Here is a 56,795-nt window from a genome sequence, read left to right on the forward strand (position 1 = left end):
GCGGGTGGCGCTGTTGAGCCTGGGCACCCGTCTGGGCGAAGCCTTGAAGGCGGCGGATCTGCTGGAGACGGCGGGGATCGCCGTGACGGTGGCGGATGCACGCTTCGCCAAGCCGCTCGACGAGGCCATGATCCTGGATCTGGCGGCGAGCCACGAGGTCCTGATCACCCTGGAAGAGGGCTCGGTCGGCGGTTTCGGGGCTATGGTGCTGCATCTCCTGTCGGAGAAGGGCGCGCTCGATGCGGGCCGGGTACGGGTACGGACGCTGACGCTGCCGGACACCTACCAGGACCACAACAGCCCCGACACCATGTATGCCGAAGCCGGCCTCGACGCCGACAGCATCGTCCGCACCGTTCAGGCTACCCTGCCCGAGCAGAAGGCCGGACGTCTGCGTCTCGCCTGACCTCCGGCCCCTGGCGTGTGGCCGCGCACGGAAGTCTCCGTGTGTGGCCGCGCTGCGCTTGTTCGCCTCGCCTATCGATGAGAAAAGACCGGGCATAATGCCGGTTCGTATCGGCGCGTCTTCCTGTGCAATCTCCTGACCCTACGAGAGAAATGACAGAGGCCACCTCCTCCGGCAGGTTCGACGAGAACCGTTACGAAGCCGGCCCGGTTCTCATCACCGGAGCGAGTGGGTTCCTCGGTGCCGCCCTCGTGGACGTGTTCCGCAAGGCCGGCTTCTCCGTGCGGATCATGGTGCGGGCCTCCTCCCCGCGCACCAACCTCGTCTGGAACGATGTCGAGATCGTCGAGGGCGACATGCGCGATCGCGCGTCGGTCGCCGCCGCTCTCGCCGGCCAGCGCTACCTCGTCCACGCCGCTGCCGATTACCGGCTCTGGGCGCCGGACCCTGAAGAGATCGTCCGCACCAATCGCGACGGCGCCATCATCCTCATGGAGGAGGCACTGAGGGCGGGGATCGAGCGGATCGTCTACACATCCAGCGTCGCCACCATCAAGCCGCATGACGACGGCACGCCCGCCGACGAAACGCGTCCTCTCACCCCCGGCACGGCCATCGGCGCCTACAAGCGCAGCAAGGTCGTCTCCGAGCGCGTGGTCGAGGAGATGGCGGCGCGTAACGGCCTGCCCGTGGTCATCGTCAACCCGTCGACGCCCATCGGCCCCCGCGACGTCAAGCCGACCCCCACCGGGCGGATCATCGTCGAGGCGGCCCTCGGGCGGATGCCCGCCTTCGTCGATACCGGCCTCAACCTTGCCCATGTGGACGACGTCGCCTACGGCCATCTCCTGGCCCTGCGCCATGGCCGCACCGGCGAGCGCTACATCCTGGGCGGCGAGAACGTGCTTCTGTCGCAGATGCTCGCCGACATCGCCGGCATGGTCGGCCGCAAGGCGCCGACCATCAACCTGCCGCGCGCCGTGGTCTATCCTATTGCGTTCATCTCCGAACAGATGGCCCGGATCACCGGCAAGACGCCCTTCGCGACCATCGACGGCATCAAGATGTCGCGCTACCGCATGTTCTTCACCGATGCCAAGGCACGGGCCGAACTCGGCTATTCCGCGCGGCCCTACCGCGAGGGGCTGTCGGACGCCCTCGGCTGGTTCCGCCAATCGGGGTATCTGAAGTGACCGCAACCCTCGACAGCGCGACGGAAGCGCGTTCGGGCAAGGGGCACAAGGACGAGAACTTTCCCGTCGCCTCCCACCTGATCCACCCGAAGAATCGCGGCGCGATCCTGGCTTTCTACGATTTCGTGCGTGCGGGCGACGACGTCGCCGACCACGCCGAGCTGTCGCCCGAGCGCAAGGTCGAGCTTCTCGACGAACTCGCCGACGCGCTGACCGGCAAGGGGCCCTCCGACCGTGAGGCTGAGCCGCTGAAGCGGGAACTCGCCGCGCGCGGCCTTCCGGCCACGCATGCCCTCGAACTCCTCGACGCCTTCCGCCTCGACGCGCGGAAGAACCGGTATGAGGATTGGGACGACCTCATCGCCTATTGCCGTCTCTCAGCCATGCCCGTGGGCCGCTTCGTCCTCGACATCCATGGCGAGGACCCGGCCGTGGTCTGGGGGCCGTCGGACGCGATCTGCGCCGCGCTCCAGATCATCAACCACCTGCAGGATTGCGCGAAGGATTATCGCCGCAACGATCGGGTTTACCTGCCGCGGGACGTGCTGGAGCGCCACGGCGTCTCCGTGGACGCGCTCGCCGCCGACGAGGCCTCCCCTGCCCTGCGCGCGGTCATCCGTGAACTCGCCGAGCGGACCATGCTCCTCCTCGACGAGGGCGCGGTGCTGCCCGACCTGATCGACGACCTGCGCCTGAGCCTCGAGATCGCGGCGATCCACCGCCTCGCCGTGGTGCTCACGAAGGGGCTGCTCACGCGCGACCCGCTCTCCGAGAAGGTCCATCACGGCAAGGCGGGCTTTGCCCTGACGGCTCTGGGCGGAATCGCCTCGACCCTGGCGCGTCGTCCGTTCCGCTCGCGCATCCTGCGCCGACAGTCCACGCGCGTCGCGAGCCAGGGAGCGCAGTCATGAGCGCCACCGCATCACCCGCCCAGGAACCCGCAATGGCGCAGGACGCCGCCCTGCCGGCCGCCGGGTCCTCGTTCTACACCGCCATGCGGCTGCTGCCGAAGGATCGCCGGGAGGCAATGTACGCGGTCTACGCATTCTGCCGTTCGGTGGACGACGTCGCCGACGATGGTGGTCCGGCGCCCGTCCGCGCGGCCGAACTCGACCGCTGGCGCGCCGAAATCGATGCTCTTTATGCCGGAAACCCGGCTCCGCGCGTGCGCGACCTCGTGGTACCCATCCGCCGCTACGGATTGCTGCGCGAGGATTTCCAGGCGGTCATCGACGGCATGGCGATGGATGCGTTCGAGGACATCGTCGCTCCCGATGAGGCCACCCTCGATCTCTATTGCGACCGGGTCGCCAGCGCGGTCGGGCGGCTGTCCGTGCGCATCTTCGGCCTGCCCGAGGCCGATGGCATCCGCCTCGCCCATCACGAGGGCCGCGCGCTGCAGCTCACCAACATCCTGCGCGACATCGACGAGGATGCGGAGCGCGGCCGTCTTTACCTGCCGCGCGAGAAGCTCGCCGCCATCGGCCTTACCGATCCGACTCCCCAGGCCGCCATCGCCCATCCCCGCATCGGCGAGGTCTGCATCGCCGTGGCGAGGGAGGCGGAAGCCCATTACCGCGACACCTGGACGATCATCGACCGCAATCCGCGCAAGGAGACGAAGGCCCCTCGCCTGATGGCGGCGGCCTACCGGCTCTATCTCGACGCGGTGCTGAAGCGCGGCTGGGCCATGCCCCGCGCGCGCGTGAAACCCTCGAAGCTCGCCCTGCTGGGCGTCGCGCTTCGTCACGGGATCCTGTGATGACGGGACAACAGACCGGAACGGTTCACGTCGTCGGCGCGGGGCTCGCGGGCCTTTCGGCCGCCGTGTCGCTCGCCGAGCAGGGGCGCCGCGTCATCGTGCACGAGGCCGCCAAGCAGGCGGGCGGGCGCTGCCGCTCCTACTATGATTCGACGCTGGGCCTGACCATCGACAACGGCAACCACCTGTTGCTGTCGGGCAACCGTTCGTCCCTCGACTTCTTGAAGCTGGTGGGCGCCCCCGCCGATGCCCTGACCGGGCCGGACGAGGCTGAATTCCCCTTCGCCGACCTGAAGACCGGTGAGCGCTGGACCCTTCGGCCGAATGCCGGGCGGGTGCCGTGGTGGGTGCTGCAGGCGTCGCGGCGGGTGCCGGGCAGCCGGGCGATGGATTATCTCGCGCCCCTGAGCATACTCCGGGCCGCCTCGGGCAAGGCCCCCGGCCGTGCGGGCACGATCGGTGAGCGCATGGAATGTTCCGGGCCGCTCTACGAGCGCCTCTGGCATCCGGTGCTGCTCGCCGCCCTGAACACCGATCCGCAGGAAAGCGATGTCGGCCTCGCCGCCACGATCCTTCGCGAAACCCTGGGCGCGGGCGGCGCCGCTTGTCGGCCCCTCATTGCCGTCGGCGGCCTTTCGGTCGCCTTCGTCGATCCCGCCTTGTCGTATCTGGCCAAGCACGGCGCCGAGATGCGCTTCGGCCGTCGCCTGCGCGGCCTCGGCGCCGATGCGGGTCGGGTCGATACCCTGTTGTTCAACGACGAATCGGTGACGCTCGGTCCCGATGATTCGGTGGTGCTGGCCCTGCCGCCGTGGGTCGCGACCGACCTGATCCCAGGACTTTCGGCTCCGCAATCCTACCGCTCCATCGTCAATGCTCATTTCGCGATCCTTCCTCCACAGGGCTTGCCGTTATTGCTCGGTGTGGTGAACGGTCTGACGGAATGGCTGTTCGCCTATCCGGATCGACTGTCGGTCACCATCAGCGGTGCCGATCGCCTGCTGGATATGCCGCGGGAAGACTTGGCGAAGCAGATCTGGGCTGAGATCTCGACTTTGACCGGACTTGCACCGGAACTGCCAAGCTGGCAGATCGTCAAGGAGAAACGGGCGACCTTCGCGGCGACGCCCGAAGAGGCCGCGCGGCGCGCGAGTGCCGTGACGGCCCACGACAATCTCGTCCTGGCGGGCGACTGGACCGCGACCGGCCTGCCATCGACGATAGAGGGAGCGATCCGTTCGGGAACGACGGCCGCGCAAGCGCTCCTTAAAGGCGCGCCTGCGCGCCGTGAAGCTGTGACGCGCGGCGCGGCGTGAGGAAGGGGCCGCGTCAGGCGGCACTGAGGCGAGGATGATGCGAGAGGCATTCAAGAAGGTCGAGACGCTCCAGCGTCCCAAGACCCAGGAGATTTCCCTGGACGACGTCGAGCATGGAGTCATGCGGGCGACGCAGGCCCTGACGAATCTCGTCCATGCGGACGGGCATCTCTGTTTCGAACTCGAAGCGGATGCGACGATCCCCTCCGAATACATCATGTTCCACCAGTTCCGGGCGACGACCATTCCGCCCGACCTGATGGCCAAGATCGGCAATTACCTGCGCCGGACGCAAGGAAAGCATGGCGGGTGGTCGCTGGTCCATGACGGGCCGTTCGACATGAGCGCCAGTGTGAAAGCCTATTACGCGCTGAAATTCGTCGGCGACTCGATCGAGGCGCCCCACATGCGTCGCGCCCGCGAGGCGATCCTCTCGCGTGGCGGTGCCGCAAATTCCAACGTGTTCACCCGGTTCCTGCTGGCTCTGTTCGGCGAGGTGCCCTGGCGCGCCGTGCCGGTGATGCCCGTCGAGATCATGCATCTGCCGAAGTGGTTTCCCTTCCACCTCGACAAGATCTCCTATTGGGCACGCTGCGTGATCGTGCCCCTGCTGGTGCTGCAGGCGAAGAAGCCCCTCGCCAAGAACCCGCTCGGTCTCGGCATTCCCGAATTGTTCGTGACGCCGCCGGAGCATGTGCGCTCCTGGCCGGGCAGCCCACATGCGACCTGGCCCTGGACGCCGATCTTCGGCGCCATCGACCGGCTGCTGCAGGTCACGCAGGATTACTTCCCGAAGAAGCGCCGTCAGCGCGGCATCGACAAGGCCGTTGCCTGGACGAGCGAGCGCCTCAACGGCGAGGACGGCCTCGGCGCCATCTTCCCGGCCATGGTCAACACTGTGCTCATGTACGAAGTGCTCGGCTATCCAGCCGATCACCCGCAGGTGCTGATCGCCTGCGAGGCGGTCGAGAAGCTAGTCGTGGTCAAGGAGCACGAGGCCTATGTCCAGCCCTGCCTCTCGCCGGTCTGGGATACGGCCCTGGCCGGTCACGCGCTGCTCGAGGCCGGCGGCCCCGATGCCGAGCACCAGGCCCGGCGCGGGCTCGATTGGCTGCGTCCGCTCCAGGTGCTCGACATCAAGGGTGACTGGGCGGCCGGCCGTCCCAATGTCCGCCCCGGCGGCTGGGCGTTCCAATACGCCAACCCGCATTTCCCCGATCTCGACGACACCGCCGTGGTGGTGATGGCGATGGACCGGGCGATGCGCCAGCACGGTCTCGTCGCCGACGTACCGGATTATGCCGTCTCCATCGCCCGCGCGCGGGAATGGGTCGAGGGCCTGCAATCGAGCGACGGCGGCTGGGCGGCGTTCGACGCCGACAACAACCATCATTACCTCAACAACATCCCGTTCTCGGATCACGGTGCCCTCCTCGACCCGCCGACCGCCGACGTCACGGCCCGCGTCGTCTCCATGCTGTCGCAGCTCGGCGAGACCCGGGAGACCTCGAAGGCCCTCGATCGCGGCGTGAAATACCTCCTCGACGATCAGGAGGAGGATGGCTCCTGGTACGGGCGCTGGGGGATGAACTTCATCTATGGCACCTGGTCGGTGCTCTGCGCGCTCAATGCCGCCGGCGTCGATTCGGCCTCGCCGGAGATCCGCAAGTCGGTGTCCTGGTTGATCCGCATCCAGAACCCCGATGGCGGCTGGGGCGAGGATGCCTCGTCGTACAAGATCGATCCGGCCTTCGAGCCCGGTTATTCCACCGCGTCCCAGACCGCCTGGGCCCTCCTCGCCCTGATGGCGGCGGGCGAGGCCGACGATCCGGCGGTGACGCGCGGCATCAACTACCTGACACGGACGCAGGGCGCGGACGGGTTCTGGTCGGAGGAGCGCTATACGGCGACCGGGTTCCCGCGGGTGTTCTACCTGCGCTACCATGGCTACCCGAAATTCTTCCCGCTCTGGGCCATGGCGCGCTACCGCAACCTCAAGCGTAGCAACACGCGGTCTGTCGCCTACGGGATGTAGGCTCTCTTCGACCCTCTCCCCTCTATGGGAGAGAGTGCCTGCGGAGCATGCGGGAGGGGGGCCTCTCCGGAAACGTCGCTCCCCTCTCCCGACCCTCGCTGACGCGAGGGCCACCCTCCCCCGCAGAGGGGGAGGGAGTGCTGGCTGGACATCCCATGCTCCCCATCCTCGTCGTCACCGGACTCTCCAAGGAGGCTCGGCTTGCCGCCGGCCCTGGAATCGAGGCCGTGGGAGCGGGTGGATCTCCGGAGCGCCTTCGTGCGCTGCTCGCCCTTCGCCGGGAGCCCGGATGTCGTGCCGTGATCAGCTTCGGCATCGCGGGAGGGCTCGATCCGTCGCTGGTCCCAGGCGACGTGGTGATCGCCACCGGCATTGCCGATGAAACGGGACGCCGCGAGACCGACGCCGCCCTGCGCGACGCGATTCACTCCGCCCTGTCGAGAGCCGATCTGACGACGCACTCGGCGGACCTCGCCGGGGTCGACGCAGCGGTCGTGAGCGTGGCCGCGAAGGCCGAACTGCATGCCCTTACCGGGGCGGCGGCGGTCGATATGGAATCCCATGTGGCGGCGGATTTCGCGGCTCGCCACGGCATTCCGTTCGCCGCAATCCGCGTGGTCTGTGACCCGGCCGAGCGCGCTCTGCCCGCCTTCGTCACGACGGCACTGAAGCCGAACGGCGACCCCGACATCATCGCCGTTCTGACCGCCCTCGGTCGGAACCCGACCCATCTGCCGGCTCTGATCCGTCTGGCCAGGGATTCTGGAAGAGCCTTCGCCGCTCTGGCTCGCTGCCGTCCTGGCCTCGTGCCGGACTTCGATGAGCCCGGCGCACGACGCTCTGCCGGTAATGCCGCGCGATAGCTGCCCGCCGTATTCAATCGATACGACTAACGAAAAGCCCCGCGATGCTGCTGCATCGCGGGGCTTTTTATTGACGCAGGAACGGCTTCCGCGTGGCGTCAGGCCGCCGTGCGGTTGCGGGCCTCACGCTTGGTGTCGACGCCCGAAGCTTTGATCTCGGACAGCTTCTGCGCCACGTTGCGCGAGAACACGAACTCGGCCGGGCGCTGGTTCTCGAGGCTGACCTCGGGAGCCATCTCGCCCTCGGTCTTGATCCCACGGATGGCGTGGATCAGTGGCTTCCAGGGCTTCTTCACGGAATCGACCACCGAGGAGGCCTCATATCCGGAATGGACCATGCAGTCGGCGCACTTCTCGTAATTGCCGGTGCCGTAGGAATCCCAGTCCGTCTCCTCCATCAGCTCCTTGAAGGTGGCGGCGTAGCCCTCGCCGAGCAGGTAGCAGGGCTTCTGCCAGCCGAACACGGTGCGGGTCGGGTTGCCCCACGGGGTGCAATGGTAGGTCTGGTTACCGGCCAGGAAGTCGAGGAACAGACCCGACTGCTGGAAGGTCCAGTTCTGGCGGCCCTTCTCCTTGCCGTGCCGGAACACGCCGCGGAACAGGTCCTTCGTGGCCTTGCGGTTCAGGAAGTGCTGCTGGTCGGGCGCGCGCTCGTAGGCATAGCCGGGCGAGACGGTGATGCCGTCGATGCCGAGCTTCGTCACGGTGTCGAAGAAGTCGGCGATCTTGTCGGCCGAGGAATTGTTGAAGAAGGTGCAGTTGATGGTGACGCGGAAGCCCATCTCCTTCGCCTTGGCGATGGCGGAGACAGCCTTGTCGTAAACGCCGCGCTGGCACACCGACTGGTCGTGCATCTCCTTGTCGCCATCGAGATGGATCGACCAGGTGAAGTACGGGCTGGGCTTGTAGTCCTTGATCTTCTTCTCGAGCAGAAGCGCGTTCGTGCAGACGATCGCGAATTTCTTCTGCGCGATGATGCCCTCGACGATCTGCGGCAGGTCCTTGTGGAGCAGCGGCTCGCCACCGGCGATCACGACCATGGGTGCGCCGCACTCGCGCACGGATTCCAGGGCGTCGGCCACGGGCAGGCGCTTGTTCAGGATCTCGTCCGGGTAATCGATTTTTCCACAGCCGGCGCAGGCGAGATTGCAGCGGAACAGCGGCTCCATCATCATCACGAGCGGGTAGCGCTTGCGACCGGTGAGGTGCTGCTTAAGAATGTAGCCGCCAATCTTCGCGACGTAACGGAGGGGAATACCCAAGACGCGGCTCCTTATTTTTGGCCCCGATATGATCGGGTGCATTACCGTGAAAAGCGGCGGAATTCCAGCGAACTAGGTTAGAACCACGGTCGATGGGGACGCCTTGGTGGGCGGACGGGACGTGTTTGAGCGATCCTGGGACAATCCAGCCACAGGTAGAGCGTGCCAGCCATAGGTAGAGCGTGGCACATTGGTCCAGGATGACGTCCGTCGCGCCATGATGACGGACCTTATCCCAAAGCACGGTGCTTTTTCCTAGTCGGTCAGGGTATGCCTGAACTGCGCCGGGCCGTGATCACGTCATCGGCATCACTCTGCCATGCGGCGCCCCGGGCATGTCCTAGCTAGGGTTTAGCCGTGCGCCGCAGCAAAGCTCATCCGCAGTGCGCGGACGCACCTCATCCCTTGAACCGGGCCCGATAACCCTGTCTCGTTGCATTTCTACCTGCGGATGACTACGGAAACGGTCGACCGCGAGGTGCTCCCACTGGTATGAGCGCGGTCGAGATTGGATATCTCGTCGGCACGACCCATCTGCGAGAAGCGGCGCGTCGCGGCGGTTCTCAAAGGAATTTCTGTCACGATCCTTGTCAGGAGCCTTTGGCAGGGACTCGTGGCCAGGGACTCGTGGATCGCGCCGACAGATGGTAACCGACATCCGGACCAAGACCGGTTCCACGTCGAACGTACCGGCCGTCCCACGCATCCGCGGGGACCGGCGGACTCATTCGGGCGACCGCGTCGCTAGGCAGGCAGGATACTTGTGATCGAACGTCTCGTCGCGTTTTCCGTCCACAGGCGCTGGCTCGTCATCACTCTCGTGGCGATTCTCACCATCGGAAGCGCAGCGCTCGGCGCGCATCTGTTCCGGATCAACACCGATGTCGAGCGTCTGATCGATAAGGACGTGCCCTGGCGGCAGGACGAGATCAATTACGAGAAGGCGTTCCCCCAACGGACCGGAACGCTCGTGGCGGTGATCGACGGCAAGACGCCCGAGGTCGCCGAGGAGGCGGCCGCCTCCCTCGCCAAGGCGCTGCTCGACCATCCCGAACAGATCGAGACGGTGTACCGCCCGGATGGCGGGCCCTTCTACGACAAGAACGGCTTCCTGCTGATGCCGCAGGAGGAGCTGACCAAGACCATGGAGCAGCTTGTCCAGCAGCAGGGGCTCCTCGGTCCGCTCGCGGCCGACCCGACCCTGCGCGGCGTCATGCGGGTGCTCGGCCTCGGGGCCAAGGGCATCAAGAGCGGCGATGCCAAGCTCGAAGACCTGGACGGTCCGATGACGCGGATCGACGAGGTGCTGCGTAAGGTGCTGGCCGGCGAGCCCGCACGTCTCTCCTGGCAATTGCTCCTCTCCGGCGGCAAGGCCCAGAGTACCGAGCTGCGCAAGTTCATCATGATCCAGCCGAAGCTGGATTATGCCGCGCTCCAGCCCGGCGCGGACGCGACGAAGCTCATCCGTGGCCTTGCCACCGACCTGAAGATCAACACCCTCGGCGGCCTCGATGCGGCCGACAATCCGCGCATGCGCCTCACCGGCCCGGTGGCCGTGGCGGATGACGAGTTCGCCACGCTCTCGGACGACGCGCTCCTCAATAACGGCGTCACCGTCGCGGCGATCGTGCTGTTCCTGTGGCTGGCCCTGCGCTCGCCGTCCCTGGTCACGGCGGTGATCATCACCACCTTCGCGGGTCTCATCGTCACCACCGCCCTCGGCCTCCTCATGGTGGGCGAGCTGAACCCGATCTCGGTGGCGTTCACGGCCCTGTTCGTGGGGTTGGGGATCGATTTCGGCATCCAGTTCGCCGTACGCTACAGGGCCGACCGGTTCGAGCAGCCCGATCTGTCGAGCGCGATCCGCGCCGCGGCGCGCGGGGTCGGCTGGTCTCTAAGCCTCGCTGCCATCTCGCTCCTGGCGGGCTTCTTCGCCTTCCTGCCAACCGCCTTCCGCGGCGTGTCCGAGCTCGGTCTCATCGCCGGCGTCGGCATGATCGTAGCGTATCTGTTCTCGCTGACCCTGCTCCCCGCCCTCATCGCCGTCTTCAAGCCCAAGGGTGAAGCGCGGGCGGTGGAGACGACCTGGCTGTCGGGCGTCGATCCCTGGATCATCCGGAACCGCAAGCTGGTGCTCATCATCGTCGGCGTGATCACGGTGGCGGGCATCCCGCTCCTGTTCAAGCTGCCGTTCGACTCGAACCCGATGCACCTGCGCAGCACCAAGGTCGAATCGATCTCGACCTATCTCGACCTGATCAAGGATCCCGAGACGAGCCCGAACCTCATCGACGTGATCGCGCCTTCGGTCGCGGCGGTGCCCGAACTCGCCGCCAAGCTGAAGGCCCTCCCCTCCGTCGCGAAGGTCATCGACATCGATACCTTCGTGCCGCCGGACCAGGACCAGAAGCTCGCGACCATCGCTGAGACGGCCGAGCTCCTCGGACCGATCCTCAATCCCATCCGCAAGCCGCCGCCGCCGACTGATGCGGATACGGTCAAGGCGTTGAAGGAGGCTGCCGCTGCCCTGAAGGGGATCGCGACGGGCAATGCCGGTGGCGCGAATGCCGCGGGCTCCCTGGCTGGTACTCTCGACGCACTCTCGACCGCGACCCCGCAGATCCGGGAGGCGGCGAACGTCGCCGTCACCACCGACCTGAAGACCCTGCTGGTCCGCCTTCGGAGCCTGCTGGCTCCGGAGAAGGTCACCCTCGACAACATCCCGCCGAAGCTGAAGGCCGAGTGGATCGCCTCGGACGGTCGGGCGCGGATCGAGGTGCATCCGAGCGGGGATGCCAACGACAACGTGGTTCTGCGCCGCTTCGCCAAGGAGGTGCAGTCGGTCGCACCCCACGCCACCGGTGCTCCCGTCGCCACGACCTCGTCGAGCTACACCATCCTCGGCGCCTTCGTTCAGGCGGCGCTGACGGCTCTGGTGGCCATCTTCATCATCCTGTCCGTGGCGCTGCGTAAGCCCTGGGACGTGGCGATGACGCTGGGTCCGCTGGTGCTGGCGACCTTGTGGACACTGATGGCGCTGCACGTGGTCGGCATGCCGCTGAACTTCGCCAACATCATCGCCCTGCCGCTGATGTTGGCGGTGGGTGTCGCCTTCCACATCTACTACGTCATCGCCTGGAGGGCGGGTGTCACCGACATGCTGGCCTCCAGCCTGACGCGTGCGATCTTCTTCTCGGCGCTCACCACCGGCACGGCCTTCGGTTCGCTCGTCCTGTCGAGCCATCCCGGCACGGCCAGCATGGGCAAGCTCCTGGCCCTGTCGCTGTTCTTCACCCTTGTCGCCGCCTTCTTCGTGGTTCCCGCCTTCCTCGGTCCCCCGCCGGAGCAGCCTGACCCGAACCGTCCTGAAGGCGACGAGGCCATGGCCGGCGTGAAAGCCCCGAGGCCGGAGCCGGTCTCGGCCAAATAAGCCGAGACTGCCGATCCTCGGATTTCTCGGGGTCACCAATGAGAAGGCCGCCGTCGCGTTAAGCGACGGCGGCCTTTTTCGTGTCCGTTCCTGCGATCGGACGGCTACAGGAAATCCGAGAAGCCGCCTCTGTCCGCGCCGACCTGCCTGATCGCGTCGATTGCCTCCGGCGAGATCAGGGCGTCACGCTCTGCCGAATAGGCGTAGCCCGGCGCCTCGCCGGGGAAGCCGCCGCGCGTGGCGGGATGGGTATAGAGCTCGGTCAACCCATCCGGCAGGTGCCGCAGGAGCCCCGCCACACGCTGCGGCGTCATCGCGCCGGACCATGCCAGGCCCAGAGTGCGGTCGGGGATCAGCAGGCCGGCCTGGCGGGCGCGAACCGCGAGGAGCCCGGCCCAGGGGGCGATATCGAGGGCGGGCTTCGGGGTCGCGCCGGGCTCTGCGGCGCGTAGCACGGCGCGGGGCTCGCGCGGCACCCGGATCGCCCGCATGCCGTATCCCCGGCCGATGGCCAGGACGCGCCCGGCGATGAGCGGATGCACATGGAAATGCTTGTGGGCGTTGACGTGGTCGAGGGGTAGGCCAGTGGTTCTGTAAGCTTCGAACTGCGCTGTGATTTCCGCTGAAAGCTGCCGCCGTGCCGAAGGTTTCACCGCGAGGTCGAGGCCGAGGCGACCCATGTCGCGTCGGATCAGCCCGTCCGCATCAACGAGGTCGGGCAGTTCGGCCGGGGGAAGCGTCGGCCAGGCCTCGACCATGACGAGGTGCAGTCCGACGCGGAGGGAGGGAAGGCGCCGAGCGCGGGCCACCGCGTCGGCCGCCGCCGGTGCCGAGACCATCAGGCTGGCAGCGGTGAGGATGCCCTCGCGATGGGCCTGCTCGACAGCCTCGTTCACTTCCCGGCTCAGGCCGAAATCGTCGGCGGTCACGATCAGGCGTTTCATGGCGGCCTTGGTCATGCTCGATGGTCCTCGTCGTTCGGGGGCTCGGGCGATGCGCCGGCGAAAGCATCGCGGCCGTGGTCCAGAGTCGCGCCGCCTTTCCCGCCCGAGAGGGCTTGAAGGAGGCGCAGGTTCACGAGCTCAGGGGTGCCCTTCGGCATCCGGTCGAACAACGTATCCCTCCCGCCGCCGGCCAGCCTCCGTCGCAGTGGGAACGGGCGAACGCCCGTGGCCTGCAGAGCCCGATTTAGACTGCCCGAAGGTCGGAACCGGAGAACGTTCGAGGCTGCCCAAACAGCAGAAAGGCGAACCCTTTCGTCGTTGACCGCGCCCGTACGAGCGCCGCGCCAAGGATCTAGAGCAGGCGGAGTGGGGTTGGAACCGGCTTTGCGAGCCCTGACCACCACCCGGCGGGCGCCTGAAACAAGAACGGCCGGGCGATGAGCCCGGCCGCTGGTAGTGACGTGCGATGAAGGTTGGGCGACCTGAGGATCAGGCGGCTTTTGACGTGCCGGTCTGACGCTCCTTGAGGAAGCGGTAGAATTCCACACCCTCGCGCAGGCGGCGCTTCATCATGTCGGGCGAGCGCACCATCTCGGAGACGATGGAGGCGATCTTCGGGGCGCGGAAGTAGAACTTCCGGTAGAATTCCTCGACCGCCGCGAAGATCTCGGAATGCGACAGGTGCGGGTAGTGTAGCGGGGCGATCTGTACGCCGTTCTCGTCGACGAGCTCGGCATTCTCCACGTCGAGCCAGCCGTTCTCCACGGCCTGCTTGTAGAGGAAGGTGCCCGGGTAAGGGGCGGCCAGCGAGGCCTGGATCGTGTGCGGGTTGATGCGCTTGGCGAAGGCGATCGTCTCCTGGATCGTCTCGCGGGTTTCGCCCGGCAGGCCGACGATGAAGGTGCCGTGGATGGCGATGCCGAGGTCGTGGCAATCCTTGGTGAACTTCTCGGCCACCTCGACGCGCATGCCCTTCTTAATGTTGTTCAAGATCTTCTGGTTGCCCGACTCGTAGCCGACGAGAAGCAGGCGAAGGCCGTTCTCCTTGAGCACCTTCAGGGTCTCGCGGGGCACGTTCGCCTTGGCATTGCACGACCAGGTCACGCCGAGCTTGCCGAGTTCGCGGGCGATCTCCTCGGCGCGCGGGAGATTGTCGGTGAAGGTGTCGTCGTCGAAGAAGAACTCCTTCGTCTGCGGGAACTCCTTCAGGCAGTACTTGATCTCTTCGATCACATGCGCGACCGAACGAGTGCGGTAGGTGTGGCCACCCACGGTCTGCGGCCAGAGGCAGAAGGTGCAGCGGCTCTTGCAGCCACGGCCTGAATAGAACGAGATGTAGGGGTGCTTGAGGTACCCGATGAAGTACTTCTCCATCTGGAGGTCGCGCTTGTAGACCGAGGTGACGAAGGGCAGCTGGTCCATGTCCGTCATGATTTCGCGGTCCTCGTTATGGACTACGACTCCATTGGCGTCCCGGTAGGACAGGCCCTTGATCTCGGACATCGGCGTGCCGTCGGCGACTTCCTTGACGGTGAAGTCGAACTCGTTGCGGGCACAGAAATCGATACACGGGGCCTGGGCCATGGCGCCGGCCGCGTCGACCGCGACCTTGGCGCCGATGAGCCCGGCGATGAGCTTGGGGTTGGCGGCCTTGAGAGCCTCGACGGTCTTCACGTCGGACTTGAAGGACGGCACCGAGGTATGCAGCACCACGAGGTCGAAATCGTTGGCCTGGGCCACGATCTCGGCGAGCTTGATGTTGTGCGGGGGGGCGTCGATCAGCTTCGAGTTCGGCACGAGGGCGGCCGGCTGGGCGAGCCAGGTCGGGTACCAGAACGACTTGATCTCGCGCTTGGCCTGGTAGCGAGAGCCCGCTCCGCCATCGAAACCATCGAAGGTGGGGGCCTGGAGGAAGAGCGTGCGCATGGGGTTCAAGGCCTCAGCGAGGGACGGGAATGGGGCGGGTTCAGAGCGAAGCGAGAGTCAGAGCGGGGATGCGCCGGCATCGTGGCCGAGGCTGCGCTCCGGGATCAGCGTACCGTCCGCAACCACCCGATAATCGTGACCTTTCCATGTCACCGCCCCCGACACGAAGCTCCAGGAGAAGTTCATGAAGGAGAGGATGTCGCGAATCGGCAACAGCCAGTAGGGGTGCGGAGCGAGACCGAAGGCGCGCTCCAGGCGGACGCAGAGGATGATGCGGCAGGCGAGCGCCAGGGCCGCCACCACGAGTCCGCTCGTGTCGGCTCCCGGAATCAGGGCGCCGATGAGCGCCAGCGGGAAGGCATGGGTGACGATGGAGCCGGCATACCCGGCCGGATCGACGTTGCGGATGGTCCGGTTCCAGCGCAACTCGTGCTTCCACAGGCCGGCGAGATCGGTGTCGACGCAGGTATGCCCGATCGTGAAGGTCGGGATCGCCACGAGACCGCCCTTTGCGCGCAGGGCTTCGCCCACCGCGTAATCGTCGGCGAGATCGTCGCGGAAGGCCTCGAAGCCCCCCATCTCGGCGAGCGCCTTGGTGGTGAAGGCGATGGTGGAGCCGAAGCAGGGCTTGGCCAGGCCGAGCGAGGTGCCCATCACGACATTGGGCAGGAACTGGACGTCGATGGCGAGCGCCGAGAGATGAGCCCAGACGCCGCGGTTCGCCGGTACGCCATGGTAGAGGCAGGTGACGCCGTTGACGCCGGGCTGAGCCAGCTCGGCAACGATCCGCTCCAGATAATCGGGCTTTGCCACCATGTCGCTGTCCGCCAGCACGATCACGTCGTGGGCGATCTGGGTCGACATGTTGATGAGGTTGGAGACCTTGCGGTTCGAGCCGTGCTGGCGCGCATCGATGACGAGGTCGAGCTTGAGGTCGGGATAGGTTTCGGCGAGGCGGCGCACCACGGCGATCGCCGGATCGGTGGCGTTCTGCACGCCGAAGACGACCTGCATCGGGCCGGCGTAGTCCTGGCGGCAGAAGGTCTCGAGGTTCTCGTAGAGATTGGGCTCCATGCCGCAGAGCGGCTTCAGGATGGTCACCGATGGGCGTGCGGCGTTCGCCGCCAGGACGGGAACGGGGCGGCGTGCGTAGCGGCTCGCCAGGAAGGCAGCCGTCAGCCCGTAGACACAGCCGGCCAGGGCCATGAACTGGAACAGGAGCGAGAGCCAGCTCAGGTTCGCCGAAGGCAGATCCGTCAAGGTGAGGTCCATGATGGGCGAAGCTCGGTCACGGTTTGGTTGGAAGGTGCCGCAAGGTCTGGAAGGCGACACGGGTGGGTTCGTCCGGCCAGGCCCGACGAGGGGCGTCTGGCCTGCGTCTAAGGCTTTGGTTTGGCGGCGAGCATCGCCGCGGTCCGATCACGAAGGAATTTCAGAAGGCTTTCCGCCCCGCCCGCCTTCAGCGGATCGGCGAAGCTGCCGCGCATGGCGGCGATCTCGCTGACATTGCCGTTGAGATACACGTCCTGGATGCGGTTGCTCGAACCCACGAGGTAGTCGACCTGCGAGGCGTCGCCCTCCGCATTGGCGACCTCGGTCTGGACCACGCGGTTCTGGCCGCGCGCTTCACTCTCGGGCTTGATGTCGAATTTGCCGCCGGCGGCCTGGGAGAGGCGGGTGGCATAGGTCACAGTGAAATACTGTTTGAAGGCTTCCGTCAGCGCGCCCTGCTGCTCGGGCGTGAAGCCTTTCCATTTCGCGCCCACGGCGACCCGCGCCATGGTGGCGAAATCCATGCTCTGGTCGAGCACCGGGCCGATGACCAGGGCCCTGCTCTTCACGTCGGCTTCGGGCGCCTTGAGGGCGCCCTCGAAGCTGGAATAGAGGCCGCGTACGGTCTGCACCGCCGCATCCTCCGCCGCACGGGCGGGCCCGACCGACAGGAGGGTCGCTGCGAGAAGGGTCGAGGCCACCAGCCCCGATGCGAATCTGCTCACGCGCATTTCCGCAGCGTCTCCATCTCGCTCTCCATCGAGCGCGACACGATGTGGTTTCCCGCGGAATTGGCGGGCACCCGCGACACGGGCATGGAATCCAGGCTTACCGCCCGGGCAATGTCGCCTCCGACTTTCGGCACGTTCTGCTCCACCGACCTCTGGTCCCGAAACGTCCGGTCTTCCACGTCCGGCGCGACCGTCTTGCCTTCCATGAAGTGCCACGCGACGAGACCGGGCACACCGACCATGAGATCGGCCAGACGCTTCACCAGGGAGAGCGCGAGGGCGGCCTCGGCGGGGATGTCGAAGATCGCGCAGAGGGCGATGAGGCCGCCTTCCTGGGCACCGAGCGCCCCCGGCACGGCGAAGGCGGCACCGCGAACCGCCTGGGCCAGGCTTTCGATGACGATGGCCTCGGCGACCGTCACCGGATAACCCATGAAATGCAGCGCCACATAAACTTCGGCGGCGCCGATGATCCAGCCGATCATGTGCACGCCCATGGCGCCCACGACCCGCTTGGGCGAGGAATAAAGTCGGCGCAGGCTGTCGAACAGAACATCGACCGCGCCGAGCGCGCGCCATTCACGAGCGGCGGCAAAACGGCTCAGCAGGGCCTGGATGATGCGGTGCCCGCTGCGGCGCTGGATCAGGAAGAAGGCGCCGAGAGCCGGGGCCGCGATGGCGAGACCGCCGGCGACGGTGCGCACCACGGGGCCATCGCCATGCAGCCAGGCGAGCAGGGCGACGCCGCCGACCGTGAAGAGGAACTGGGTGACCGCCTGGGTCATCAGGTCCACGAACATGCTGGCGCCGGCGAGCCCTCCGGAGAGGCCGCGCTGCGTCAACAGCCGCGCTCCGACGAAGTCGCCGCCGACGGTGGCCACGGGGAGGAGCGTGTTGATGCCCTCCCGCACGAAACGCAGCGAAATGCAGTTCCACAGGCTCGGACGGTCGTCCCGCGGGAAAACCGTGAACCAGCCGAGACCGGCCCAGCCGACGGCGACGGCACGGGCCAGCACGACGATGGCAGCGCCCCAACCGGCACTCACCACTGCCGCGGCGACGTCATCGAGACCCGATGACAAGAACAGTCCTGCAACTGTGCAGAGGCCGACGATGAGGGCCAATGTCGTCAGACGCTTCATGATCCCCCTTCGACCGTCGGCGCGGACGATTTTTTAGAGAATTTCACCGACGACCCGGACGAAAAGCCTTCCGGAAAACGTTGGCCTCATCGGAAGTTGCAGCTTTGGATTTCGTTGTCTATCACCCGATAGACACAGTGCGAGCCAAAGCGGCGCTGAGGCTTCTGCCTCGAAGAAACAGCCGCGCAAAGGCACGACCAAGGGACGAATGATGGACCGCGAAGCTTTCACCACGGCTCAGGATGCCGTGCTCGCCGACGCGCAGATCGATACCTACGACGCCAATTCGGCAGCCTATCGCGGGGCGCCAGCCCCGAAATCGCCGGTCATGGCATGGAACGAGTGGGACCCTCTGGAAGAGGTGATCGTCGGGAGCCTCGACGGTGCGACCATTCCGTCCCACCACCTCACGGTGATCTTCAACCTGCCGCGCGCAGCGCAGCCGTTCTACCGGTTCGCCGCGGGCTTCCGGTATCCGAAGTTCATGAAGAAGCTCGCCCAGGCCGAGCTCGATAACTTCATCTCGATCCTCGCCGGCGAGGGCGTGAAGGTGCGTCGGCCCGACACAGTGGATTTCTCGCGCAAGTACAACGCCCCGCGCTGGTCCTCCCGTGGCTTCTGCGTCGCCTGCCCGCGCGACCCCTACCTGGTCATCGGCGACGAGATCATCGAGAGCCCGATGTGCTGGCGGTCGCGCTATTTCGAGGGCGACGCTTACCGTTCGCTGTTCAAGGAATATTTTCGCAACGGTGCGCGCTGGACCTCGGCGCCTCGGCCGCAGCTGACGGACGAACTCTACAATTACGATTACCGCGTGCCGAACCTGAAGGCCGGCGAGCCGATGCAGTTCACCGTGAACGAGTTCGAGCCGGTCTTCGACGCAGCCGATTTCGTCCGCTGCGGCCGCGACCTCTTCGTCACCCGCTCCAACGTGACGAACCTGATGGGGATCGAGTGGCTGCGCCGCCACCTCGGCTCGGGCTTCCGCGTCCATGAGATCGAGAGCCGTTGCCCGCAGCCGATGCATATCGACTCGTCCTTCATGCCGCTGGCCCCGGGCAAGGTGCTGGTGAACCCGGACTATATCGACGTCGAGAAGCTGCCCGCCGTGCTCAAGAAGTGGGACGTGCTCATCGCGCCCCGCCCCGACCCGGTCGAGGGCTTCATGAGCAAGATTTCGATGTGCTCGCCCTGGACGTCGATCAATGTGCTGGCCATCGACGAAAAGAAGATCGTCGTCGATGCAAGCCAGCCGACCTTGATCAAGGCACTGAAGGATTGGGGCTTCGATCCAATCCCGGCGCCGTTCCTGTCCTATGGGCCCTTCGGTGGCTCGTTCCACTGCGCCACCCTCGACGTGCGTCGCCGCGGTGCGTTGAAGTCCTACTTCTAATCTGAGAATCGCTTCGGTGCGCTTGTCGCGCCGGAGCGATTTTTTGTCGGTGCCAACATAGGTCTATCGTCGCGTCGGCTTTGTCGTGATGCGTTAGGGAATTGTGTCTATGACCTCCGTCATGGACACGATGCTTCTCAACTCCTCCTCGCGCCCTGCCCAAAGGACGAGCCTTGCCGCCATGCCGGCGCTGGCCCTCGCGGGCTCGCTCATCGCGGCGAGCGGCGCCGGAGCCGCAGACCTCATGGAGTTGCAGAGGCCGCCGACGTTCCTCGCCTTGGACCAGAACCTCTGGGTCGTCACGGTGACGGCGACGGTGCAGGCGACGCCGAGTTTTCCGGGGTCGAACGAGTATACCGCCATCGGCTACCCATCGATCAGCATCGCCAAGGCCGGTACGCCACGCCGGTTCTCGTCGCCGGATGACGGGATCAGCTTCTCGCTCTACGATTCGCCGCTCTTCAACGCCGGGCTGACGGCGGAGTACGTGCCCGGCCGCTATTACGGCGACAACCGGCGTGACCTGTTCGGTCTCCGCGATGCCCAGTTCGCCATCGAGCCGGGTGTCTTCGTCGAGTATTACCCCACGCAATGGCTGCGCGCCCGGGCCGAACTGCGCCATGGAATCTTCGGGCATCACGGCTTCGTCGGCTCGCTCGGCGCCGACGTGATCCAGCCCTTCGACCGCTGGCAGGTCTCGGTGGGCCCGCGCTTCAACTTTGGCGATGCCAGCTTCGCCAGGCGCTATTTCGGCGTCAAACCGTTCGAGGCAGCGCTCAACGGGACGCTGACGCCGTTCCAGCCCGACAGCTACGTCACTGTCGGCGGATTGGGAGCTGTGACCTATACGTTCGACGAGCGATGGGCCGCCACGGGGTACGTTGGCTATAACCGGATCGTCGGCTCATCCGCCGAGAGCCCGTTGGTGCGCCGCCAGTTCGGATCGCAGAACCAATACACCTTTGGCATGAAGGTGAATTACAGTTTCACCACGCAGCCCTGGTTCTAGAGACCAAGGCCTGAGGTAGCGAGCGCCTGTCCGAGCCGCCGTTTCACCCGACGATATGGGCTTGGCCACCCCCGTCCGGGACGGCCTGCGCGACGAGCGCCCGCCGCCACGTGAATCCGGCGAGGGCGAGAGCGAGCCCGTATTGCAGCATTCCGTTCTCGGCGAGATCCGCCGGCGCGATCTGTGTCTGGATCGCCCAGCACGTCAGGGCATTGAGCAGGATCAGCCCCGCGCAGAAAACCGCGGCGGTGATCAAGGCGGCAACGAAATCGGGCATGGCGCGACCTCCGGAGAACCGGAGGCGAACTTTGCAAGGCGCGCGCCAGTCTCTGGGCTGAAGCGGTGCCGGTTCAGGCCGCCGGTGGTTTCGTCGCCACCATCGCGGGATGTTCGGCAAAGCCCGCGAACCATGCCGCCAGATCCCTATGGTCCCGCGTCCAGCCGAGTTCGGCAAAGCGCAGGTCGAGATATCCGAGGGCGCAGCCCAGGCTGATCGTTCCGATATCGACTCGGCCGACGAGGCGTTCCGCCCCTGCGTCGAGGGACGCGAGCGAGCTCCGGATCTTGGCCTCCTGACTGTCCATCCAGGTGCTGGAGCGTTCGGAGGCGTCGCGTGCCGTGAGTTCGTAGCGGATCAGCAGGGCCGCATCGAGAATGCCGTCGGCGATGGATTGGTCGTTGAGCGCCGTCCATCTCGCGGGACCGGCCGAGGGGAACAGCCCTCCCCCGGCTTGGGTGTCGAGATACTCGCAGATGACCCTGCTGTCGGCCAATGCGTGGCCCTCGTCGTCCAGCAGGGTCGGAACCTGTGCCAGCGGATGATGGGTCAGGATGGTGCCGTCGCGCTTCACCGGATGGGCCGCGCTCGGTAGCAGCTCGATACGGTCGACGATGCCCAGCACGTGGGCACAGGCCATGACCTTCCGCGCGAAGGGAGAGAAGTGCGAGTGGAACAGCTTCATCGTGACCTGTAGAGCTCGTTGCGCAAGCACAAGACCGTGCCGGTCTGCTGTTTGCGAAAAGCTACCGGGATGACAAGCCCCGGTGCCCCGCGCCTGAACCCTGACTCATCTCGGGCGTGATGGATCAGGGACGTCGCACCGGCTTGGGCTTGGGTTGCGTGGCCGCTGCAGGCGTCGGAGCCGGCGCATGCGCGGCCGCCGGAGCAGCACGGGGCGTCTCCACGACCAGACGCTTCACCGGCCAGCCGTCGCTCCAGCGTTCCATGTCGCTGAGCCGCGGATTGGCCTTAAGGGTGGTGGCGTCGCCGCCGAACGCCGCTGCGGCGGCCAGGTCGAACGTCTTCCAATAGGCAAGGTAATCGAGGCTATCTGCCCGGGAATTGTTCAGTTGCGCGAGCAGTGTCGTCTGTTCGCCGGTCAGCGACATGTCGGCCGACCATTTGAACGGTGTCGGCGGCTGCTTGGGATCCTTCGGCGGCTCCGGCGGAAGCTTGATGGCTCCCCCGTCATAGGCCGTGTCCACGGCACCCGGCGAGGTCAAGGTCGCCGTCAGCGAGGGAAAGCCGTGGTCGTCGGAGAGTGCGCGGATGAAGAGCTTGCGCTCGGGCGCGACACCGCTCGCCTCACGCAGGAGCCGCTTGGCGGCGAGATCCGCCGCGCGGGCATCGCGGTCGCCGATGACGGTGATGACGAGTGTCTCGGATGGGATCTTCGACAGGTCGCGCAGCACGACGCCCCTGGATTTGGCGTCGCTGGCGATTCCCCCCGGCATGATGGCGAAGACGAGGCGCGGCACGGGCAAGCCGGTGCTGTCGGCATCGGCGGCGAGGTTGGCGGCGATCGGAGCCCCCGCGAGGTGGCCGATCAGTGCAACCCGCTTCGGATCCGGTTTGGCGTCGGGATCGGATTCGAGTTCCGCGAGGGCGACCTTCACGAGTTTCTCGGCATTGCCCGTGGCGTCAGCCGGCCGCGTCCGGTTGACCTCCTGAAAGCGCGGAAACAGCACGAGATATCCGGCGCGGGCGAGGTGATCGATCCACGCCCCGTAGGGCTGTGGGTTCGGGGCCCCCCAGGCGTGGAGGAACACCACGACGGGCCGTCCCTCCGCAGGCGCGGCACCAGCTGAGTAGAAGACGAAGGTCGCGGCACTCGGCCGTCCCAGCGCCCGCTTCACGATCGAGAGGGAGCGGTTTCCCACACCGCCGGGGCCGTCGGCAGGCTGGTTGGGGGGCGTCGCGGCGAAGGCCGGTTCGCATAACGGCGCAGCGACCAGCAAAGCGCCGAGAACGAGGCAGGCTTTCAAACGCATGACGGGCTCGTCAGATCGATCCGGAAGGGTCCGTTCGACATATCAGGTTTTAGGACATCGATGGGGAGGCGATCCAAGTCTTGCGCCAAGTCTCAGCGGCCGTGCGTCATTCGGGCCGCACCGATCACGTCGTCCCGATCGCGGCAGGGGCGAACGATGCTAGCGCCCGGCCTCGGTTTCATTGCGCCTTTCATCGATCAGCGCCGCCAGACGAAGCAGTTCGTCGGGCGCGGAACGATCGATCATATCACCGTAAAGGGAGCGTAGATCCTCGCCGACTTTCTGCATCATCCGCGCCTCGGAGAAGACCGTATAGGAATGCCCGGGGCGGCTGATATTGGCCATGTTGGTATTGGCGGCGCTGGTCATTGGAAACCCATGGCCCGTCACTGATCGACGGGGGACTGAACCAACCAACGGTTGGAGCCCGTCAAGTTTCCCTATGATCTATGATATTTTTTGAGCGGCCCGGTGGCCCGTCAGGGAGCGGTGCCACCGATCACGTCTATGCCCGCGCCTTGCGCGGGAGCACGGCCCGCCGCTTCCTCGACCCAAGCGAGGATGTCGGATGCCCGCCACGGTTTCGGGATGAAAGTCGCGGAAATCCGCAGGTCACTGGGCTGGTCGCCCGCATCACCGGATGTGAGCAGCACGCGTACCCGCGGCCAGGTGACTCCGATGATCCGCGCGAGTTCGAAGCCGCCGATGGGGCCAGGGGTTCGCACATCGGAGAAGACGACGCTCACAGCGCCGTCCTTCTCGTTCAGGATGGCCAGGGCGCGTTCGGCCGTTTCCGCCTCGATGACGCTGAACCCGGTCTCTTCGAGGAGTGCGGCCGCGAGGTAGCGCTCATCCGGCTCGTCCTCGACGACGAGGATGATGGGTCTCTCGCCTGATGGATTCGCAGCACTCATGGGTCCGGAACGCTCTTCAGGCTTGACAGCCGCTCTAGCCGTTATCCCAGCAACGCTATGTAGTCCTACCCGTCAATGTGTCGAACCGGCGCTCGGATCGTAATTTCCGACATGCATCCATCCCTGAAATCATGATCAGAGCGGCGGTTTCTCCATTGTAACAGAGGGAACGCTCCTGTGGGAGGTGCCGGAACGCTCCGATTCGGTCGATCGTCGCGTTGGTCGATGAGGGTACGATTTAGCCGACCCCGTGGCTTTTGAGGAACGCCAGCGCGCGTGCCCAGCCCTGCTCCGCACTGTCCTTGCGGTAGCTCGGCCGGTAGTCGGCGTGGAAGCCGTGCGGTGCATCGGGGAAGACAACGAGCTCGACACTCCGCCCTGCAGCATTCGCCCGGTCGCGGGCCTCCTCGACGCTGGAGATGGGAATGCCGGTATCCGCGCCGCCATAGAGTGCCAGAAGCGGTGCGCGGATGTCCGCTGCGACGTCCCCTGCCGTTTTCGGCTGCAGGCTCGTACGGTCGCCGCCGAGTGGGCCATACCAGGCCACCGCGGCTTTCAGATCGCGCCGATGCGCCGCGTAGAGCCATGCCCCGCGACCTCCCCGGCACCATCCCATCGTGCCGATCCGCTCGGGATCGGCCTTCGAATCGGCAACGGCCCAGGACGCTGCCGCATCGAGATCCGCGATCCACTCGGTATCGGGCGTCTTCAGTATGACGTCGCGAACGATCGCCTTCACATCCGTCATAGTCGAGAGGTCGCCCTGCCTTGCGTAGAGCTCGGGCGCCACGGCGCAATAGCCGGCCTTGGCCAGACGGCGGCACACGTCCTTGATATATTCGTGAACCCCGAAAATCTCTTCGATGACGAGGACGAGGGGAAACGGGCCTGCTCCCTCGGGCATCGCCCGATAACCCGGCATCGGCCCGTCGGTTGCGGGGATTTTCACCTCGCCGGCGACGAGACCATTGGAATCGGTCGTAACGGCCTGAGCCTGCGCATTCGCCTCGGCCAGGGTGAACCCGGCGATCAGGCTCGTCATCACGAAGCCCCGGCGCGAGAGGGGGGGAACGACGAGCCCATCGAGGCCGCCCAGTCCCTTGCTCCGATCGTCCTTGTCCGTCACGCCCTCGTCCATGGAATGATCTCCTGCACGGCGCCCTTCGGCGCCCTCAAGAAATCTAGGGCGCCGCGGTGGGAGGTCATGTCAAGACAGGGCGGCGCGCGCCGTATCTGTCTCTTCCTTCCGCCCCGTAACGTTGCGGTGGGGAACGGGCCGGCCCTCGGATGCGGTGGGTCTCCGCCGAGCGATGGATTTCGGACGCACCAGTTCCGCCAGTTTCGTGAAGCCTTCGGTGCCGCCCTGTCCGCCCTGCCCCATCCTGAGGCCAAAACCGGTGACGAAGGATTGCGACAACGCCTCGTCGCGCTCGACGTTGAAGAGATCGGCAGCCGCCTGAAACGCGTCGCGGAACGGACGCAGCGAACACCAGCTCTTCTCCGCCAGATGCAGCGGCCATTCCCACAGGCCGGACTCGGAGCGCCGGCCCAAGCTCTCGCGGGCGATGAAATAACCGGTCCCGCGATGTTCGAGACCGTCCGCGATCACGCGCCAATCGGCATTCTCGAACAGGATCGTTTCATCGCCGGAAGCTTGAACGTCGAGCATCGCGTTCCCCTGTCATCGTCGAGGAACCCGATGTCTCAGGTTCGCTCGCGTTTGGAACAATATGGGAACATTGGTCAGAAACGAGGCGGCCGTCAAGATGCTCGTTCACGCTGTGTTCGCGGGGTGGTGCCGCGACGATCCCCGTTTCGCTATGGTCAGCGCGATGGGAACATCGTGTGGTCGACTTGGTCACCCGCCTTGATTCCGAGCTTAGCCGTGACACCGGCATTGAGTTCGAGAACGGCGACCACTGGCTCTCCCGACGGAATGACCTTGGTCGAAAGCGGCTCGGTATTGGTCGCGATCCGAGCAATGCTTCCATCCGGGCGGATGAAGAGCATGTCGAGGGGCAGGTAGGTGTTCTTCATCCACATCGCGACGCGCTCGACCTTCTGGAAGTCGAAGAGCATCCCGTGCTCAGGCGCCATCGCGCGGCGGAACATCAGGCCGCGCGAGCGCGATTCGTCGTCGCGCATCACCTCGACGGAGAAGCTGTGCCTGCCGCTCTTGCCCGTGATCGCAAGGGGCTCCTGCGGGGCCAGATCCTGAGCATTGGCGAGGCCGAGACCAGCGAGAATCGTGATCAGGATCAGGAGCGCGCGCAAGGGCGCGGACGAGCGAACGTCTTGGATTGGTGTCACGTGGTCATTCCGTCAATGGGAGGCGGGCAGCGCGCCGTCCAGAAGCCGGACCTCGGCTGCCATCTTGCCCTTCGAGCCGTCGCCGTAGCGCACGAGAACGGTTTCGCCGGGCTTCAGTTCGGCGATGCCGTAGCGACGCAACGTCTCCATATGGACGAAGATGTCGGGGGAGCCGTCCCCCCGGCTCAGGAAGCCGAAACCGCGCAACCGGTTGAACCACTTCACCACGGCCGTCTCGAGCCCGCTCGTCGCCGTGACGCTCACATGGGTGCGGGGCATCGGGAGTTCGGACGGGTGGATCGCCGTCGACTGATCCAGGGAAATCACCCGGAAGGCCTGCCATCCGCGCGGCCGCTCGGTGGCTTCCACCACGATGCGCGCGCCCTCGCTGGCGGCCGAGAATCCGTCGCGGCGCAGGCACGTGATGTGAACCAAGACGTCGGCCGAGCCGTCATCGGGAAGGATGAAGCCGAAGCCCTTCGACACATCGAACCATTTGATGCGCCCCGAAACCTCGATGAGGTCGAGGGGGCGCTGCACTTCTCCGTCGCCGAGGTCGGTGCCACGTCCACCGGTCGATTCACCCATCGCGCGCTGGCCGTGCGAGCCTGATTCGAAATCGTCGGACATGTAAGCAACCCACACCGAATCACGCGACGCGATCCGCACCATAGATTAACAAAGTCATGACTCGGCGGAAGCCCGTTTGGCGGACATCGACTGCGGCGATTGAGACATTCTTCATCATATTGGCATCGGAGCAACAAGGAGCCGGGCAACCGGCGGCGCGGCGCCTTCCTCGCCCGCAACGGTGACTCAGCGGCTTCCGCCGAAAAGTCCGGATACGGCCTATCCGCCCACAAGCTGCCGCTTCTCGTTCGGGAGTTGGACGGTTTTCGACACTACTCGCGGAGCGCCGGTCACACTGGGCGATGCTGGGCCCTTGCATCCGCCTCGCCACCGGCGATAGCCAACGCGCATGACTCAGATCGTATCGTCCGAGATCGGACGCTCGCCTCGCGCGGGCTCGTCGCGCCACTCCGAACGGTTCAAGCCGGCGAGGCCGTTCGCATGAGTGCCTCCACGGCGAGACCTGTCGCTGCGTCCTCCGCATCGCCGGCCTCCAAAGAACTCGGTGGAACGCCGCGGCGGTTCGATAGTCTCGATGTCGCGCGGGGCGGCGCCCTGCTGGCGATGGCCGCCTACCACACCACCTGGGACCTCGGGCACCTCGCGCTCACGCCCGAAAATTATGCTCTGGCCCCGTTGGGCAAGGTCGCGGCGCACCTCATCGCGGGTACGTTCCTCGTTCTCGTCGGGATCGGCCTCGTCCTGATGAACCGGGATGGCCTCCGGCCCCGCGCGTTCCTCCTGCGTCTCGCGCGGATCGGCATCGCCGCCCTCCTCATCACGGCCGCGACGGTCTACGCGTTTCCGGACAGCTTCATCTTCTTCGGCATCCTGCATTGCATCGCCGTGTCGAGCGTGCTCGCCGTGCCGTTCCTACGGGTGTCGCCGGCCGTCGCACTGGTGGTGGGGATCGTCGTTCTGGCGACGCCGGCCGTGATGGCGAACCCGGATTATCACCTCGCGGTCTTCGACGACCCGATCCTGAGTTTCCTCGGCCTCGGCATGGTTCCGCCGCGGACCAACGATTACGTGCCGCTGTTTCCCTGGTTCGGCCTGGTTCTCTTGGGGCTGGTAGCGGCGCGGCTCGGTCTGCCGGCTTTCCTGCGCACGAAATGGGCGACGTGGCGGCCGGGATCGCTCGCCTCGCACGGGCTGGCTTTGGCCGGGCGCCACAGCCTCGCCGTGTATCTCGTGCATCAGCCGGTGCTGCTCGCCCTGCTCACGGGCGTCGTGACGGTGACCGGCCCTCATCCGAAGGCAGGTCTCGCGGCGTTCCGTCAGGATTACCGGGTCCAGTGCGAGACGACCGGAGGTTCCGCGCAGACATGCCGGGTGGCGGCGCGCTGTGTCGCCGATGCCCTCCAGCGAGAGAATCTCTGGGCGATCACGGGGCGGGGATTCAGCGTCGAAGAGCGGGCGAAGGCCCAGGCTCTGTCTCAGTCCTGTTACGACGCCGCCGAAGGGCCGGCGCCGTCGCCCTGAGGCGGATCAGGCCGGCATCGGTCTCCCGTGGGAGATCGATGCCCGAGCCTCGAACTCCGAGCCTCGAACCGGCGGGTCTCAATCCTTGGCGCGTTCCACGTAGGAACCGTCTTCCGTCAGGATGACCACACGGGTGCCGACCGCCACATGCGGCGGGACGGCGGTGCGCACGCCGTTCGACAGGATCGCCGGCTTGTAGGAAGACGAGGCCGTCTGACCCTTCATCGCCGGCTCGGTCTCGGTGATCTCGAGGGTGACGCGCTGCGGCAGTTCGACCGTGAGCGGCACGTCGTTGTGCAGGGCCAGCATCACCTTCATGCCCTCCTGCAGGTAGGGCGCCGCGCTACCGATCACGTCCTTGGGAACCGCGACCTGATCGTAGTTCTCAGGGTTCATGAAGTGGTAGCCCTCGCCATCCTCGTACAGGAAGGTGTGCTCGCGATCCTCCACGAAGGCACGCTCCACCGACTCGGTGGTGCGGTAGCGCTCGGACACCTTCACCCCATCGGTGATGCGGCGCATGTCGAGCTGCGTGACGGGGGTGCCCTTGCCGGGATGGATGTTCTCCACCGTCAAGATGACGTAGAGCTTGCCGTCCTTGTCGACGACGTTGCCCTTGCGGAGCGTAGAGGCGATCACCTTCACGGGGTCAGATCCTGTTCGAGACAATATATGCGACGCCCCGGCGTGGATTCGGCCCACGGGAGCGACATCTGTGCCCCGCCACTATCCTATCCTGCGTCGCGTTGCCAGCAGCCCGGCGCCTGTGCCCGCAATTGGTGCGCCGGCTAGGGGGAGAACCGGCGTGAGCGGCTCACCGTCTCCATGGTGGGCGCCGCATCGGCATGCCGATCGCCGGCCGGCCCTGCTCGCGCGAAACCGTATCGTCGCGGCCCTGCGCGGGCATTTCGCGGCCCGCGACTTCGTCGAGGTCGAAGCCGCCGCCCTCCAGGTCTCGCCGGGCAACGAGGCGCATCTCTCGGCCTTCGCCACCTCCGCCATCGGCCATGACGGTGCCGCCTCCCCGCTCTATCTCCACACCTCGCCGGAATTCGCCTGCAAGAAGCTGTTGGCCGCGGGTGAGATACGGCTGTTCAGCGTGGCGCGGGTCTTCCGCAACCGTGAGCGCGGTCCCCTGCACCATCCGGAATTCACCATGCTGGAATGGTACCGGGCGGGGCAGGATTACGAGGTGCTGATGCGTGACTGCGCCGACATTCTGGCCTTGGCGGCCGACGAGGCTAAGACGCGCTCCCTCCGCTTTCGGGGAAGGGAATCCGATCCCTTCGCGGATTTCGAGCGTCTCACGCTCGCCGAGGCGTTCGAGCGCCATGCCGACATCGACCTCCTGGCGACGATCGAGCCTGGCGGGGGCACGGACAGGGACGGCCTCGCCGCCGGCGTGGTCGCATGCGGCCTGCGGGTGGCGGCCGACGATACCTGGGCCGACCTGTTCAGCCGCGTCCTCGTCGCCCTGATCGAGCCGAAGCTCGGCGACGGACGGCCGACCCTGCTGTACGAATATCCCGTGAGCGAGGCGGCCCTGGCCCGTCCCAGCGCCCGCGACCCCCGCGTAGCGGAGAGGTTCGAGCTCTACGCATGCGGCGTCGAACTCGCCAACGCCTTCGGCGAACTCACCGACCCGCACGAGCAGCGGCGGCGCTTCGAGATCGAGATGGCGGAGAAGGCGCGGATCTACGGCGAGACCTACCCGATCGACGAGGATTTCCTCTCGGCCCTGGCCATCATGCCGGAGGCGAGCGGCATCGCGCTGGGCCTCGACAGGCTAGTCATGCTCGCGGTCGGCGCGCCGCGCATCGACGACGTGATCTGGACTCCGATCGCGGAGACAGCGGTGGAAATGGGGGAAGGAGCGTGAACAGGCCGCTTCCCCGTTCCCTGCCCCGCTCCCTTCGCAACCCCGCGCAGCTCGTCGAAGCCGGGCTCGTCGCTCCGTCCGATCTTTCCGCGCTCGAAGCGGTGGCGGCGCGATACGCGGTCTCGGTGACGCCCGACATGGCCGAACTGATCGACCCGACCGATCCCGCCGACCCCATCGCCCGCCAGTTCCTGCCCCGCGCGGAGGAACTGGTGACACGTGCGGAGGAAGATTCGGACCCGATCGGCGATGCGGCGCATTCGCCGCTTCCGGGCCTCGTCCACCGCTATCCCGACCGGGTGCTGCTGAAGCCGCTCCATGTCTGCCCGGTCTATTGCCGCTTCTGCTTCCGCCGCGAGATGGTGGGGCCGGACGGGCTCGGCACCCTGAGCGAGGACGAACTCGCCGCCGCTTTCGCCTACATCGCCGACCGGCCCGACATCTGGGAGGTGATCCTCACCGGCGGCGACCCGTTCGCGCTCTCGGCCCGCCGGCTCGGGCAGATCGCCGAGGCCCTTGGCCTCATCCCGCACGTCAAGGTCCTGCGCATCCATACCCGTGTGCCGGTGGTCGAGCCCGCCCGCGTGGACGACGATCTCGTCGCTGCCCTGAAGCGCTTCGGCGGTGCGGTCTATGTCGCGCTCCACGCCAATCATCCGCGCGAATTCACGCCGGCCGCGAAAGGCGCCATCGCCCGTCTCGTCGATGCCGGCATCCCGATGGTGAGCCAGTCGGTGCTGCTCGCCGGGGTCAACGACGACCCCGAGACCCTCGCGAGCCTGATGCGAAGCTTCGTCGAGAACCGGGTGAAGCCCTACTATCTTCATCATGGCGATCTCGCGCCCGGCACCGGGCACCTGCGCACCGGATTGGCGGCGGGTCGCAACCTCATGGGACGCCTGCGCGGGCGCCTGTCCGGCCTCGCCCAACCGCTCTACGTGCTCGATATTCCCGGCGGCCACGGCAAGGTGCCGGTGGGACCGTCCTATCTCGCAAGCGACAGGTCCGGCTGGCGTGTCACCGACCCTCAGGGGCTGGAGCATCCCTACCCGCCGGATGCGGACAGGCCGGACCGAGACTGACCCGCGCGCGGACGCGCCCGACTGAGACGAGGCTTCAGGGTCCAGACATGTTCTTTCCGCTCTCAAAACTGATCTATTTCGTCATCACGCCCTCGAACTTCTTCATCCTGATCGGGCTCCTCGGCTGCGTCCTAATGTTCGGCGGCTGGACGCCGCGCCTCGGGCGCGGTCTGGCCCTCCTCGGCTTCGCCGGGCTCTTCCTCGGCGGCCTCCTGCCCCTCTCTGCCTGGATCACCCTGCCCCTCGAAAACCGTTTCCCGCGCTTCGCGGATGACGGCGCACCGATCAAGGGCGTGATCGTGCTCGGTGGCGCCGTGGAAACCCAGACGACGCTGGCGCGCGGCCAGCTCTCGGTGAACGATGCCGGCGAGCGCCAGATCGCCTTTGCGGATCTCGCGCGCCGCTACCCGGAGGCACGGCTGCTTTTCTCCGGGGGCAGCGGCTTGCTCGGCACCGATGGAACGTCGGAGGCCGAGATCGTCAGCCGCTTCGCCGACACGCTCGGGCTGCCGCGCACGCGGCTGATCCTGGAAGACCGCTCGCGCAACACCCACGAGAACGCGCGTTTCTCGGCCGATCTCGTCAAGCCGGTGGCGGGTGAACGCTGGCTGCTCGTCACCTCCGCCTGGCACATGCCGCGCGCCATCGGCTGCTTTCGCCAGGCCGGTTTCGACGTGACGGCCTATCCGGTCGATTACCGCACGGTGGGATGGAGCGACGCGTGGAAGCTGAAGAGCTTCGCCTCCGACGGGCTGCTGGTCCTCGACCTCGTGGTCAAGGAATGGATCGGCTTGGTCGTCTACCGGCTCGCCGGCTATACCGACGCGATGCTGCCGGCGCCGCGGACGAAGGCCGACTGATCTTTTCGCGTCGACGAGGGTTCAGGCTTCGCCGGTAGCCGGGACGGGCATTCCGAGACGATAGATCCCGCGAAAATCGTCGGGGTCGGCGACGGGTTTCCCTTTGCGCATGATGGCGATGTGGCCCTCCTTGGTAAGGCGCACGGCCATGCGGCGAATCGGCTGCATCAGCGGGCTCCAGCCGTCCGGATGCGGCCCCCCGAGGTGGCGCGCCACCTCCGATGGGCAGACGGTCTTGCCTTCTCCCCGCTCTGAAACGAGGCGGAGGATCGATTCGCCGATCTCCTCCTCGCTCACGGATCTGCGCTCTGTGCTCATGACTCGGTGTCCTGCAGGGTGGCCTCGTCGTCCTCGTTGAGGAGGATGGCGCGGATATCGGAGGTGAATTGCCGTCGCCACATGACACAGATGACGCCTGTGGTGGCGAGGATGAGAAACCAAGCGTTCACGAACCAGCCGAGATAGGCCAGCGCGAACAGGAAGGCACGCTGCCCCTTTGCGAAATGGGTCCCGGCGGCGATGTTCATGGCGGCGGCCCGGCGGGCGGCGCGGTCCATGTCGCGTTGCGCTGCGCCAGCGCCCTTGGGCGGCACCGCGCCGATGAGGATCGCACCGTAATTGAACAGACGGTAGGCCCAGGCGAATTTGAAGAACGCATAGACGAAGACGACGGCGAGGCCCGCCACCTTGACCTCCCAGGTGACGCGCGTGGCGATGGCGCCGAAGGGCAGCGCGCCGAACAGGGTCAGCACATCGTCACCGGAGCGGGACAGGGTCAGCACCCCGCCGAGCGCGATGAGGGACGTGGAGGCGAAGAAAGCCGTCCCGTTCTGGAGGGAGGCGTTGATCGTGGTGTCGACCACCCTGTTGTCGCGGACGATGAGCTGCCGCGACCATTCCTCCCGCTGGCGGTTCATGATCTGGCTCAGGCTCGTGCGCCGCCCGCGCATCCGCGCCACCGCTATCCCATAGCCTGCCCAGGCGGCGACGAAATAGAAAAGGCCGGCAATGTCGAGCGGCGAGAAATCCGCGAAAGTGAACGGCTGCTGCATGGGTTCTGATCGCTTCCCGGCCTATGGCCGACCGGAACCCGGTCTCACCGGTCCAGCGCCGTTCCGCCTGCGGCGCGGACCATAGGTCATCGGCCCGATCCGTGGGAAACGAATCTCTGACGATGAACGATAAGAGAAACCCTTTATCGTGCCCGTCGGCACGGAGAGATCACGTTCGCAGGATGCGAAATCCCGCATCGGGGGGATTGGCGGAGTCCGCCGCCTCCACCGAGGACACGACGGCACCGGCGGGCCCCAGCTTGCACGCATCGAGCATGGCGGCGACCGCATCGGCGGGACCGCTGAAGGTCGCTTCCACACCGCCATCCGAACGGTTGCGAACATGGCCGTCGAGGCCGCGACCCTCCGCTTCGCGCGAGGTCCAGTACCGGTAGCCGACACCTTGCACCCGGCCACGGATGACGACATCGACGGTTCTGATCGTAGCCAAGAATAAACCTCCTCGCATCCAATCCTGTCTGCGATCCTCAGCCGCGTCCTGCCCGCAGCCAGCGGCGCATCTCGGCGAGGTAAGGCGCCGGGAAAGCGGCGGCTTCGGCCGCGGCCAGCACCGGTTGCAGGTAGTCCGGTCGCGGAACCCCCGGAACGGCGCTGCAGCCGAGATAGATCAAGGCCCGTTTCACGCCGGTCGATGTGGTCACCGGCTGGTAGGCCTTCGTGTAGAGCCGCCCGGCGACGCCCTCGTAGCGGTCGAGGGCCGGCACGTCGGCCAAGGCCAGATCCCAGAGGACGCCCCAGACGGTGGATGTCGGGTCGCGCACCACCGAGGCATAGCCCTCTCGCATGATGATGAAGCGGTGCCGGTTCAGGCGGGCGGTGCCGAGGGAGGTCGAGCCGGGGCAGCGCATGGCCATCGCGGCGGCATCCATGTTGGCGCCGTAGGAGAAGTAGAGGGGCATGGATCGGCTGGCCGGAAGGGGATGACGAGCGTCTGCCGGGCCCGATTCGACGGTCGGACCCGCCCAGGAGGGCCCATTCGCGGGGTCCCGGTGAATGAGGGGGCTGTCGATCCCCTCGCTTCGAGATTGCGTCTGGCGTTCAGCGAGGGTGCGGGGCGGCCGTGATCGGCTACCCCGCACCTTTAATCGCTATGCGATCAGGCGAATTCCATGATGACCGCGTCGACCGCGAGGCTGTCGCCCTCCTTCGCTTCGATCTTGGAGATGGTGGCGTCGCGCTCGGCGCGGAGCACGTTCTCCATCTTCATCGCCTCGACGATGGCGAGGGGTTCGCCGTTCTTCACTTCCTGGCCTTCCTTCACCAGGATCGCCTTCACCAGGCCGGGCATCGGGCAGAGCACCTGCTTGCCGGACCCGGCATTCTCCTTGATCGGCATCAAGGCGGCGAGTTCGGCTTCGCGCCGGGTGAAGACCCGCGCCTCGGCCGCCGCGCCCGCATGCTGGAGCGCGACGCCGTTGAGAAGGGCGCGCACCTGGATGGCCACGCGGGTGCCGTTGATCTCTCCCGACCAGACCGGCTCACCCGGACGCCAGTCGCTCTCCACCGTCCAGGTCCGGCCGTCTTCGGCGGTGACGACGAGATGCTCGCCGAGATCGTCCACCGTGACCGGGTAGGATTGGCCGGCCAGGATCACGATGCGGTCGCGCTCGAAATGGAGCAGGGCCGGGTCGCGCATCTGGCCCGAGATGCCGCGCTTGCGGGTGTTGAGCTTGTGGTCGATGGCGGCGGCAGCGGCCGCCATTTGCTGGGCGACCTCGCCCTCGGGCTCGGGGGCGACGAAGCCTTCGGGGAATTCCTCCGCGATGAAGCCGGTGGAAATGTTGCCCGAGCGCCAGCGCGGATGCGCCATGAGGGCCGACAGGAACGGGATGTTGTGGCGGATGCCGTCGATGGCGAAGGCGTCCAGCGCCTGTCCCTGCGATTCGATGGCCTCGGCGCGGGTGGGCGCCCAGGTCACCAGCTTGGCGATCATCGGATCGTAGTGGATCGCGATCTCGCCGCCCTCCTCCACGCCGGTATCGTTACGCACGATGGCATTGCCGAACGGGCCTTCCTCCGGCGGCTGGTAGGTGGTGAGGCGGCCAATGGAGGGCAGGAAGTTGCGGGTCGGGTCCTCGGCGTAGACGCGGCTCTCCACGGCCCAGCCGTTGAGCTTCACCTGGTCCTGGCTCAGTGGCAGCGCCTCGCCATAGGCCGAACGGATCATCAACTCGACGAGGTCGAGGCCGGTGATCATCTCGGTGACGGGATGCTCCACCTGGAGACGGGTGTTCATCTCGAGGAAGTAGAACGACTTGTCCTGGCCGGCGACGAACTCGACGGTACCGGCCGAATCGTAGGAGACGGCCTTGGCCAAGGCCACGGCCTGCTCGCCCATCTTCTTCCGGGTCGCCTCGTCGAGGAGCGGCGACGGCGCCTCCTCGATGACTTTCTGGTTGCGGCGCTGGATCGAGCATTCACGCTCGCCGAGATAGATGACGTTGCCGTGCTTGTCGCCGATCACCTGGATCTCGATGTGGCGCGGATCGGTGATGAACTTCTCCACGAACACACGGTCGTCGCCGAAGGACGAGGCGGCCTCGGACTTGGCGCGGGCGAAGCCCTCCGCGACCTCGTCCGACGAATAGGCGATGCGCATGCCCTTGCCGCCACCGCCGGCGGAGGCCTTGATCATCACCGGATAGCCGATCTCGTCCGCGATGGTGACGGCGTGTTCTGGGCTCTCGATGACGCCGAGGAAGCCCGGCACGGTGGAGACGTTGGCAGCCGAGGCCGCCTTCTTCGATTCGATCTTGTCGCCCATGGCGGCGATGGCGCCGGGATTGGGGCCGATGAAGACGATTCCGGCCTCGGCCAGCGCGCGCGGGAACGCCTCGCGCTCCGACAGGAAGCCATAGCCCGGATGGACCGCCTGGGCGCCCGTCTGTTTGCAGGCCTCGATGATCTTGTCGATGATCAGGTAGGACTGCGCGGCCGGAGCGGGGCCGATATGCACCGCCTCGTCCGCCATCGCCACATGAACCGCGTCCCGATCGGCATCGGAATAGACGGCGACCGTCTTGATACCCATCCTGCGAGCGGTCTTGATGATGCGGCACGCAATCTCGCCGCGGTTCGCAATCAGGATTTTCTCGAACATCTGTCCAGGCACTCGGGTGAAGCGGGAAAGGTCACGAGCGCCGTCGCGCTCAAGCTCGTTCCCGTTAAAGCAGTTGTGCGGCTTCGCAAAGCTGGACCAATGAAGGATTGTTCATACGCTGCGCCAAACCGGTTGTGTATTCAAAATCATGGTCGCTGGTATCCACGGGGCGGCGTAGCGATTGCGCCCTCCTTCCTTGGCCCGGTAAAGCGCATCATCGGCCTGCCGGACCAGGGCGAGGAAGCCCGCCTCGTCACCATTTCCGACGTCGAGGGACCGGCCGATGCTGACCGTGACGCATTGCCCGTCGCCGAGGCCCGGATGAGGAAGCGCCAGTGAATCCGGTGTGACCGACACCGGGGTGTCTTCAAGCCTTCTCGGTCAACGATTTATCGACGCTGTTCAACTGCTGCAGGAAGTGTTCGGTGAACTATGACCCGCATATGTGAGTGGTGTTATAAGTATTTATCCTAAAAATACCTTCGATTACTGGTTATTTTATTAGCATAATGGCGTGACGCCAATGGTATTGCGCCGTAGTTTCAATTTATGTGTATTGATCGTTGTAGATCTGAATTTTTGCGATTTCTGGAAAATCTGAAGTTTTGAACCAAGACCGGTAGTGGTTGAGTGTGTCTCCAGGCCCCGTCTATTCGCCATCGTTCACTGGCCAGTCCGGCGAACGCGATCCGAACTCGCTCGGTTTCAGGCCGCGTCCAGCAGCTCAACCGGCGATACCGAGGGCGCTTCCTCGACATGCAGACGACGGTGGGCGGAGCCGATGGCGAAGGCGACGAGGATTTCGTGGCTCGTCTCGGCCTCGCGAACGATCTCGAAAGCGATGCGGGCGGCAAGCGGTGTAGGGCCGGCATCGCTGCGCAGGGAGCCGACGAGCCAGCGGGCGATCTCGACATCGACGTAGCCGGTGGGACGCTCGCCCCAGACGGCGAAGTTCACCACTGCGGCGCTCACGAGATCGGCATAGGACATGTCGCTCTGCGGCACGGCCCGGTCGAGGGCGATGAGCATGTCGGCCTCGTCCGCATGCGAGATGCCATCCGGGAGGATATCGCGACCGAGGACCTGAACGTCGGCGGCGGTGATGCGGCCGGCGGCGACGGCACGGTTACAGAAGAGCTGAAGCGAATGGTTGATCATTGGTTGGTGCCTCCCCGGCTTTATTTGCGCCGGTCTGTGTTTCTGCATGTCGATGACTATGCAGGAGGCACCCGTTCAAGAAGTTAACGGCCAAATCTGAATCAACGTTCAGGTTAAAGGCTGCTCACGAATGAGCCTTTCCGAATCGTATCTTTGGAGCCCGGCTCCGCCGCCTCGGCGACGGAGCCGGTTCCCGTCTTCGCCTCAGCGCACCACCACCTTCGCGCCGATCGGAACGCGCTCGTAGAGATCGACCACGTCCGCGTTGAGCATGCGGATGCAGCCGGACGACACGGCCTGGCCGATCTTCTCCGGCTCGTTGGTGCCGTGGATGCGGAACAGCGTGTCCTTCTTGCCCTCGGCGAGGTAGAGCGCGCGGGCCCCGATCGGGCTGGTGGGGCCGCCCTCGAGGCGCTTGGGCAGTTCCGGGCGGCGGGCGATCATCTCGGGCGGCGGGTTCCAATCCGGCCACTCGCCCTTGCGGTCGACATTGGCGGTCCCGGCCCAGGCCATGCCGGCATGGCCCACGGCCACGGGATAGCGCACGGCCTTGCCGTCCGGCAGCACGTAATAGAGCCGGCGCTCCTTCGTCACGACGATGACGGTGCCCGCGGGCTCGTTCGTCTTGTAGTCGACGGTGGCGCGGGCGATCTTGGGATCGACATTGCCCTGCGGCGCCTGTTTCAGCCATTCCTTGTCACGGGCCTCACCGGTCAGCGCCGGGGGCTGGGCCAGGGCCGTGTGGGCGGTGGGCGGGCTGAGCGGGGCGGTCGCCGTCTGCGTGTTGCAGGCGCCGAGGGCGAGGGCGGACAGGATCGTCGCGGCGCCGAGCGAGCGACGCAGGACGCCATGACGGGAGGGGATGGGCGACCGGGTCGTGGGCGACATGTGAGAGTGAGCCTGTCTCGAAGCCGGGGGGCTTCGAAGAATGTGGTTGATGGATTATGTCGCCATCTAACTCGCAGACTGATCGGCGCGTAATCTCGCTACCCTGAACCGTGGCGCATTTGCATCGTATGTTGTGCGTAAAGCACAGTCGGGTCGGGTGGAACGACGAGGATCGTTCGGAGGGATGAGCGTGACGACCCTGTACGTAAGCCACCCCTCCGCGCTGGATCACCAGATGCCCGAGGGGCACCCGGAACGATCGGACCGGATCCGCGCCGTGGAGGCCGCCCTGGAGAAGGAGCGGTTCTCAGGTCTGCTGCGCGAATCGGCGCCCCGCGCGGAGACGGAGACGGTCGCCCTCGCCCATCCCGTTCCCTATGTGGAGGCGATCATCGCGGCCTCCCCGCGATCCGGCTATGTCCAGATCGATTCGGATACGCTGATGTCGCCCGGCACCCTCGACGCGGCCCTTCGCGGTGTCGGCGGCGCCGTCCATGCGGTGGATGCGGTGATGAGCGGGGCCTGTTCGAACGCCTTCGTCGCCATGCGGCCGCCGGGCCACCATGCCGAGCGCATGCAGGCGATGGGCTTCTGCTTGTTCAACTCCGCCGCCATTGCCGTCCGTCACGCCCGGGAACGGCACGGAGCTAGCCGCGTGGCGCTGGTGGATTGGGATGTCCACCACGGCAACGGCTCGCAGGACATCTTCTGGGACGACGCAGCGGTGATGTACGCCTCGACCCATGAGATGCCGCTGTTTCCCGGCACGGGCGCGGTGGGTGAGCGTGGCACCCACGACACCATCGTCAACGTGCCGTTACGGGCCGGCGACGACAGCGGGATTTTTCGCGAGAAGTTCGAGAAGGGGGTTCTTTCCCGCCTCTCCGTTTTCGCCCCCGACCTGATCGTGATCTCGGCAGGCTTCGACGCCCACCGCCTCGATCCGCTGGCCAGCGTCGAACTCGACGAGGCCGATTTCGGCTGGGCCACCCGGAAGCTCATGGAGATCGCCGACAAGCATGCCTGCGGCCGGATCGTCTCGGTCCTCGAGGGCGGCTACAGCCTGGACGGTCTCGCCCGTTCTGTCACCGCCCATATGGATGCGCTGATGGGACGGTGAGGAGGACTCACCCTTCCAGCGGCACCTCGCCCAACAGGTCGATGCCGAAGCCCGAGAGGCCGACATAGGAGCGCGACGAGGTCGAGAGGTTGCGGATCGAGACGATGCCGAGGTCACGGAGGATCTGGGCGCCCAGACCGACCTCGCGCCACTGCCGCACGCGCTGGGCTTCCGCTCCTTCTTCTGCATAGGAGGAAAGCGGCACGCCGGCGGTGCCGTCGCGCAGATAGACGAGGACGCCGCGTCCCTCCTTGGCGAAACGGCGCAGGACGCAGTCGATCGACTTGCCGCCGCCGATCACGTCGGCCACCACGTTGGAGCGATGCAGGCGCACCAGCACATCCTGCCCGTCACCGATATCGCCCTGGACGAAGGCGAATTGCTGCACCGTCTCGAACGGGGTCGTGTAGGCGAAGCCGGTGAGCTCGCCGAATTCCGATTTCACCGGGAAGGTCCCGACGCGCTCCACCAGCTTCTCGCGCGCCTGCCGGTAGGCGATGAGGTCGGCCACCGACACGCGCTTGAGGTTGTGCAGTTCCGAGAAGGCCGTGATCTGCGGTCCCTTCATCACCGTGCCGTCATCGTTGGCCAGTTCGCAGATGACGCCCACCGGCGGCAGCCCGGCGAGCTTGCAGAGGTCGACCGCCGCCTCCGTGTGACCGGAGCGCATGAGAACGCCGCCATCCTTGGCGATGAGCGGGAAGACGTGGCCGGGGCGGACGAAATCGGATTCGCCCATATTGCCGTTGGCGAGCGCCCGCACCGTGTTGCAGCGCTGCTCGGCGGAGATGCCGGTGGTGAGCCCGTGCTTCACATCCACCGTGACGGTGAAGGCGGTGCCCAGGGGCGCATCGTTGGAGGCGACCATCGGGTCGAGGCGCAGGCGCCGCGCTTCGGCGCGGGTGAGAGGCGCGCAGACGATGCCGCAGGTGTTGCGGACGATGAAGGCCATCTTCTCCGGCGTGCAGAGCGAGGCGGCGACGACGAGGTCGCCCTCGTTCTCACGATCGTCGTCATCGGTGACGACGACGATCTCGCCGCGGGCATAGGCTTCGATGGCCTGCGTGACGTGGGTATGGGGCACGGGATATCTCTTGGAATTCGCTGGGCGGATGGGCTGCGGCGCGCCGGGTCACCCCCGCGTCCCGACCTGCCCCCGGTGACGCAGATAGTGATCGGCCAGCACGCACGCCATCATCGCCTCGGCGACGGGGACGGCGCGAATACCGACGCAGGGGTCGTGGCGCCCCTTGGTGACGAGATCGACGTCGCGGTTGTTGGTCGTCACACTCATACGCGGCGTCAGGATGGAGGAGGTCGGTTTGACCGCGAAGCGGCAGATCAGCGGCTGGCCGGTGGAGATGCCACCGAGCACGCCGCCGGCATGGTTGGCGAGGAAGGTCGGAGCGCCGGCATTGCCCGAGCGCATCTCGTCGGCATTCTCCTCACCGCGCAAAGCCGCCGAGGCGAAGCCGTCGCCGATCTCGACGCCCTTCACCGCGTTGATCGACATCATGGCGGCGGCGAGATCCGCGTCGAGCTTACCGTAGATCGGGGCGCCGAGGCCGGGCGGCACGCCCTCGGCGACCACTTCGATGACGGCGCCGATGGACGAGCCGTCCTTGCGGATGCCGTCGAGATACTCTTCGTAGAATTTGGCCGTCTCGGCATCGGGGCAGAAGAACGGGTTGCGTGCCACCTCGTCCCAATCCCACCGCGACCGGTCGACCGCATGCGGTCCCATCTGCACCAGGGCGGCCCGGATGACGATGTCGGCCGGCAGGACCCGCCGCGCGATGGCCCCGGCCGCCACGCGGGCGGCGGTCTCACGGGCCGAGGAGCGACCGCCTCCCCGATAATCGCGGATGCCGTATTTGGCGTCGTAGGCGTAGTCGGCATGACCCGGCCGATAGCTGTCGCGGATCTCGGAGTAATCCTTCGAGCGCTGGTCGGTATTCTCGATCTCCAGAGCGATCGGCGTGCCGGTGGTCAGCTGGACGCCGCCGGTGCGGTCGTCGGCGAAGACGCCCGACAGGATGCGGACTTGGTCGGGCTCGCGGCGCTGGGTCGTGAAGCGCGACTGGCCGGGCTTGCGCCGGTCGAGCTCCGCCTGGATGTCCGCCGCCTCAATGGGAATCCCCGGCGGGCACCCGTCCACCACGCAGCCGAGCGCCACCCCGTGGCTTTCGCCGAAGGTGGTCACGCGGAAGAGATGGCCGAAAGTGTTGTGCGACATGGTGGGAGACGCTCTAGCGCGGGATGTGGCCGAGAGCAAAGCGCCGGGCTCATGCCAGACCTCGCTGAGCCTGACTCATCGAGGTCTGCCCGCGCGACGGCGCGGCGGCGGTCATCCGCCGGACCTCACTGAACCCGACCTATGGGGCAGGTTCAGCGAGACTTGGTATTCAGCGAGGCTTGGTATCATGCCTCCGGCCGCGCCAGCACCCCGCCGGTCATCGCCTCCCGCACGCCGGTGGTCGACGGGAAGGTGATCGGCAGGCCCTTCAGCGAGCGCACGGCGAGATGCGCGAAGGCCTGGGCTTCGAGATAGGCCGAAGACCAGCCGATGGCGTCCGCAGTCGTGATCTCGGCGCGCAGGTGGTAGTTCAGAAGCCGCACCAGCTCGCCGTTGCGGGCGCCGCCGCCGGCGACGATCCAGCGCGTGGGGATTTCCGGCGCGTGGTCGAGGGCACGGGCAACGGACCGCGCGGTGAAGGCTGTGAGCGTCGCCGCCCCGTCCTCGGTGGACAGCTGGCCGGCGAGCTTGTGCGAGAACCAGTTGCGGTCCAGTGATTTCGGAGGCCTGCGGAAGAAGAACGGGTGGGTCAGGAGCCAGGCGAGGAGCGGCTCGTCCGGCCGTCCCCGCGCCGCCGTGCGCCCGCCATCGTCCAGGGGCCGGCCGGTGCGCTCGCGCATCCAGTCGTCGATGAGGGCGTTGCCGGGCCCGGTATCGAAGGCGATGACGTCGCCGTTGGAGGCGATGAGCGTGGCATTAGCGACCCCGCCGATGTTGAGGATGCCGAGCGCGCCATCATAGCCCGCCGCCTTGGCGAGCGCCTTGTGGAAGACCGGCACCAGCGGCGCCCCCTGCCCTCCCGCAGCGATATCGGCATGGCGCATGTCCGACACGACCGGGATGCCGAGACGACGGCTGAGTGCGGCCCCGTCGCCGATCTGCACGCTCATGCGCTGGTCGGGGCGGTGGACCACGGTCTGGCCGTGGAAGCCGATGACGTCGATATCCGCAGCGCTGAGGCCGTTATCCGCAAGGAAGGCCTCCACCGCCTCCGCATGGGCCGCGGTGACGAAGGTCTCCGCCTCCGCGAGGCAGCCGGGCCGGTCCTCGCGCGCGACCACGGCCTCGGAATCGGACAGCGCCCGGCGGAGCAGCTCACGATCCTCGTCGGTATAGCCGCGATAGCCGGTGGGGCCGAGCGGCTCGAGGTAGCCGTTATGGCTGCGGACCACCTTCACGTCTTCGCCGTCGGTCTCGATCAGGGCGACGTCGACGCCGTCGAGGGAGGTGCCGCTCATCAGGCCGATCGCCCGCATCATGGTCATGCCGTTTACGCCCCGTGCCTTCCGCGGTGAGCCCTGCTAAGAGCCGCGCGTCACTTGACCTGCTGCTATCACGCCGGCGTTTCTCCTGTCCCGCGCCGCGACCAGTCGAATCCGGAACCCCGCATGTCCACCGCCACGCCGAACCAGCCTGAGACCTTCGCGCCGAAATCCGACTTCCTGCGGGTTCTGTCCGAGCGCGGCTACATCCACCAGGGATCGGATCTCGCCGGGATCGACGCGGCGGCCCTGGAAGGCCGCCTGACAACCTATGTCGGCTACGATTGCACGGCCGCCTCGCTGCATGTGGGACATCTGCTGTCGATCATGATGCTGCACTGGCTGCAGAAGACGGGCGGCACGCCGATCACACTGATGGGCGGCGGCACCACCCGCGTCGGCGACCCGTCCGGTCGGGACGAGTCGCGAAAAATCCTCACGCTGGAGCAGATCGAGGAGAACAAGGCCGGGATCCAGAAGACCTTCTCGCGGTTCCTGACCTTCGGGGGCGGCGGCAACGGCGCGACCATGGTCGACAACGCCGAGTGGCTGACCAAGCTCAACTACATCGAGATGCTGCGCGATATTGGGCGTCACTTCTCGGTCAACCGCATGATGTCGATGGACAGCGTGCGGATGCGCCTGGAGCGCGATCAGGAACTGTCGTTCCTCGAATTCAACTACATGATCCTGCAATCCTACGATTTCGTGGAGCTGAACCGCCGGTATGGCTGCATCCTGCAGATGGGCGGATCGGACCAGTGGGGGAACATCGTCAACGGCATCGATCTCGGCCGCCGCATGGGCACGCCGCAGCTTTACGGCCTGACCTGTCCGCTGCTCACCACGGCGTCCGGCGCGAAGATGGGTAAGACGGCGGCCGGAGCGGTCTGGCTCGATGCCGGGATGCTCAGCCCCTACGATTACTGGCAGTTCTGGCGCAACACCGAGGATGCCGACGTGGCTCGGTTCCTCAAGCTGTTCACCCTGCTGCCGATGGACGAGATCGCCCGGCTTCAGGCGCTTCAGGGCGCCGAGATCAACGAGGCCAAGAAGGTACTGGCCACCGAGGCAACGGCCCTGATGCACGGCCGCGAGGCGGCTGACGCGGCCACCGAGACCGCCCGCAAGACCTTCGTGGAAGGCGCCGTGGCGCAGGACCTGCCGAGCGTCACCGTCGCCCGCTCCGTTCTGGAAGCCGGTCTCGGCGTGCTCTCGGCCTTCGGTCCCGACCACGCTAAGCTCGTCCCCTCCACCAGCGAGGCGCGGCGCCAGATCAAGAGCGGCGGGTTGCGTGTCAACGACGTCCAGATCACCGACGAGAAGGCAGTGCTGACCACAGCCGATCTCGGCCAGGATGGCGTGGTGAAGCTTTCCTTCGGCCGCAAGAAGCACGTGCTTCTCCGGGTCGAGTGAGGCGACGAGGGTAAAACCTCGATCGGGGCTTTCGAAAGTGTGGCGCATCTCCTTCCCCCCTCTGCGGGGGAAGGTGGCCCGCGAAGCGGGTCGGATGAGGGGAGCACGTTGTTCGGAGAGATCGCCCCCTCTCCCGCCGGCGGCGCTAGAGCATTCACATAGTTCGCGGGCTGCGCAGCCCTGCCCTCCTTTCCAGTGGATCTCGGGCCTGCCCGAGGTCCGCCGAGCTTGTGGGGAGGAGTGGGGGCGGCTTGGTTGGGCGACCCTGATCCTTCGGAGGCTGGCGGAGCCACCCCCACTCCTCCCCACAAGGCGGAGAGGGACGCGGTCTGCCTAAAAGCAGCTGTATGAATCCCGTAGCCCGAAGAGGGAGGACGTGGCCGGCTACCTCAGCGTTCGGTCTCTCCGGCGGAGGTCGCGCCGGGAAAGCCGTCATTCCCTCCGGCGCTGAACAGACGGCGCAGGATGCCGGGAGCCAGGGCGGAGAGCGGGTTCACACTCACATCCGGCTTGGACAGGCGGCCCGAGACCCGGAAATTCAGGGCGAACAGGCCCTCGTTGTTCCCACCGCCGAGAAGCTGTCCGAACAGCGGCAGGCGCGAGACGACGTTGTTCAGCCCGTAGAGCGGGACGAAGGTGCCGTTGATGTCGGCGCGTTCCTTGGCGGTGTCGAGATAGCCGCTCATGGTGAAGCCCATGGCGGCGTTGGAGATGGCGGCGTCGGTGAAGTCGACGCGGCTGCCGGTGCGGGTAAAGTTCGCCCGCAGACGGTCGAAATTCACGTCGTTGCCGGCATTCTGGATGATCTGCTTGCGGCCCTTGGCATCGACGACTTCGCTGGTCGCCGGACCCTGGGCCATGATGCTCGACAGGGCGGGCTCGTTGCGCAGCATGAAATCGCGGATCTGGACCACGCCGGTCTGCGGCCCATCGCCTAGGGTGCTGCCGAGGACGAGGCGCCCGCCATACATGCGCTTGTAGATATCGACGAAACGCAGGGTCGCCCCGGCATCGGTGGTCTCGATGTTGATCGAGGGATCGCTGCGACCCGAGCGGGACACCACGGCGGAGAAGCCAGCTCCGTTGAAGCGGCCCTGCAGGCGGCCCGAGCGGAAATCCTTGCCCTTCATCGAGAGCTTCGCGCTGGCGCCGGTCAGCGCCTCGCCGTTGAAACCGGTGATGATGCCTAAGCTGATATCGGCCTCGATCTCCTTGGACTGGTCCCGGCCGCTTTCCTTGCCGGCCTTGCCCTCCGGTGCTCCGAGCGACTTCATGAAGGGCCGCGCATCGGCCACGGCCCCTTTCACGCCCACCTTGTAGAGGTTGCCGCTGCGGTCGATCTGGATGCGCATGTCGTCGCCGGGCGAGAGCTTGAAGCTCGAAAGGTCGGCCCGGTCGAATTGCCCGTCGCCATTGATCGCCGCCGTGCCGCGCGCGCTGGCGCTGCCGGCATCGAGGACGATGTCGCGCAGGTCCATGGCCCCGCCCGGGCTGACCTCTGTCATGACGAAGCTGACGCGCCCCGGCTTGCCGGCCGGTTTGACGAAGCCCGGGATCAGGCCATCGATGGAGGCTCGGGACAGATCCGCTTCCATGCGGATGGGCGAGCGCGCCGGGCTCCCCTTTCCGATCGCGAGATTGATCTTTAGCGGGATCGGCCCGGCGAGTTGCGGGGCCACCGGCAGGCCTCGCCTCGCCCGCAGGGCTTCGTCGAGGAGGAGCGTCGCGTTGACCTCGCCCGGTGCGCCCGCCTTCGGTTGGCGCAGGTCGAGGGTGAGCGGCGAGCCGAGGACCCGGCCGTCGCCCTTCAGGGTGAAACCGCCCCGTTCGTAGGTAACGGCGAAGCGGCCGTTCTCCAGCTTCTCCTTACCGAAGGCCTTCTCGACGGCGAGGTCGTTCAGGGTTCCGGTGAGGCTCACGGGAAGGTCCGGCAATTCGGGGATGCGCTTGAGGTTGAGCGGGAAGTCGATGCGCAGATCGGCATTGCCCTTGACTGAGGCCGGGTCGATCTCGACCCCGGTGAGGTTCTTGAACATCTTGGTCTGGAGCAGGGCGACGAGGGCGTCCGCGCCGCCGCCGAGCTTGAGGCCGATCTGGGCGGTGACCGTGTCCGGCGTGATCTTCGGGATCACGAACGAGCCGTCCGTGATGTAGAGCGTCCGGTCGTCCGGCATCTTGATGTCGGCGGTGACGCCGCGGATGTTCGTGGTCAGGCCGGTGATGGTCCCCGTCACACGGCCGCGGCTCAGGGGGGGAGCGCCCTCGCTCACCGCCAGCGTGGCGTTAGAGACGGCGAAATCGATATGGATCGCGCTGTCCGGCATCGGCTCGCCACGCGTCGCGGCGGCAAGCTCACTGCCGCTCATGTCCACGGTGATGTCGACCTTGTCCACGAGGCCGCCTTGGAGGTTGTCCACCAGATACTCGCGGGCGGGCGGAGCGATATGCTCCGGCCACAGGCGCAGGGCCATGCGCCCATCGGTATGGGCCGCATTGATCTTCAGGGTGAGGCCGCCCTCGTCGGCGCTGGTGTCCACCGTACCGGTGACCCGGCCGGTGGCTCCACCGGCTCCCGCCACGGTGAACTCGTCGATGGACATGCCGCCATCCCGCCCCGTGACATGGGCCGAGAGCGCATCGAGCTTGACCGGCTTGTCGGTCCTGGCGGCGCCGCGCAGGATCGCATCCTTGCCCGCGAGGGCCAGGGTCCAGGCCGTGGGGCCCCCCACCGGGCTCGCGGTCCAGACGCCAGCGAGATGCACCGCGTTGCCGGCTCCGAGATAATCGATGCTGTCGAGGTTCAGGACCCGCTTGGCCTCGTCCCAACTGACCGAGGCGGTCAGGCTCTCGATGGTGACCGGGTTGAAGTCCTTTTCCTCGATGAGGAAATTGCCATCGCTGGTCTTCACCGTCGCTTTCAGGGTTTCGATCCGGCCCTGGTCGAGGCCTACTTCCGCTTTGGCCGAGACCTTCAGGTCGGTCTCGATCGGCAGTTTCGATTGCCCCGAGAGGAGGAGGAGATCGGTGACCGGCAGATCGTCCAGGGTGATGATGCCGTTGCGCTTTCCTTCGCCGCCTTCGTGCAGGTCACCGCCGAAGCGCCATTCCCCGTGAGGGCCGTCGATGCGCAGCTCGAACACGCGGGAGTCCCGCACCGCGTCGCGCCGGAACAGACCGTTCACATGCTCGAACACCCCGCGCTGGCGGGCGTCGTCGTCGATCAGCGTCAGGCGACCGTTCGTGATCCGCGCCCGGTCGAGGGCTCCGACCACGCCGGCCGGATCGAGGACGATGCCGAAGATCGAAGCGATGGCGGCCGAGATCGGCGACGAGGTTCCCCGGGCACTATCCACGCTGGGCAGCGTATGAGGCTCCGCCGCGGCATGGGCCGGATCGGAACCGGCGAAGGCGATGGACCCGTCACGGTGGACCAGGGCCGTCATCTGCAGATCACGGAACTCGATGGCTCGCGGCTGGACGGCGAGGCGGAGCAGACCCCAGGTATCCAGGCTCACCACCGCCATGGGAGCGCGTAGCACAAGGGCGCCGTCCGGATTGTGGATGTCGAGGCCGGCGACCTGAAGCGCCAGGGAATTCTCGGAATCGAGCTCGACGGTGCTGTCGCGCAGGTCCACCCGCCAGCCGGGGCCGATGCTGCCCGCGATGGCCGAGGCCACGCGTTCGGACATGCCGTCGATGCGCAGGGGACCGTTGGTCAGACGCCAGAACGCGCCGGAAACGGCGAGCGTCAGGGCGACCACGAGCACGACCGAGCACCATAGCAGCGGGCGCCGCCGGCGGCGCGACCTGCCCCGTCGCAAACCTGTGGCCGTGTCCTGGTTCATCGATCCTTGAGCCGCTGGATCGGACGGGCCGCTCACGCTATCGAGCGGGTGTCCGGGATTCGGGGTTGCCTTGACCCGGCAATCTTTCGGTCCTCAGCCGAGGGGTTACGTGCACCCCCCGATCAACGCCTCTTGTGGCACACTATCAATCGGCCGAAAGGAAGGCATCATGCCTCTCGACACCGGAGATCACGCTCCCGCCTTCACGTTGCCCGGAGCGGGCGGCGCGGAGATCAGTCTCGATGCGCTCTTGGGTCGCAAGGTCGTACTCTATTTCTACCCCAAGGACGATACCAGCGGGTGCACCCTGGAGGCGCAGGGGTTCAACGCTCTTGGCGACGCCTTTGCGGAAGCCGGTGCCGTCGTGGTGGGCGTTTCACCCGATTCGGTGAAGAGCCATGACAAGTTCCGGGCCAAATACGACCTGACCTTCCCGCTCGCCTCGGACGAGAGCAAGGCGATGCTCGAAGCCTACGGCGTGTGGGTCGAGAAGAGCATGTACGGCCGCAAATATATGGGCGTCGAGCGCACCACGTTGCTGATCGACGCGGAGGGCCGCATCGCCCGGATCTGGCCGAAGGTGAAGGTTCCCGGCCATGCCGAGGAGGTCCTGGCGGCCGCGCGCGCCCTCGCCTGAAAGCTGTCCCCCTTCGGCATCATGGCTAATCCCCTGACGCGCGATTTTGCGCTTCTTTAACCCTGATCCCCTCCAATGGCGCGAGTTGGATTGGGGTTGCCCGTATGCGCCTGTCGTCACCTATCGCCGGAGGGTTGCGCTTGCCGAAAGCCGGGCGGCGCCTCGTGCCGACTTTGGCCTGCGGGCTGGCGATCGCCACGCTCTGGGCTGGGGGCGCCACGTGGTACCTGGTGTTCCACGACGAGGTGCTGGCCCGGTTCGTGTCCCAGCAGACCGCCCTCCAATACGGGTACGAGGAGCGGATCGGAGCCCTCAGGCTTCAGCTCGACCGGACGACGATGGAGCATCTGGCGACGCGTGAGGGCATCGCCGCGCGCATCGCCGATCTCTCGCAACGTCAGGCCGCGCTGGAGAAGCGTCAGGCCCAGCTCGCGCTTCTCGCCGGCGAGGCGCAACGCCCAATGATCGCCGCCGACCAGATCGGCGCCGACGATCCAGTCGAGACCGGGGCCCTCGGCTATGCCGGTCCGGTGGCCGATCCCGTTGCCAAGTCGTTTGCTGCGCCATTGCCCAAGTCGGTGCCGAAGCCGTTTCCCACTCCGGATGCACTCGAACTGCGCTCGCGCGACACTGACGGACAGCCCGGCCGCCAATCCCTGCGGAAGAGCGAGCAGGTTCTGGCGGCGCTCGACCAGCGCCTCGATCGACTGGGGGCGGACCAGATCCGAACCCTGGACGGGTTGGGCGTGCGCGCGATCCGTGGGTCCCAGCGCCTGCGCGACATCGTGTTCCGGGCCGGCCTCGACCCGCAGCGTTTCGAGCGCCAGCGCGAGGCGGGCATTGGCGGGCCGCTCGTGCCGCTCTCTGCCGATCCGTTCGGCATCGCGGTCGGACAGGTTCAGCGGGCTCTCGGCGAGGAAGACCGCCTGCGCCGCATCGCATCCGCCCTCCCCGTCCGGCAGCCCCTGACCGGCAAGTACAGCCTGTCGAGCGGTTTCGGACCGCGCCTCGATCCGTTCACACGCGGGCTCGCCCTGCATACCGGCCTCGATATGAAGGCCGAGTTCGGGGAAAGCGCGCGCGCGACGGCGGCCGGCCGGGTGACGGTCGCAGATTACAGCGGCGGCTATGGCAACATGGTCGAACTCGACCACGGCAACGGGCTCGTCACCCGCTACGCCCATCTCTCGTCGGTCTCGGTCGGGCCCGGAGAATGGGTCGAGGCCGAAGCCGCCATCGGCCGCGTCGGCTCCACCGGACGCTCGACGGGAAGCCACCTGCATTACGAGACGAGAATCGACGGCGAGCCCGTGGACCCGCTGCGTTTCCTGCGCGTCCTCAGCGGATCGGACGCGCAGTTCCTCGCCGCCCGCTAGGAGCGCACATCTGAAGGCAAGCGAGGATCAGTCGATGTCCTCGACCTCGCCGGCTCCGCCATAGACGCGCTGGGCCAGCGACGCTTCCATGAAGGGATCGAGCGCACCGTCCAGCACTCCATCGGGATCGGTCGACTGGGTGCCCGTGCGCAGGTCCTTCACCAGCTGATACGGCTGCAGCACGTAGGACCGGATCTGGTGGCCCCAGCCGATATCGGTCTTGGCCGCGTTCTCGGCATTGGCCTTCTCTTCGCGCTTCTTGAGCTCGGCCTCGTACATCCGGGCGCGCAGCATGTTCCAGGCGGTGGCCCGGTTCTTGTGCTGGGACCGCTCCTGCTGGCACGCCACCACGATCCCGGTCGGGTTGTGGGTGATGCGCACGGCCGAATCGGTGGTGTTCACGTGCTGGCCACCGGCGCCCGACGAGCGATAGGTGTCGATGCGGCAATCCGATTCCTTGATCTCGATGACGATGCGGTCATCGATCACCGGATAGACCCGGACGCTGGCGAAGCTGGTATGCCGGCGCGCGCTGGAATCGTAAGGCGAGATCCGAACGAGGCGGTGAACGCCGGATTCCGTCTTGAGCCAGCCATAGGCGTTGTGGCCCTTGACCATGAGCGTGGCGCCCTTGATCCCGGCCTCGTCGCCATCCGACCATTCGACGATGTCGACCTTGTACTTCCGGCGCTCGGCCCAGCGGCCGTACATGCGCTGGAGCATGTTCGCCCAGTCCTGGCTCTCGGTGCCACCGGCCCCGGCATGGACCTCGACATAGGTGTCGAGGCCATCGGCTTCGCCGGACAGGAGGGTCTCGATCTGGCGGCGCGCAGCTTCCTTCTCGACGGCGCGAACGCCATTCTCGCCTTCCAGAATGGTATCCTGGTCGCCTTCCATCTCGCCGAGCTCGATCAGCGTGACGGCATCGTCCAGATCCTGCGCGAGTTTCCTGATCGCAGCCACGGCCTCTTCGAGGGCGCCGCGTTCACGCATGACCTTCTGCGCCGCCTCCGCATCGTTCCAGAGGTCGGGGTTCTCGGAAGCCGCATTCAGCTCCGCGAGTCGTTTCTCGACGGTATCCCAGTCAAAGATGCCTCCTCAGCAGTCCGATCGACTGCTTGGCGGCATCCGAGAGTTGTTCGATCTCGGCGCGCATCTGGTGTTTCGGCTCGTGGTAAAGGTATGGGGCTCGGCGTGTGAGCGCGGGTGATACCGAGACGCCTGCCCGGTGTAAACGGCGGCGCCCGTCTTCCTTATCCGTCACGATCCGACACGCTGCGAACGCATGGCGCCACACATCGCTTCCAGACCCACCGCCCGCATGCGGACACGCGCGCTCTATCTCGCGGCTGGCCTGGCCGTCATCGGCGCGGGATTGACCCTCCGCTTCGTCCCTGTCGGACTGCCCTCGGGGATCGTAAAATACGGCGGCTCAGCCCTATGGGGCGCCATGGTCTATTGCCTGGTCGCGGTGCTGCTGCCGGGCCGGCGCACGAGGGCTATTCTCATCGTTGCCGGGACGATCGCCCTCTTGGTCGAACTCTCCCGCCTCATCCATACGCCAGCGCTCGACGCTTTCAGGCTGACGCTCGCCGGTGCTCTTTTGCTCGGACGGATCTTCTCGCCCTGGAACCTCGTCGCCTATGCGGCGGGCCTCGCCGCGTCGGCCCTCGTGGATCGTCTGGTCAGATCGCGGGCGGATGGAGAATAGAGGTCAGCGCCCGTAGGCGGGGGGCGCGACGCGCGCCGGGGCCAGGACGAATTCGTGCGGCCGCTTGCGTCCGTTCAGCGGACCTTCCGTCGGTGAATCCTCGAAATAGCTGTTGCCGCTGAGGCCGAACCCTCCGCCATTCATGACGCTCGGCACGGGAATCGCGCGCGCATCGTCAGGGACGGGACGGCCCGTCGCCCGGTCCGTCGGCAGGATGTAGGGGCCATGCGAGGCCGTATAGGAGGTCTGGGCGACCGCGCCGGTGGCGACGGACAGGCCGAGGCCGATCAGGCCGGCGGCGGCGAATGTCGAGAGATGCTGCACGGGTCGCTCCGTCGCGGTGTTCACATGCGGCCGCGGCCGCTCTTGCTCCTACCATGACTCAGGAGAGGTTGCCTGTCCGTGTCATTGGCGCGCCAAGCCGCAACTTTTTCACGTCCGCCCGCCGGGCTCGGGATGGGCGTCCGATCCCTGGGGCAACCGAGCCGGACGCGCCGCGTTGACCTGCCAAGCGCGATCTTCAAGCGCATCCAGCAAGGAGCCCAACGTGACCGCCATCAAGATTTCTGCCGCCGCTGCCGCAATGGTCGTTGCCCTGTCCGGTGCCGCCTTCGCACAGACCGGCATGCCCGAGAGCCACGGCACCAATGCCGCCGGTTCGAAGTCGGGTGTCGTGGGCAAGGGGGACAGCCTCGAGGCCGGCCCGGCGACCACCGGAACCGCGACCGCGCCGGGTGCCCGCACGGCACCGGGCAATGCCATGCCGGCCACTCCCGGTATGACGACCAACGATCCGAGCGCGGCACCGCGCCCCGTGAGCCCGGCGCCGGCCGCCCGCTGAGGCAAGGTTCGACCGGTGTAGGAAAGGGCTGATCGCCCTTTGAAAAGAAAAGGCCGGAGCGATGCTCCGGCCTTTTTCATGAAAGGGTGCTCCGTCCGGGCGGATCAGCCCTTGGAACGAAGCACGACCTGCGGCTCGCGATGAACCGGTTCGCAATTGCTGACGACCGCATTCAGGACGAAGGGCCGGGAATCGCAGACATAGCTCAGGCCCGGCTCGGGCGCGGGAACGGGGTCACGCGCGACGATCGGGTTCGGCGCGCAAGCACCGGCCGATCCGGCCAGCAGCAGCGCGACGGTCAGGGTCAATCCGCGCATACGATCCTCGGTGGCAGGCGACATTCCGCGACCCTGCTCACCGGGACGGCATGTGACAAGCACATGAGAGGGTCACCGGCCGCTTTGGCGCGACCTGTCTCCTCCCCGCAACATCGTCTCCGATGCGTCAGCCCGCTTTGGTCAACGGCACGACGTTGTGCAGCGTGCGGTCGGACGTCTCGAAGAAACGGCGAATATTGCGGGCCGCCTGACGGATGCGCTGCTCGTTCTCGACCAGCGCGATACGGACGTAATTGTCGCCGTGTTCGCCGAAACCGATACCCGGCGCCACCGCGACGTCCGACTTCTCGAGAAGCAGCTTGGAGAATTCCAGGCTGCCGAGGCTCTGATACTTTTCCGGAATCGGCACCCAGGCGAACATCGAGGCCGACGGGCTCGGGATCTTCCAGCCGGTCTTGTCGAACGACTCGATCAGCGCGTCCCGGCGCTTCTTGTAGATGCCGCGCATCTCGACGATGCAATCCTCCGGCCCGTTCAGGGCGGCCGTGGCCGCGACCTGGATCGGCGTGAAGGCGCCGTAATCGAGGTAGGATTTCACGCGGGTCAGCGCCGCAAGCAGGCGCTCGTTGCCGACAGCGAAGCCCATGCGCCAGCCGGCCATGGAGAAGGTCTTCGACAGCGACGTGAACTCCACCGTGCAATCGATCGCGCCCGGCACTTCCAGAACGGAGGGCGGCGGCTCGCCGTCGAAATAGACCTCCGCATAGGCGAGGTCCGACAGGATGACGATTTCGTGGCGCTTGGCGAAGGCGACGAGGTCCCGGTAGAAATCGAGGCTCGCGACGTAGGCCGTGGGGTTTGAGGGGTAGCAGACCACGATCGCCACCGGCTTCGGGATCGAGTGCTGCATGGCCTTTTCCACGGCCGGGAAGAAGGCCGGGGTCGGCTCGGCTGGCACAGAGCGGATCACGCCGCCCGCCATCAGGAAGCCGAAGGCGTGGATCGGGTAGCTCGGATTCGGCACCAGCACGACGTCGCCAGGCGCGGTGATCGCCTGCGCCATGTTGGCGAAGCCCTCCTTGGAGCCCAACGTCGCCACCACCTGCGTGTCGGGGTTAAGGCTCACGCCGAAGCGGCGCTTGTAATAATTCGCCTGGGCGCGGCGCAGACCCGCGATGCCCTTCGAGGACGAATAGCGGTCCGTGCGCGGCCGGCCGGCCGTCTCCACCAGCTTGGCGATGACATGACGCGGGGCGTCGAGATCGGGATTGCCCATGCCGAGATCGATGATGTCGGCGCCATTGGCGCGCGCCTGGGCCTTGATCCGGTTGACCTGCTCGAACACGTAGGGGGGCAGGCGCTTGATGCGGTGAAAATCGGTCATGGGCTTCACGGGGTCCGATGCGCGAATCGCATGATTCGCGCGTTCAAAACTGTCATCACTCTGACGTGGTCGGCCTGTCTACCATTTCGGCGGCCCGGAGCCGACCGTTATTGTGCAGGCTGGATCTGGCCGGTGGCGCGGGCGGCGCTCTCGGCGGCGCGGCCCTTGGCCTCGTTACGCCCACGAGCGCCCATCAGATCGTTCTCCAAACTCTTGGTCCCCTCGGCGGTGCGGGCGCTGATGGGTCTGGCGGGCGCCGCGACGCCGACGGGCAGGTAATCGGCGTCGGTCTTGCGGGACTGCACCACGAAGTCGGGAGCCTTCACATCCTTCGGCCCTCCGCCGGCGAGCGTATAGGCGCCGCGCATGGCGTTGAGGTCGCCGGAGCATCCTCCTGCGGCGAGAAGTCCGCCGAGGACGAGGGCGAAGCGCGGAGCAAAGCCGCACCGCCTGTGATTCCGTGATGAAGGCTCTGACATAATGACCTGAAACGTAAGCCGCGCCCTGGCGGAAAGTCGAGGTGCCGCGTTAATTTGTCGAGAACGAGGACGGTTCGGCCGGGCCGTCCCACGGAATAGAGGGGAAATCCACGCGTGACGACCGACAGGACGACACCGCTTCCCGATATCGACGCCTTGTCCCGCAACGCGACGTTGCTGATCGAGGAGTTCACCCGGACGGCCGGCGCCTACATGAAGCCGATCAGCCAGGCTGACCCGCTCGACCCCGAACTGGCCAAGCCCCCGGAAGAGGTCAACGACGTCGTCAAGACCCTCGGCACCGTCGCCGAGCGTTGGATGGTCGATCCGCAGAAGTCCCTCGAAGCCCAGAAGAAGCTCAGCGACGCGTTCATTACCCTGTGGGGCTCGACCTGGCATCGACTCCAGGGCGAGGAGGCCCCGCCCGTGGCTTTGCCCGAGGCGAAGGACAACCGCTTCAAACATGCGGAATGGTCCACCAACCCGATCTTCGACTTCATCAAGCAGAGCTACCTCATCACCTCCCGCTGGGCGGAAGAACTCGTCGACGAGGCCGACGGGATCGACGAGCATACGCGCCACAAGGCGCAGTTCTACCTTCGGCAGATCGTCGGCGCGCTCTCGCCCTCCAATTTCGTGATGACCAATCCCGAACTGATTCGGCACACGCTGCAGGAGAACGGCGCCAATCTCGTGCGCGGCATGAAGATGCTCGCGGAGGATATCGAGGCTGGCAAAGGTCAGCTGCGCGTCCGCCAGACCGATCCGTCCGGGTTCGAGGTCGGCGTCAACGTCGCCGTGTCCCCCGGCGAGGTGGTGTTCCGCAACGACCTGATGGAACTCATCCAGTATTCGCCGACCACCGAGACGGTGCTGAAGCGCCCGTTCCTGATCGTGCCGCCCTGGATCAACAAGTTCTACATCCTCGATCTCAATCCGTCGAAAAGCCTCATCGGCTGGATGGTGTCGCAGGGCCTCACGGTCTTCTGCATCTCGTGGGTGAACCCCGACGAGCGCCATGCCGACAAGGATTTCGAGAGCTACATGCGCGAGGGCATCGAGGCGGCTATCGACGCGATCGGTGTCGCCACCGGCGAGAGCGAGGTCGCGGCGGCAGGATATTGCGTCGGCGGCACTCTGTTGGCGGTGACCCTGGCCATGCAGGCGGCCACCGGCAACAAGCGGATCAAGAGCGCCACCTTCCTGACGACGCAGGTGGATTTCACCCATGCCGGCGATCTGAAGGTCTTCGCCGACGAGGAGCAGATTCGCGGCATCGAAGCCCGCATGAAGAAACGCGGCTACCTCGAAGGCTCCGGCATGGCGGCCGCCTTCAACATGCTGCGCCCGAACGACCTGATCTGGTCCTACGTGGTCAACAACTACGTGAAGGGGCAGACGCCCTCGGCCTTCGACCTCCTCTACTGGAACGCGGACGCCACGCGGATGCCGGCGGCCAACCATTCGTTCTACCTGCGCAATTGCTACCTCGATAACACCCTCGCTCAAGGCCGCATGATCCTCGGGAACGTGCGTCTCGACCTGAAGAAGGTTAAGGTGCCGATCTTCAACCTCGCCACCCGCGAGGATCACATCGCCCCCGCCATCTCGGTCTTCGAAGGGTCGTCGAAGTTCGGCGGGCCGGTCGACTACGTGCTGGCCGGGTCGGGTCACATCGCCGGCGTGGTCAACCCGCCTTCCAAGCCGAAATACGGGTACTGGACCGGCGGGGCGGCCAAAGGACGCCTGGAGGAGTGGATTTCGGCGGCGACCGAGCACAAGGGGTCGTGGTGGCCCTACTGGTTCGAATGGCTGGAGA

The 56,795-nt window shown here is 66.3% G+C and carries 54 protein-coding genes (1 of these 54 running past the window's edge); 22 read left to right on the forward strand and 32 right to left on the reverse strand.

Annotation, left to right across the window (positions count from 1 at the left end):
• From IPV08_RS01745 to IPV08_RS01775, 7 genes are all read left to right on the forward strand, one after another.
• Positions 1-406, forward strand: a 406-nt coding sequence (locus IPV08_RS01745; protein WP_281435310.1) for a transketolase C-terminal domain-containing protein, incomplete at its 5' end; no start/stop codon positions are given.
• A 152-nt stretch (positions 407-558) separates the two neighbouring features.
• A complete protein-coding gene (gene hpnA, locus IPV08_RS01750; protein ID WP_207410428.1) occupies positions 559-1,599 on the forward strand; it encodes a hopanoid-associated sugar epimerase in 1,041 nt (346 codons plus the stop codon).
• Entirely contained in the window at positions 1,596-2,510 is a 915-nt protein-coding gene (hpnC, locus tag IPV08_RS01755) for a squalene synthase HpnC (protein WP_207410429.1), read from the forward strand. The genes hpnA and hpnC overlap by 4 nt, the downstream gene beginning before the upstream one ends.
• On the forward strand, positions 2,507-3,361 hold the full coding sequence (hpnD, locus tag IPV08_RS01760; RefSeq protein ID WP_207410431.1) for a presqualene diphosphate synthase HpnD: 855 nt from the start codon (positions 2,507-2,509) through the stop codon (positions 3,359-3,361). The genes hpnC and hpnD overlap by 4 nt, the downstream gene beginning before the upstream one ends.
• Entirely contained in the window at positions 3,361-4,677 is a 1,317-nt protein-coding gene (gene hpnE / locus IPV08_RS01765) for a hydroxysqualene dehydroxylase HpnE (protein ID WP_207410433.1), read from the forward strand. The genes hpnD and hpnE overlap by 1 nt, the downstream gene beginning before the upstream one ends.
• Before the next feature lie 37 nt (positions 4,678-4,714).
• Positions 4,715-6,712, forward strand: a complete 1,998-nt coding sequence (gene shc / locus IPV08_RS01770; RefSeq protein ID WP_207410755.1) for a squalene--hopene cyclase — start codon at positions 4,715-4,717, stop codon at positions 6,710-6,712.
• 155 nt (positions 6,713-6,867) lie between these two features.
• Entirely contained in the window at positions 6,868-7,575 is a 708-nt protein-coding gene (locus tag IPV08_RS01775) for a phosphorylase (protein WP_207410435.1), read from the forward strand.
• Positions 7,576-7,673: 98 nt separating this feature from the next.
• Here IPV08_RS01775 and hpnH read toward each other — a convergent pair whose 3' ends face one another.
• Positions 7,674-8,837, reverse strand: coding sequence for an adenosyl-hopene transferase HpnH (hpnH, locus tag IPV08_RS01780; protein WP_018044393.1), 1,164 nt, complete (start codon positions 8,835-8,837; stop codon positions 7,674-7,676).
• Positions 8,838-9,600: 763 nt separating this feature from the next.
• On the opposite strand from hpnH, the gene IPV08_RS01785 reads away from it, so the two are divergent.
• Positions 9,601-12,267, forward strand: a complete 2,667-nt coding sequence (locus IPV08_RS01785; protein ID WP_207410437.1) for an MMPL family transporter — start codon at positions 9,601-9,603, stop codon at positions 12,265-12,267.
• Between the two features lie 104 nt (positions 12,268-12,371).
• Here the strand turns inward: IPV08_RS01785 and hpnK are convergent, their stop codons facing one another.
• The 5 genes from hpnK to IPV08_RS01810 form a co-directional block, all read right to left on the reverse strand.
• Positions 12,372-13,211: a hopanoid biosynthesis-associated protein HpnK gene (gene hpnK / locus IPV08_RS01790; protein ID WP_207410756.1), complete on the reverse strand. Its 840-nt coding sequence runs from the start codon at positions 13,209-13,211 to the stop codon at positions 12,372-12,374.
• 489 nt (positions 13,212-13,700) lie between these two features.
• Positions 13,701-15,137, reverse strand: a complete 1,437-nt coding sequence (gene hpnJ / locus IPV08_RS01795) for a hopanoid biosynthesis associated radical SAM protein HpnJ (protein WP_056423872.1) — start codon at positions 15,135-15,137, stop codon at positions 13,701-13,703.
• A gap of 57 nt (positions 15,138-15,194) precedes the next feature.
• Positions 15,195-16,409, reverse strand: a complete 1,215-nt coding sequence (gene hpnI, locus IPV08_RS01800; RefSeq protein WP_207410439.1) for a bacteriohopanetetrol glucosamine biosynthesis glycosyltransferase HpnI — start codon at positions 16,407-16,409, stop codon at positions 15,195-15,197.
• 107 nt (positions 16,410-16,516) lie between these two features.
• On the reverse strand, positions 16,517-17,140 hold the full coding sequence (locus IPV08_RS01805) for an ABC transporter substrate-binding protein (protein WP_207410441.1): 624 nt from the start codon (positions 17,138-17,140) through the stop codon (positions 16,517-16,519).
• A complete protein-coding gene (locus tag IPV08_RS01810; protein ID WP_207410443.1) occupies positions 17,131-18,282 on the reverse strand; it encodes an HpnL family protein in 1,152 nt (383 codons plus the stop codon). Before IPV08_RS01810 ends, IPV08_RS01805 begins: the two co-directional genes overlap by 10 nt.
• Positions 18,283-18,493: 211 nt before the next feature.
• Here IPV08_RS01810 and IPV08_RS01815 point away from each other — a divergent pair, with 211 nt between their 5' ends.
• On the forward strand, positions 18,494-19,675 hold the full coding sequence (locus IPV08_RS01815) for an amidinotransferase (protein WP_207410757.1): 1,182 nt from the start codon (positions 18,494-18,496) through the stop codon (positions 19,673-19,675).
• A 109-nt stretch (positions 19,676-19,784) separates the two neighbouring features.
• A complete protein-coding gene (locus IPV08_RS01820; protein ID WP_246747735.1) occupies positions 19,785-20,684 on the forward strand; it encodes a MipA/OmpV family protein in 900 nt (299 codons plus the stop codon).
• A gap of 43 nt (positions 20,685-20,727) precedes the next feature.
• Here IPV08_RS01820 and IPV08_RS01825 read toward each other — a convergent pair whose 3' ends face one another.
• From IPV08_RS01825 to IPV08_RS01865, 9 genes are all read right to left on the reverse strand, one after another.
• Positions 20,728-20,961 (reverse strand): hypothetical protein, encoded by a 234-nt coding sequence (locus IPV08_RS01825; protein WP_207410446.1) that lies wholly within the window; start codon positions 20,959-20,961, stop codon positions 20,728-20,730.
• Between the two features lie 73 nt (positions 20,962-21,034).
• Entirely contained in the window at positions 21,035-21,646 is a 612-nt protein-coding gene (locus IPV08_RS01830) for a glutathione S-transferase family protein (RefSeq protein WP_207410448.1), read from the reverse strand.
• A gap of 124 nt (positions 21,647-21,770) precedes the next feature.
• Positions 21,771-22,955, reverse strand: coding sequence for an alpha/beta hydrolase (locus IPV08_RS01835; RefSeq protein ID WP_207410450.1), 1,185 nt, complete (start codon positions 22,953-22,955; stop codon positions 21,771-21,773).
• Between the two features lie 159 nt (positions 22,956-23,114).
• Complete coding sequence (locus IPV08_RS01840; RefSeq protein ID WP_207410452.1) at positions 23,115-23,324, reverse strand: hypothetical protein; 210 nt, start codon at positions 23,322-23,324, stop codon at positions 23,115-23,117.
• A 110-nt stretch (positions 23,325-23,434) separates the two neighbouring features.
• The gene (locus tag IPV08_RS01845; RefSeq protein WP_056423856.1) at positions 23,435-23,869 is read right to left on the reverse strand and encodes a response regulator; all 435 of its coding nucleotides are present in this window, start codon (positions 23,867-23,869) and stop codon (positions 23,435-23,437) included.
• Between the two features lie 238 nt (positions 23,870-24,107).
• Positions 24,108-25,007, reverse strand: coding sequence for a dienelactone hydrolase family protein (locus IPV08_RS01850; protein WP_246747736.1), 900 nt, complete (start codon positions 25,005-25,007; stop codon positions 24,108-24,110).
• A gap of 69 nt (positions 25,008-25,076) precedes the next feature.
• Complete coding sequence (locus tag IPV08_RS01855) at positions 25,077-25,538, reverse strand: hypothetical protein (RefSeq protein ID WP_207410454.1); 462 nt, start codon at positions 25,536-25,538, stop codon at positions 25,077-25,079.
• A gap of 155 nt (positions 25,539-25,693) precedes the next feature.
• On the reverse strand, positions 25,694-26,128 hold the full coding sequence (locus tag IPV08_RS01860; protein ID WP_348646065.1) for a DUF192 domain-containing protein: 435 nt from the start codon (positions 26,126-26,128) through the stop codon (positions 25,694-25,696).
• A 63-nt stretch (positions 26,129-26,191) separates the two neighbouring features.
• Entirely contained in the window at positions 26,192-26,767 is a 576-nt protein-coding gene (locus IPV08_RS01865) for a cold-shock protein (RefSeq protein WP_244478141.1), read from the reverse strand.
• 483 nt (positions 26,768-27,250) lie between these two features.
• Here IPV08_RS01865 and IPV08_RS01870 point away from each other — a divergent pair, with 483 nt between their 5' ends.
• Entirely contained in the window at positions 27,251-28,291 is a 1,041-nt protein-coding gene (locus IPV08_RS01870; protein ID WP_207410458.1) for a heparan-alpha-glucosaminide N-acetyltransferase, read from the forward strand.
• Positions 28,292-28,369: 78 nt separating this feature from the next.
• Here IPV08_RS01870 and efp read toward each other — a convergent pair whose 3' ends face one another.
• Positions 28,370-28,936: an elongation factor P gene (efp, locus tag IPV08_RS01875; protein ID WP_056423850.1), complete on the reverse strand. Its 567-nt coding sequence runs from the start codon at positions 28,934-28,936 to the stop codon at positions 28,370-28,372.
• A 160-nt stretch (positions 28,937-29,096) separates the two neighbouring features.
• Between efp and epmA the strand changes: the two genes are divergently transcribed.
• The 3 genes from epmA to IPV08_RS01890 are packed head-to-tail and all read left to right on the forward strand — an operon-like array spanning position 29,097 to position 32,112.
• Positions 29,097-30,170 (forward strand): EF-P lysine aminoacylase EpmA, encoded by a 1,074-nt coding sequence (epmA, locus tag IPV08_RS01880; RefSeq protein WP_207410460.1) that lies wholly within the window; start codon positions 29,097-29,099, stop codon positions 30,168-30,170.
• Positions 30,171-30,190: 20 nt separating this feature from the next.
• Positions 30,191-31,252: a lysine-2,3-aminomutase-like protein gene (locus tag IPV08_RS01885; protein ID WP_207410759.1), complete on the forward strand. Its 1,062-nt coding sequence runs from the start codon at positions 30,191-30,193 to the stop codon at positions 31,250-31,252.
• Between the two features lie 47 nt (positions 31,253-31,299).
• Positions 31,300-32,112 (forward strand): YdcF family protein, encoded by an 813-nt coding sequence (locus IPV08_RS01890; RefSeq protein WP_056423845.1) that lies wholly within the window; start codon positions 31,300-31,302, stop codon positions 32,110-32,112.
• 21 nt (positions 32,113-32,133) lie between these two features.
• Here the strand turns inward: IPV08_RS01890 and IPV08_RS01895 are convergent, their stop codons facing one another.
• From IPV08_RS01895 to IPV08_RS01915, 5 genes are all read right to left on the reverse strand, one after another.
• Positions 32,134-32,430 carry a DUF3253 domain-containing protein gene (locus IPV08_RS01895; RefSeq protein ID WP_056423843.1) on the reverse strand — a complete coding sequence of 99 codons (297 nt, stop codon included), beginning with the start codon at positions 32,428-32,430 and terminating at the stop codon, positions 32,134-32,136.
• Positions 32,427-33,164 carry a DUF599 domain-containing protein gene (locus tag IPV08_RS01900; RefSeq protein ID WP_207410462.1) on the reverse strand — a complete coding sequence of 246 codons (738 nt, stop codon included), beginning with the start codon at positions 33,162-33,164 and terminating at the stop codon, positions 32,427-32,429. The genes IPV08_RS01895 and IPV08_RS01900 overlap by 4 nt, the downstream gene beginning before the upstream one ends.
• Before the next feature lie 169 nt (positions 33,165-33,333).
• On the reverse strand, positions 33,334-33,615 hold the full coding sequence (locus IPV08_RS01905; protein ID WP_246747737.1) for an acylphosphatase: 282 nt from the start codon (positions 33,613-33,615) through the stop codon (positions 33,334-33,336).
• 37 nt (positions 33,616-33,652) lie between these two features.
• Positions 33,653-34,084 carry a gamma-glutamylcyclotransferase family protein gene (locus IPV08_RS01910; RefSeq protein WP_056423837.1) on the reverse strand — a complete coding sequence of 144 codons (432 nt, stop codon included), beginning with the start codon at positions 34,082-34,084 and terminating at the stop codon, positions 33,653-33,655.
• 197 nt (positions 34,085-34,281) lie between these two features.
• The gene (locus tag IPV08_RS01915; RefSeq protein WP_348646066.1) at positions 34,282-36,273 is read right to left on the reverse strand and encodes an acetyl/propionyl/methylcrotonyl-CoA carboxylase subunit alpha; all 1,992 of its coding nucleotides are present in this window, start codon (positions 36,271-36,273) and stop codon (positions 34,282-34,284) included.
• Between IPV08_RS01915 and IPV08_RS24400 the strand changes: the two genes are divergently transcribed.
• Positions 36,163-36,624 carry a hypothetical protein gene (locus IPV08_RS24400; protein ID WP_246747767.1) on the forward strand — a complete coding sequence of 154 codons (462 nt, stop codon included), beginning with the start codon at positions 36,163-36,165 and terminating at the stop codon, positions 36,622-36,624. The two genes, IPV08_RS01915 and IPV08_RS24400, sit on opposite strands and share 111 nt — an antisense overlap.
• 366 nt (positions 36,625-36,990) lie before the next feature.
• Here the strand turns inward: IPV08_RS24400 and IPV08_RS01925 are convergent, their stop codons facing one another.
• Positions 36,991-37,443: a hypothetical protein gene (locus tag IPV08_RS01925; protein ID WP_207410467.1), complete on the reverse strand. Its 453-nt coding sequence runs from the start codon at positions 37,441-37,443 to the stop codon at positions 36,991-36,993.
• A gap of 204 nt (positions 37,444-37,647) precedes the next feature.
• The gene (locus IPV08_RS01930; protein WP_207410468.1) at positions 37,648-38,331 is read right to left on the reverse strand and encodes a L,D-transpeptidase; all 684 of its coding nucleotides are present in this window, start codon (positions 38,329-38,331) and stop codon (positions 37,648-37,650) included.
• A gap of 184 nt (positions 38,332-38,515) precedes the next feature.
• Between IPV08_RS01930 and IPV08_RS01935 the strand changes: the two genes are divergently transcribed.
• Complete coding sequence (locus tag IPV08_RS01935; RefSeq protein ID WP_207410469.1) at positions 38,516-39,451, forward strand: histone deacetylase family protein; 936 nt, start codon at positions 38,516-38,518, stop codon at positions 39,449-39,451.
• Between the two features lie 7 nt (positions 39,452-39,458).
• Here IPV08_RS01935 and ribB read toward each other — a convergent pair whose 3' ends face one another.
• From ribB to IPV08_RS01950, 3 genes are all read right to left on the reverse strand, one after another.
• Entirely contained in the window at positions 39,459-40,535 is a 1,077-nt protein-coding gene (ribB, locus tag IPV08_RS01940) for a 3,4-dihydroxy-2-butanone-4-phosphate synthase (protein WP_207410470.1), read from the reverse strand.
• 48 nt (positions 40,536-40,583) lie between these two features.
• On the reverse strand, positions 40,584-41,687 hold the full coding sequence (gene aroC, locus IPV08_RS01945; protein ID WP_207410480.1) for a chorismate synthase: 1,104 nt from the start codon (positions 41,685-41,687) through the stop codon (positions 40,584-40,586).
• Between the two features lie 185 nt (positions 41,688-41,872).
• Entirely contained in the window at positions 41,873-43,012 is a 1,140-nt protein-coding gene (locus IPV08_RS01950) for an anhydro-N-acetylmuramic acid kinase (protein ID WP_207410483.1), read from the reverse strand.
• A 123-nt stretch (positions 43,013-43,135) separates the two neighbouring features.
• On the opposite strand from IPV08_RS01950, the gene tyrS reads away from it, so the two are divergent.
• Complete coding sequence (gene tyrS, locus IPV08_RS01955; RefSeq protein WP_207410485.1) at positions 43,136-44,425, forward strand: tyrosine--tRNA ligase; 1,290 nt, start codon at positions 43,136-43,138, stop codon at positions 44,423-44,425.
• A 389-nt stretch (positions 44,426-44,814) separates the two neighbouring features.
• On the opposite strand, the gene IPV08_RS01960 is transcribed toward tyrS, so the two are convergent.
• Positions 44,815-48,270 (reverse strand): DUF3971 domain-containing protein, encoded by a 3,456-nt coding sequence (locus IPV08_RS01960; protein ID WP_207410486.1) that lies wholly within the window; start codon positions 48,268-48,270, stop codon positions 44,815-44,817.
• A 169-nt stretch (positions 48,271-48,439) separates the two neighbouring features.
• Here IPV08_RS01960 and IPV08_RS01965 point away from each other — a divergent pair, with 169 nt between their 5' ends.
• Together IPV08_RS01965 and IPV08_RS01970 are read left to right on the forward strand one after the other, a co-directional pair.
• On the forward strand, positions 48,440-48,907 hold the full coding sequence (locus IPV08_RS01965) for a peroxiredoxin (RefSeq protein ID WP_207410487.1): 468 nt from the start codon (positions 48,440-48,442) through the stop codon (positions 48,905-48,907).
• A 140-nt stretch (positions 48,908-49,047) separates the two neighbouring features.
• Complete coding sequence (locus tag IPV08_RS01970; protein ID WP_348646059.1) at positions 49,048-50,283, forward strand: M23 family metallopeptidase; 1,236 nt, start codon at positions 49,048-49,050, stop codon at positions 50,281-50,283.
• Positions 50,284-50,310: 27 nt separating this feature from the next.
• Here the strand turns inward: IPV08_RS01970 and prfB are convergent.
• Positions 50,311-51,439 (reverse strand): peptide chain release factor 2 gene (prfB, locus tag IPV08_RS01975; protein WP_207410489.1). Its coding sequence is split into 2 segments (ribosomal slippage): positions 50,311-51,369 and positions 51,371-51,439, totalling 1,128 coding nucleotides; the frame shifts between segments, so codons are not numbered across the junction.
• A 129-nt stretch (positions 51,440-51,568) separates the two neighbouring features.
• Here prfB and IPV08_RS01980 point away from each other — a divergent pair.
• Positions 51,569-51,994: a DUF2809 domain-containing protein gene (locus IPV08_RS01980; RefSeq protein ID WP_246747738.1), complete on the forward strand. Its 426-nt coding sequence runs from the start codon at positions 51,569-51,571 to the stop codon at positions 51,992-51,994.
• A gap of 3 nt (positions 51,995-51,997) precedes the next feature.
• On the opposite strand, the gene IPV08_RS01985 is transcribed toward IPV08_RS01980, so the two are convergent.
• On the reverse strand, positions 51,998-52,318 hold the full coding sequence (locus tag IPV08_RS01985) for a hypothetical protein (RefSeq protein ID WP_348646060.1): 321 nt from the start codon (positions 52,316-52,318) through the stop codon (positions 51,998-52,000).
• 223 nt (positions 52,319-52,541) lie between these two features.
• Between IPV08_RS01985 and IPV08_RS01990 the strand changes: the two genes are divergently transcribed.
• Positions 52,542-52,835, forward strand: a complete 294-nt coding sequence (locus tag IPV08_RS01990; RefSeq protein ID WP_056423812.1) for a hypothetical protein — start codon at positions 52,542-52,544, stop codon at positions 52,833-52,835.
• A 104-nt stretch (positions 52,836-52,939) separates the two neighbouring features.
• On the opposite strand, the gene IPV08_RS01995 is transcribed toward IPV08_RS01990, so the two are convergent.
• The 3 genes from IPV08_RS01995 to IPV08_RS02005 all read right to left on the reverse strand — a co-directional run bounded on the left by IPV08_RS01995 (position 52,940) and on the right by IPV08_RS02005 (position 54,976).
• Positions 52,940-53,152 carry a hypothetical protein gene (locus tag IPV08_RS01995; RefSeq protein ID WP_056423810.1) on the reverse strand — a complete coding sequence of 71 codons (213 nt, stop codon included), beginning with the start codon at positions 53,150-53,152 and terminating at the stop codon, positions 52,940-52,942.
• Between the two features lie 127 nt (positions 53,153-53,279).
• Positions 53,280-54,497, reverse strand: a complete 1,218-nt coding sequence (locus tag IPV08_RS02000; RefSeq protein WP_207410491.1) for an LL-diaminopimelate aminotransferase — start codon at positions 54,495-54,497, stop codon at positions 53,280-53,282.
• Between the two features lie 107 nt (positions 54,498-54,604).
• A complete protein-coding gene (locus tag IPV08_RS02005) occupies positions 54,605-54,976 on the reverse strand; it encodes a hypothetical protein (RefSeq protein ID WP_056423807.1) in 372 nt (123 codons plus the stop codon).
• A 114-nt stretch (positions 54,977-55,090) separates the two neighbouring features.
• Between IPV08_RS02005 and phaC the strand changes: the two genes are divergently transcribed.
• Positions 55,091-56,795: the 5' portion of a class I poly(R)-hydroxyalkanoic acid synthase gene (gene phaC, locus IPV08_RS02010; RefSeq protein ID WP_207410493.1), read on the forward strand. The gene runs 98 nt beyond the window's last position; only the first 1,705 of its 1,803 coding nucleotides appear in the window; its start codon is at positions 55,091-55,093; the stop codon falls past the right edge of the window.

This window comes from Methylobacterium sp. SD274 (assembly GCF_017355285.1).
Taxonomy (GTDB): domain Bacteria; phylum Pseudomonadota; class Alphaproteobacteria; order Rhizobiales; family Beijerinckiaceae; genus Methylobacterium.

Bases quoted from the DNA above. Each gene is read 5' to 3' on its own strand.
- hpnK (WP_207410756.1), bottom strand. From the start codon at position 13,211: ATGAAACGCCTGATCGTGACCGCCGACGATTTCGGCCTGAGCCGGGAA.
- IPV08_RS01890 (WP_056423845.1), top strand. From the start codon at position 31,300: ATGTTCTTTCCGCTCTCAAAACTGATCTATTTCGTCATCACGCCCTCG.
- IPV08_RS01935 (WP_207410469.1), top strand. From the start codon at position 38,516: ATGAGCGTGACGACCCTGTACGTAAGCCACCCCTCCGCGCTGGATCAC.
- IPV08_RS01805 (WP_207410441.1), bottom strand. From the start codon at position 17,140: ATGCGCGTGAGCAGATTCGCATCGGGGCTGGTGGCCTCGACCCTTCTC.
- IPV08_RS02005 (WP_056423807.1), bottom strand. From the start codon at position 54,976: ATGTCAGAGCCTTCATCACGGAATCACAGGCGGTGCGGCTTTGCTCCG.
- IPV08_RS01835 (WP_207410450.1), bottom strand. From the start codon at position 22,955: ATGCGTTTGAAAGCCTGCCTCGTTCTCGGCGCTTTGCTGGTCGCTGCG.
- IPV08_RS01845 (WP_056423856.1), bottom strand. From the start codon at position 23,869: ATGAGTGCTGCGAATCCATCAGGCGAGAGACCCATCATCCTCGTCGTC.
- hpnI (WP_207410439.1), bottom strand. From the start codon at position 16,409: ATGGACCTCACCTTGACGGATCTGCCTTCGGCGAACCTGAGCTGGCTC.
- hpnA (WP_207410428.1), top strand. From the start codon at position 559: ATGACAGAGGCCACCTCCTCCGGCAGGTTCGACGAGAACCGTTACGAA.
- IPV08_RS01855 (WP_207410454.1), bottom strand. From the start codon at position 25,538: ATGCTCGACGTTCAAGCTTCCGGCGATGAAACGATCCTGTTCGAGAAT.
- IPV08_RS01925 (WP_207410467.1), bottom strand. From the start codon at position 37,443: ATGATCAACCATTCGCTTCAGCTCTTCTGTAACCGTGCCGTCGCCGCC.
- tyrS (WP_207410485.1), top strand. From the start codon at position 43,136: ATGTCCACCGCCACGCCGAACCAGCCTGAGACCTTCGCGCCGAAATCC.
- shc (WP_207410755.1), top strand. From the start codon at position 4,715: ATGCGAGAGGCATTCAAGAAGGTCGAGACGCTCCAGCGTCCCAAGACC.
- IPV08_RS01815 (WP_207410757.1), top strand. From the start codon at position 18,494: ATGGACCGCGAAGCTTTCACCACGGCTCAGGATGCCGTGCTCGCCGAC.
- IPV08_RS01870 (WP_207410458.1), top strand. From the start codon at position 27,251: ATGAGTGCCTCCACGGCGAGACCTGTCGCTGCGTCCTCCGCATCGCCG.
- IPV08_RS01810 (WP_207410443.1), bottom strand. From the start codon at position 18,282: ATGAAGCGTCTGACGACATTGGCCCTCATCGTCGGCCTCTGCACAGTT.
- IPV08_RS01865 (WP_244478141.1), bottom strand. From the start codon at position 26,767: ATGGGTGAATCGACCGGTGGACGTGGCACCGACCTCGGCGACGGAGAA.
- IPV08_RS01995 (WP_056423810.1), bottom strand. From the start codon at position 53,152: ATGCGCGGATTGACCCTGACCGTCGCGCTGCTGCTGGCCGGATCGGCC.
- IPV08_RS01950 (WP_207410483.1), bottom strand. From the start codon at position 43,012: ATGACCATGATGCGGGCGATCGGCCTGATGAGCGGCACCTCCCTCGAC.
- IPV08_RS02000 (WP_207410491.1), bottom strand. From the start codon at position 54,497: ATGACCGATTTTCACCGCATCAAGCGCCTGCCCCCCTACGTGTTCGAG.
- hpnE (WP_207410433.1), top strand. From the start codon at position 3,361: ATGACGGGACAACAGACCGGAACGGTTCACGTCGTCGGCGCGGGGCTC.
- IPV08_RS01830 (WP_207410448.1), bottom strand. From the start codon at position 21,646: ATGAAGCTGTTCCACTCGCACTTCTCTCCCTTCGCGCGGAAGGTCATG.
- IPV08_RS01960 (WP_207410486.1), bottom strand. From the start codon at position 48,270: ATGAACCAGGACACGGCCACAGGTTTGCGACGGGGCAGGTCGCGCCGC.
- IPV08_RS01965 (WP_207410487.1), top strand. From the start codon at position 48,440: ATGCCTCTCGACACCGGAGATCACGCTCCCGCCTTCACGTTGCCCGGA.
- hpnJ (WP_056423872.1), bottom strand. From the start codon at position 15,137: ATGCGCACGCTCTTCCTCCAGGCCCCCACCTTCGATGGTTTCGATGGC.
- IPV08_RS01900 (WP_207410462.1), bottom strand. From the start codon at position 33,164: ATGCAGCAGCCGTTCACTTTCGCGGATTTCTCGCCGCTCGACATTGCC.
- IPV08_RS01980 (WP_246747738.1), top strand. From the start codon at position 51,569: ATGGCGCCACACATCGCTTCCAGACCCACCGCCCGCATGCGGACACGC.
- IPV08_RS24400 (WP_246747767.1), top strand. From the start codon at position 36,163: ATGAACCGCGTCCCGATCGGCATCGGAATAGACGGCGACCGTCTTGAT.
- IPV08_RS01910 (WP_056423837.1), bottom strand. From the start codon at position 34,084: ATGCCCCTCTACTTCTCCTACGGCGCCAACATGGATGCCGCCGCGATG.
- IPV08_RS01895 (WP_056423843.1), bottom strand. From the start codon at position 32,430: ATGAGCACAGAGCGCAGATCCGTGAGCGAGGAGGAGATCGGCGAATCG.
- hpnD (WP_207410431.1), top strand. From the start codon at position 2,507: ATGAGCGCCACCGCATCACCCGCCCAGGAACCCGCAATGGCGCAGGAC.
- IPV08_RS01840 (WP_207410452.1), bottom strand. From the start codon at position 23,324: ATGACCAGCGCCGCCAATACCAACATGGCCAATATCAGCCGCCCCGGG.
- IPV08_RS01820 (WP_246747735.1), top strand. From the start codon at position 19,785: ATGACCTCCGTCATGGACACGATGCTTCTCAACTCCTCCTCGCGCCCT.
- IPV08_RS01930 (WP_207410468.1), bottom strand. From the start codon at position 38,331: ATGTCGCCCACGACCCGGTCGCCCATCCCCTCCCGTCATGGCGTCCTG.
- aroC (WP_207410480.1), bottom strand. From the start codon at position 41,687: ATGTCGCACAACACTTTCGGCCATCTCTTCCGCGTGACCACCTTCGGC.
- IPV08_RS01825 (WP_207410446.1), bottom strand. From the start codon at position 20,961: ATGCCCGATTTCGTTGCCGCCTTGATCACCGCCGCGGTTTTCTGCGCG.
- IPV08_RS01775 (WP_207410435.1), top strand. From the start codon at position 6,868: ATGCTCCCCATCCTCGTCGTCACCGGACTCTCCAAGGAGGCTCGGCTT.
- IPV08_RS01850 (WP_246747736.1), bottom strand. From the start codon at position 25,007: ATGGACGAGGGCGTGACGGACAAGGACGATCGGAGCAAGGGACTGGGC.